We start from the raw sequence: 49,942 nt of genomic DNA on the forward strand, positions 1-49,942 counted from the left end.
CCGACCGAGCTGGACTGGGAGGTGCCCGACACGGTCGGCTACCACCTGTCCACCGTCGGCCAGGAGCGTGGCACCGTCACCGGCCGCGCGCGCCGCTGTGGCTGGCTGGATGCGGCAGCGCTGAAGCGCTCCATCATCATCAACGGCATCACCGGCCTGTGCCTGACCAAGCTGGACGTGCTGGACGGCCTGCCCGAGATCAAGGTCTGCGTGGGCTATCAGCTCAACGGGCAGCTGCTGGACATCCTGCCGCTGGACGCCGATGAGATCGAAGACTGCACGCCGGTCTACGAGACCTTCCCGGGCTGGACCGAGACCACCTTCGGCACGACGTCCTGGGACAAGCTGCCGGCCAACGCACGCGCCTACCTGAAGCGCGTGGAAGAGGTCATCGGTGCGCCCATCGACATGGTTTCCACCGGCCCCGACCGCGAGCACACCATCGTGCTGCGCCATCCGTATTCCGCCTGATCACCATCACACACCGGAGACAACGCCACCATGTTGACCGACGACGGCAAACACCTCTACGTATCCTGGGACGAGTACCACCTGCTGACCGAGCGCCTGGCGCTCAAGGTGCACGCCTCGGGCTGGCAGTTCGACCAGATCCTCTGCCTGGCCCGCGGCGGCATGCGCCCGGGCGACGTGCTGTCGCGCGTGTTCGACAAGCCGCTGGGCATCATGTCCACCAGCTCCTACCGTGCCGAGGCCGGCACCATCCAGGGCCGCCTGGACATGGCCAAGTACATCACGATGCCCAAGGGTGAGCTGGCTGGCCGCGTGCTGCTGGTGGACGACCTGGCCGATTCGGGCGTCACGCTGAAGGCGGTGGTCGAGCGCCTGCGCGGCACGCCGGCCATCACCGACCTGCGCTCCGCCGTCATCTGGACGAAGAAGGTCTCGGCCTACACGCCGGACTACTACGTCGAGATGCTGGAAACCTCGCCGTGGATTCACCAGCCGTTCGAGGAGTACGACGGCATGGGGCCGGAGGCGCTGGCGAAGAAGTTCGTCGTTTAAAGACGTGGTGTGAGTGGCACGATGCGCAGAAGCTCGGTTTGTGCCACCACTCGCCGAAGGCTCCATCGAGGGGCCATCGGCGGGGACTCGGTCACCTCCGGCGACCCCGGCAGCCGGATTCGCGCCTGCATGCGCGAATCCTTCGTCGAGGCGTCGGACAAGCCGCAGGGCTTGTCCTCGGTCCTTGCCGACGTGCCCTTCGAGTCCTCTCCTGGGCGCCAAAGCAAAAAAGGCGAGCACTTGCGTGCTGGCCTTTTTCTTTTGTTTGGTGCCCAGGAGAGGACTCGAACCTCCACGGAGTTACCCGCTAGTACCTGAAACTAGTGCGTCTACCAATTCCGCCACCTGGGCAAGGTGCTCAAAACTTCTGAAGAAGTCCTGGGCCGTTTCAGGAAAACAGAGACTATATCATCAAAAACTTGAAGAACACAAATGTTTCGCCTACGGGCGATGGAGCCGGCCTGCTCGGCGAGGTTGAGGGCACGCTGCAGGGCCACCGGGACGGGCATGGTTTCCTGATCCCCGACGACGGCTCGGCCGACGTTTACCTGTCCTCGCAGGAGACGCACACCGTCATGCACGGCGACCGCCTGCGTGTGCGCGTGACGCGCTTCGACAAGCGTGGCCGCCCCGAGGGCAAGGTGCTGGAGATCCTTGAGCGCAAGAAGCGGCCCATCATCGGACGGTTGCTGCTGGAGTCCGGCGTCTGGCTCGTCGCGCCGGAAGACCGGCGCATGGGGCAGGACATCCTGATCCCCAAGAACGGCATCGCCAACGCGACGGCTGGCCAGGTCGTCGCCGTCGAGCTGACCGAGCCGCCGTCGCTGTACTCGCAGCCGGTGGGCCGCGTCGTCGAGGTGCTGGGCGAGATCGACGACCCCGGCATGGAGATCGAGATCGCCGTGCGCAAGTACGACGTGCCGCACCGCTTCAGCCCCGACACGCTGGCGCAGTCCGCCAAGCTGCCCGAGAAGCTGCGTGCTGTCGACCTGAAGAACCGCATCGACCTGCGCGACGTGCCGCTCGTCACCATCGACGGCGAGGACGCTCGCGACTTCGACGACGCGGTCTACTGCGAGCCCTTCAAGCAGGGGCGCGGCAAGAAGGCCTTTGACGGCTGGCGGCTGCTGGTCGCCATCGCCGACGTGTCGCACTACGTGAAGCCCGGCGAGCCGCTGGATGCCGATGCCTACGAGCGCGCCACGTCGGTCTACTTCCCGCGCCGCGTCATCCCGATGCTGCCGGAGAAGCTGTCCAACGGCCTGTGCTCGCTGAATCCGTACGAAGACCGGCTCAGCATGGTCTGTGACATGCTCGTGTCCACCGACGGCACGGTCACGGCCTACCAGTTCTACCCGGCCGTCATCAGCTCGCACGCGCGCTTCACGTACACCGAGGTTGCCGCCATCCTCGGCAACACGCACGGCCCCGAGGCTGCCAAGCGCCGCGAGCTCGTGCCGCATCTGCTGCATCTGCACGAGGTCTACCGCGCGCTGCTGTCCGAGCGCGGCCGGCGCGGCGCGGTGGACTTCGAGACCACCGAGACGCAGATCGTCTGCGACGACAACGGCCGCATCGAGAAGATCATCCCGCGCACGCGCAACGATGCGCACCGGTTGATCGAGGAGGCCATGCTGGCCGCCAACACCTGCTCGGCGGACTTCATCCAGTCCAACAAGCACCATGCGCTGTTCCGTGTGCACGAAGGCCCCACGCCCGAGAAGCGCCAGACGCTGCAGAACTATCTGCGCTCGCTGGGCATCGGTATGAGCATCTCGGACGATCCGTCGCCGCGCGAGTTCCAGCAGCTTGCCGAGGCAACCAAGGATCGCGTCGACGCCGCGCAGATCCACCAGATGCTGCTGCGCTCGATGCAGCAGGCCATCTACACCGGCACCAACTCCGGCCACTTCGGCCTGGCCTACCCGGCCTACACGCACTTCACGAGCCCGATCCGGCGCTATCCGGACCTGTTGGTCCATCGTGTCATCAAGGCGTTGCTGGCCGGCAAGAAGTACACGCTGGATGCGAGCAAGATGAATGTGCCGCAGGCACCCAAGCGCCCCGGCCGTGCGGCGCCGCCGAACCCGGCGGAAGCCCGCAACGAGGCCGAGCGCTGGGAGGTCGTCGGCGCGCACTGCAGCGCCAACGAACGCCGTGCCGACGAGGCGAGCCGCGATGTCGAGGCCTGGCTGAAGTGCCGCTACATGCGCGACCGCCTCGGCGAGGAGTTCGCCGGCACTGTCAGCGCGGTCACGTCGTTCGGCCTGTTCGTGCAGCTGGATGCGCTCTACGTCGAAGGCCTGGTGCACATCACCGAGCTGGGTGGCGAGTACTACCGCTTCGACGAGGTGCGCCAGGAACTGCGCGGCGAGCGCACCGGCATCCGCTACGCGACCGGCGCGCGCGTGCAGGTGCAGGTCAGCCGCGTCGACCTGGACGGCCGTCGCATCGACTTCCGCCTCGTGCGTGAGTCCGACGAGGTGCGCCCGCCGAGCCGCGGTGCTGCAGGCAAGCCGGCGGGCAAGACGCCTGCCAAGAAGCGTGCGCCGAAGACGGCTGTCGAGGCGCTTGAGGAAGTGCGCCAGACCGACCGCGACGTGAAGCAGAGCCGCAAAGCCGTCGTCGCCTCGCTGCACCCGGTCAAGGCCGCGCAGCAGGCTGCCAAGCGTGCGTCGGCCAAGGCCGCCAAGAAGACTGCCGCCAAGCCCGCGACACGCAAGCGTCGTTGAGGCTCAGCGCTGCGTTGCCAGGCGGTCGATGAGATCGCCGGCGCGCAGCGCACCGTCCACCTCGCCGGCGCGCCCGTGGGCATCCACGCCGGCGCAGGCGATGGCGTGGGCACTTGCTCCGGGCTGTTGTGCCCACAGGCCGCCCAGCCAGCCGGCCAGCACGTCACCACTGCCTGCCGTGGCCAGTGCAGGTCCGCCGCTGGCGCAGACGGCGGGGCGTTCCCCGGGCGACGCGATGATGCTGCCGGAGCCTTTGAGCACGACGGTGCAGCCGAGGTGCCCGGCCAGTTCTCGCGCCGCGGCGAGGCGGTCGGCCTGCAGGCCGGCCGTGTCGCGGCCCAGCAGGCGGGCGGCTTCGAGCGGGTGCGGCGTCAGCGCGGTGCTCCCGGCGGGGCGTGCGCGGAGCAGATCCTGGAGATCGGCGTCGGCCGCGATGGCATTCAGTGCGTCGGCATCGATGACCAGCCGTGGCAATCCACGCAGCAGCTCAGGCAGCGCCGCCGCGATGGTGGCGCCAGCCCCGCAGCCGATAACGCCGACGGCCTGTGGCAGCTCGGCGAGATGGCCGCGCATCAGCTCAGGCTGCCCGGGATCGGCGACGTCCTCGGCGGCTGCGCCCAGCAAGTCCATGTAGACCCGGCCTGCGCCACAGGCCAGTGCCGCCCGCGCGGCCAGTCGCGCTGCACCTTGCATGCCCGGCGCGCCGCCGACGACCAGCACCTGGCCATGGCTGCCCTTGTGGGCGGTCGGGCTGCGGTGTGGCGGCGGCGTGCGGCCCAGCAGGTCGGCCGTCGGCGCTTCGTCGGGCGTGATGCCCAGATCGTCGAACCACAGGCGCCCGCAGTGCGCGCGGCCCTCGCCGGTGAACAGGCCGGGCTTGAGTGTCAGCAGCGCGAGCGTGTGGTCCGCGCGCACGGCGAGTTCGCCGGCGGGCTGGCCGGTGTCGGCGAGCAGTCCGCTGGGCAGGTCGACGGCGAGGATGGGGGCGCCGCAGGCCTGCATCGCGGCGATGGTGGCGAGCAGCTCGGTCGACGGCGCGCGGTTCAGGCCCAGGCCCAGCAAGGCGTCGATGACGAGGGCGGGGCGTTGCGGCGCGTCGTGGCCCACATGGACCGGCAGGCCAAGGGCCGCGAGGTGCCGTGCGGCGACGTGGCCATCGCCGCCGTTGTTGCCGGGGCCGCAAGCGACCCACACCGGCCCGCCGCCACGCCGGATCGCCAGCGCCAGCTTCGCGACGGCCAGGCCGGCGCGCTCCATCAGGTCGGGCGAATGGACCAGCGCGTGGGTCTCGATGCGCCGGCTCGCGGCGACGTCGAACAGCGGCAGGGCGGCGGTGGTGGGCAGCAGCGCGTGCATGCCCGCGAGCTTAGGCCAGCCGCTGCGGTCCCAGCGCGGTGATGTCGAGGGTCTGCGCTTCCCCCGCGATCTGCTGTGCCAGCACCTGGGCGGCACCGCAGGCCAGTCCCCAGCCCTGGCCGCCGGGCGACAGGTTCAGCCACAACCCCGCCCGCCCGCTGGCACCCAGCAGCGGCAGGCCGTCGGCGGACACGGCGCGTCGGCTCTGGCCTTGCTGTACCTGCTGGTGCAGCACCGAGCCCGGGAACCAGTGCTGCAGGCCGCGGTGCAGGGCCTCGAAATCGGGTGCGCTCTTGCCGTTGGCGCCGGTGATCGTGGTGCCTCCGGTCATGCGCACGCGCTGGCCGATGCGTGCGACGGCGAGGCCGCGGGACGGATCGATCCAGCCAGCCTTGGGCCCGAGGTCCGGGTGGGCTTCGAGCAGGCGCAGCGGTGCGGTGACGGAGGCCTCATGCTGGGCCGCCAGCTTTAGGCCCGGCAGGCGCTGGCCCAGCAGGCCGGGGGCTTCCAGGCCGTTGCACAGCACGACGGCGTCGAAGCGTTCGTCCTGCGGCCCGGTGGCCTGGGGCTGCGTATCGCCGGCATCCTGTTCGGCGAAGCGTGTCGGCACCTCCGGCGGCGGCGTGTACTCGTGGCGGATGGTCAGGCCAGCACCGTCCGCGGTGATGGCGCGTACCGTCGTGTGGAAGCGGAAGTCCACGCCCAGGCGCTGCGACTGGTGGCGCAACTGCTGTGCGAAGCGGCGCGCGTTGCCGGCGCCACCGCCCGCCAGTGCCAGTGCACCGGCCAGCGGCGCGTCGGTGCTCAGCCCCGGCTCGCGCTGGCGGGCCTGTTTGGCGTCCAGCAGCTCGATCTGCAGGCCCAGGGCCTTCCAACCGTCCAGTCGGGCTTCGGCGGCGATTCGCTTGGTATCGGTGAGGGCGACGAGCAGGCCGGTGGTCGATTCGTCATCGAGGCCCAGCTCCTGGCGTAACGCCGCCGTGCGCACGAGTCCCAGCTGGCTCAGTGCTGCCAGTGCTGCGGGCGCATCACCCGGGCGCCGGCTGAGGCGCCAGTGGCGCCAGCGCCAGGCCAGCGGTGCCGGCGTCTTCGCGTCGGCGAGCTGAGGCACGAAGGGAGACAACAGAGCGCTGCTCGCGAAGCTGGCCTGCCCGGCGATGCTGCCGCCGCGCTCGAAGACCTGCACCTGGCAGCCTCGTCTGGCGAGTTCGTAGGCCGTCGTCACGCCGGCCAGGCCGGCGCCCACCACCGCGACGCGGCGGCTCAAGCGGGCACCCGGAATGAGGACGCAGCGGGCGCGCTGGCGGCCGCTGCGCGGCGGCGTCGGCTGAGAAGGGCCATGGATTGTGTATACTCTGCGGGTTTTGCCGGGGGTGGTGGCGCTTTTCTGCGCCTCAAGGCCCAGGCAGAACGGTTGTGAGGGGTGTGTGACTGAGGAATTCAGCGCCCACTCGTTGCAACGAATCGCAAACCGGCCACGCAAAGGTGTTGCGGTCTGCGGCGGTTCTCGAAACAGACGTTTCAAGCCGCTGCAACGCAATTCGGGCCGGATTTTAGACACAACCTTCGGAGTAAGACCCATGTCTGTCACGATGCGCGAGATGCTGGAAGCCGGCGTCCATTTCGGTCACCAAACCCGCTTCTGGAACCCCAAGATGGCCCCGTATATCTACGGCCATCGCAACAAGATCCACATCATCAACCTCGAGAAGACGCTGCCCGCGTTCAACGATGCGATGAAGTTCGTGCGCTCGCTGGCTGCCAAGCGCGGCACGATCCTGATGATCGGTACGAAGCGCCAGGCTCGTGAGTTCATCGCCGCCGAAGCGCAACGCGCCGGCATGCCCTACGTCGACTCGCGTTGGCTGGGCGGCATGATGACCAACTTCAAGACGGTCAAGACCTCCCTGAAGAACCTGAAGGACATGCAGGCCCAGGTCGAGGCTGGCACCCAGCCCGCGATCAAGAAGGAAGCCCTGCTGTTCCAGCGCGACATCGCCAAGCTGGAAAAGAACATCGGCGGCATCCAGGACATGACTGCGCTGCCCGATGCCATCTTCGTCATCGACGTCGGCTATCACAAGATTGCCGTTGCCGAAGCCAAGAAGCTGGGCATTCCCGTCATCGGCGTGGTTGACACCAACCACTCGCCCGAAGGCATCGACTACGTCATCCCTGGCAACGACGACTCCGCCAAGGCCGTGGCCCTGTACGCCCGCGCCGTCGCTGACGCCGTGCTGGAAGGCAAGGCCAACGCCACCGCCGACGTGCTGGCTGCTGTCGCCCCCGCCGGCGACGAGTTCGTCGAGGTCTCCGAAGAGGCGTAAGCCCTTTCGACCCTGCATCTGAAAGGGGCCGCGAGGCCCCTTTTGCCAACCGAAATCTGGAGAAACGAAATGGCTGCAATCACTGCAAGCATGGTGGGCGAACTGCGTGCCCGCACCGACGCCCCGATGATGGAGTGCAAGAAGGCGCTGACCGAGGCCGACGGCGACCTGGGCCGCGCCGAGGAAATCCTGCGCGTCAAGCTGGGCAACAAGGCCGGCAAGGCCGCCTCGCGCATCACCGCCGAAGGCGTGGTGTCGTCGGCCGTCGTGAACGGCAACGGCGCGCTGATCGAAGTGAACTGCGAGACCGATTTCGTCTCGAAGAACGACGCGTTCCTGGCCTTCGTCGGCGCACTGGCCGGCCTGGTGGCCGAGCACAACCCGGCTGACGTGGCTGCCCTGTCCGCCCTGCCGCTGTCCCAGGAAGGCTTCGGCCCGACGGTGGAAGACGTGCGCAAGGGTCTGATCGGCAAGATCGGCGAGAACATGACGATCCGCCGCTTCCAGCGCTACACCGGCTCCAAGCTGGCCTCCTACCTGCACGGCACCCGCATCGGCGTGGTCGTCGAGTTCGAAGGTGACGACACGGCCGCCAAGGATGTCGCCATGCACATCGCCGCCATGAAGCCCGCCGCGCTCTCCAGCGCCGACGTGCCGGCCGAACTGGTCGAGAAGGAGCGCAAGATCGCCACCGAGAAGGCTGCCGAATCCGGCAAGCCGGCCGACATCGTCGCCAAGATGGTCGAAGGCTCGGTGCAGAAGTTCCTGAAGGAAGTCTCGCTGCTGGACCAGGTCTTCGTGAAGGCCGCCGACGGCAAGCAGACCGTGGGCGCGCACCTGAAGGCCGCCAACACGACGGTCAAGGGCTTCACGCTCTACGTCGTCGGTGAAGGCATCGAGAAGAAGGTCGACGACTTCGCGGCCGAAGTGGCCGCCCAGGTGGCGGCTGCCAAGGGTCAGTAAAAGACTCTTGCGATAGATAAGGGCGCCAAGTTGGCGCCCTTTAAACTTCCGGGCCACCACAGGCCCCCGAATTCTGAGGACACCATGCCCGCGTACAAGCGCATCCTGCTCAAACTCTCCGGCGAAGCCCTGATGGGCGACGACGCCTACGGCATCAACCGCGCGACCATCGTCCGCATGGTGCAGGAGGTCCGTGAAGTGACGCAGATGGGCGTGGAAGTCGCCGTCGTCATCGGCGGCGGCAACATCTTCCGCGGCGTGGCGGGCGGCTCGGTCGGCATGGACCGTGCGACGGCCGACTACATGGGCATGCTGGCCACGGTGATGAACTCGCTGGCGCTGGCCGACACGATGCGCCAGGAAGGCATGACGGCCCGCGTGATGTCGGCCATCGCCATCGACCAGGTCGTCGAGCCGTATGTGCGCCCGAAGGCGCTGCAATACCTCGAAGAAGGCAAGGTTGTCGTCTTCGCCGCCGGCACCGGCAACCCCTTCTTCACGACCGACACCGCCGCCGCTCTGCGTGGTGCCGAGGTCGGTGCCGAGATCGTGCTGAAGGCCACCAAGGTCGATGGCGTCTACACCGCCGACCCCAAGAAGAACCCCGAAGCGACGCGCTATTCCAGCATCACGTTCGACGAGGCCATCTCGCGCAACCTGCAGGTCATGGACGGCGCGGCGTTCGCGCTGTGCCGCGACCAGAAGCTGCCGATCAAGGTGTTCAGCATCTTCAAGGCGGGTGCGCTCAAGCGCGTCGTGCAGGGCGAGGACGAAGGCACGCTGGTCCACGTGTAAGTCAGTTTGGGGACAGAGCTACTCGCTTCGCTCGGGCGGCGAGTCCCGCAAGGTCAATAAGCTACGAGAGACGACAGATCATGAGCACCGCAGACATCAAGAAGAACGCCGAGGCCAAGATGGCCAAGTCCGTCGAGTCGCTGAAAGGCGAACTGCAGAAGATCCGCACGGGTCGTGCCCATCCCGGCATCCTGGACCAGGTGAGCGTCGACTACTACGGTTCCATGGTGCCGATCTCGCAGGTGGCCAACGTGACGTTGCTGGATGCCCGCACGATCTCCGTCCAACCCTGGGAAAAGGGCATGGGTGCCAAGATCGAGAAGGCCATCCGCGAGAGCGACCTGGGCCTGAACCCGGCAAGCCAGGGTGACCTGATCCGCGTGCCGATGCCGCCGCTGACCGAAGAGCGCCGCAAGGACCTGACCAAGGTGGTGCGCAACACCGGCGAAGACGCCAAGGTGGCCGTGCGCAACCTGCGCCGCGACGCCAACGAGCAGGCCAAGAAGCTGCTGAAGGACAAGGAGATCGGCGAGGACGACGAGCGTCGCAGCCTCGACGAAGTGCAGAAGCTCACCGACCGGGTGATCAACGAGATCGACAAGCTGATCTCGGCCAAGGAAGCCGAGATCCTCGCGGTTTGAACGCTTTCTCCACCGTGGCTCAAGACCGCCTGGCGCCGCCGCGCCATGTCGCCATCGTCATGGATGGCAATGGACGCTGGGCCAAGAAGCGCTTCCTGCCGCGTTTCTTCGGCCACAAGGCCGGCGTGGATGCCCTCGTCAAGATCGTCCAGGCCTGCATCGATCGCGACATCGAGCACCTGACGGTGTTTGCCTTCTCCAGCGAGAACTGGAAGCGGCCCAGCGACGAGGTCTCCGGCCTGATGGGCCTGGTGTTGGCGGCCGTGAGCCGCTACCTCGCCAAGATGGGTGCGATGGGGGTGCGCATCCGCATCGTCGGCGACCGCGACGCTGTCTCCGACAAGCTGCGCAACGCGTGGAACGAGGCCGAGTCCAGCACGCTGCACAACACCAAGCTGACGCTCAACGTCGCCTTCAACTACGGCGGCCGCTGGGACATCGTGCAGGCAACCCGCAAGGCCATCGCCGCCGGTGTGCCGGCCGACGAGCTGACCGAGGCCAAGCTGTCCGAGTTCATGGCCATGGCGCATGCGCCGGACCCCGACCTCTTCATCCGCACGGGCGGCGAGGTGCGCATCAGCAACTTCCTGCTCTGGCAGGTGGCTTACACCGAGTTCGTGTTCTCGGACTGCCTGTGGCCCGAGTTCGGCGAGCGTGAGCTGGATGCAGCCATTGCGGCTTTTCACGAACGCGACCGCCGCTTCGGCGGCGTCAAGGAAACCCCGGCCGAGGCCTGACGGGACCCCAGCATGCTCAAGACCCGCGTCATCACCGCCGTCGTGCTGCTGGCCGTCCTGCTGCCGGCGCTGTTTGCCGCCTCGCCGTGGTACTTCGCCGGGCTTACCGTGTTGATGATCGGCGCGGCCGGCTGGGAATGGGCGCGGCTCAATGGCCTGCCTGGAACCGGCGCCATCGCGGCCGGCGTGGCGCTGGCACTGGCGTGCGTCTGGACGCTGCTGATCGGCGGCCTGGAAGCGCCACCTTCGTGGGTCTGGTGGCTGGCCACCGGTGTCTGGGTACTGGGCGGCGCCTATGCGTTGCGCGCCGGTCCGGCCGGCTGGCCGCAGATCGCCCCCGTCGGCCGGCTGGCCCTCGGCGCGCTACTGTTGTGGGGAGCCTGGCTGGCCATCGTGCAGGCCAAGGTCCATGGCATCAATTTCATCCTGTCGGTGTTCTGCCTCGTCTGGATGGCCGACATTGCTGCCTACTTCGGCGGCCGCGCCTTCGGCAAGCGCAAGCTCGCGCCCAGCATCAGCCCCGGCAAGAGCTGGGAGGGCGTGTGGAGCGGTCAGATCGGCGTCATCCTGCTGGGCGTTGTCTGGGTCCACGTCATCGACATGAAGCTGGGCGTCGATTCGGCCAGCGTCTTCACGCTGCTGGTGCAGCGTCATGGCATCGTGTCGCTGCTGGCCGTGGTCTTCCTCGCCGCGATGAGTGTCGTCGGCGACCTCTTCGAATCCCTCGTCAAGCGCGCCGTCGGCGCCAAGGACAGCAGTGGCCTGCTGCCGGGCCACGGCGGCGTGCTGGACCGCATCGACGCGCTGCTGCCGGCGTTCCCGCTGGCCCTCGCGCTGATCAGCCTGTGATCCCCTCATGACCCGTCAACGCGTCTGCGTCCTTGGCTCGACCGGCTCCATCGGCGTCAACACGCTGGACGTGCTGGCCCGCCACCCCGAGCGCTACGAGGTCGTCGCGCTGAGCGCAATGAGCCGTGTCGACGAACTGCTGGCCCAGTGCCTGACGTGGCAGCCGCGCTTCGCCGTCATGCCGCAGCGCGAGGCCGCTTCGCAGTTGCGCGAACGGCTGCGTGAGGCCGGCAGCCGCACCGAGGTGCTGGACGGTGCCGCGGCACTGGCCGAGATTGCCGCGCATCCGGACGTCGACACCGTCATGGCCGCCATCGTCGGTGCCGCTGGCCTGGCGCCCGCCATCGCCGCGGCGCGCGCGGGCAAGCGCCTGCTGCTGGCCAACAAGGAGGCCATCGTTGTCGGCGGTGCCTTGTTCATGCACGCGGTGGAGGAGGGCGGCGCGACGCTGCTGCCCATCGACAGCGAGCACTCGGCCATCTTCCAGTGCCTGCCGGAAGACCGCACGACCTGGCGCGACCGCATCGACCATATCGTGCTGACCGCGTCCGGCGGCCCGTTCCGCAGCCGCGATCCGAAGACGCTGGCCGACGTGACGCCCGACCAGGCCTGCGCCCACCCGAACTGGGTCATGGGCCGCAAGATCTCGGTCGACTCGGCGACGATGATGAACAAGGCGCTGGAGGTCATCGAGGCGCGCTGGCTGTTTGACCTCGCGCCCGAGCAGATCCGCGTGCTGATCCACCCGCAGAGCATCATCCACTCGATGGTGGTCTGCCGCGACCAGTCGGTCCTCGCGCAGCTCGGCACGCCTGACATGCGCGTGCCCATCGCCTACGGCCTGTCCTTCCCCGAGCGCATCACGTCCGGCGCCAGCCGCCTGGACCTGCTGACGACGCCCAGCCTCACGTTCGAAGAGGCCGACGCCGTGCGCTTCCCCGGCCTGCACCTGTCCTGGCAGGCGCTGCGCGCCCCGGAGGGCAGCACGACGGTGCTGAACGCGGCCAACGAGGTTGCCGTCGATGCGTTCCTGAACGGCCGCCTGCGCTTCGACCGCATCCATGCCCTAAACGCGCACTGCCTTGGCGCCATTGCTCCGACTGCGGCCGACCGCGCCAGCATCGACGGTCTGCTCGCGCTGGATGCGCGAGTGCGCGAACTCGCACAGCGACAGGTAGCGGCATGGACCTGACGCAGAAGATCCAGAGCGCCTTCTGGTTCATCGTTGCGATCGGCATCCTGGTGCCCATCCACGAGTGGGGCCACTACCGCGTCGCGAGGGCCTGCGGCGTCAAGGTGCTGCGCTTCTCCGTCGGCTTCGGCCGCGTGCTGTGGAGTCGCGTCGGCCGCAACGGCACCGAGTTCGCGATCAGCTCCGTGCCGCTGGGTGGGTACGTGCGCATGCTGGGCATGGGCGACGAGCCCATCGCGCCGCACGAGCGCGAGCAGGCCTTCAAGAACAAGTCGGTCGGTCAGCGTGCCGCCGTCATCGTGGCCGGTCCGGCGGCCAACTGGGTGCTGGCCATCCTGCTGTTCGCCGCGGTGGCGTGGATGGGCAGCGAGCAGCCCAAGGCCGTGCTGGGCACGCCGCCCGCGGCGTCGCTGGCCGAGCGCGCGGGGCTGCATGCTGGCGACTGGGTTCGGGCGGTGTCCAGCGACGGCCAGCAGTGGGACGACGTCGCCTCGCTGGTCGACCTGCAAGCTGCCGTCGGGCGGGCGCAGGCGCTGGGCGAGGGCGTGCACCTTTCCGTCACCGATGCGCAGGGGCATGGCTCGCGCAGCGTGCGGCTGGACACCGAGCAACTGGCCGGCCACTCGCCTGATGCCAAGCTGTTCAACGATATCGGCCTGGCGCCGCTGTCCGAGCCCGTGATCGGGCAGGTCATCGCCGGTGGTGCGGGGGCTGCAGCGGGCCTGCTGACCGGCGACCGCGTGCTGAGCATCGACGGCCAGGAGGTGCCGGATGCCGGCTTCCTGCGTGACGCCATCCGGCGCGCCCATGACGGTGAACAGCCGCGCACGTTGGCCCTGCACGTCGAGCGGGCCGGGCAGGTGATGGAACTGAGCGCCACGCCGCGGCTGGTCGACGATGGCGGGCGCCGCATAGCGCGGCTGGAGATCGGCATCGGAACGCGGCCCGAGACCCTCACCGTCAGCTACGGCCTGCTCGACGGCCTGCTGCACGGCGCCCAGCAAAGCTGGGACATGGCAGTGACGACCGTGAAGCTGATCGGGCGCATTCTGATTGGTGAAGCATCGGTAAAGAATTTCAGCGGCCCGCTGACGATTGCAGACTACGCGGGCCAGTCGGCGCGAGCAGGGCTCTCTCCGTTCCTGGACTTCCTCGCCAAGATTTCGATGAGCCTGGCGGTCCTTAACCTGCTGCCGCTGCCGATGCTCGATGGCGGACACCTCATGTATTATCTTTTCGAGGGTCTGAGCGGCCGCCCCGTCTCCGACTGGTGGCAGCAGCAATTGCAGCGAGCTGGCTTGCTGATCCTGATGCTGATGATGGCCTTGGCCCTTTCCAACGACGTCGGCCGCTACGCGGGCTGGCACTGAAACTCCCGGTTCCCATGTCCTTTTCTTTCAGTTCGGGAGCGAAGCGTCGCCCCTTCCGCCTCGGCTTGCTGGCTCTGGCTGTCACGGGGTTGTTCCAGTCGGGACTGGCCTGGGCGGTCGACCCCTTCGTGCTGAAGGACATCCGCGTCGAAGGCCTGCAGCGCACCGACCCGGGCACCGTGTTCGCGTCGCTGCCGTTCCGCATCGGCGACACCTACAACGACGAGAAGGGCGCCGCGGCGCTGCGTGCGCTGTTCGCGACCGGCCTGTTCAAGGACGTGCGCATCAGCATCGAGGGTGACGCCGTCGTCGTCATCATCGACGAGCGCCCCATCATCGCCAACGTCAACTTCGTCGGCCTGAAGGAGTTCGACACTGAGGCGCTGTCCAAGTCGCTGAAGGACGTCGGCATCGGCGAAGGCAAGCCCTTCGACAAGGCGCTGGCCGACCGTGCCGAGCAGGAACTCAAGCGCCAGTACCTCACGCGCAGCCTGTACGGCGCCGAGGTCACGACGACGATCACGCCCATCGAGCGCAACCGCGTCAACGTCAGCTTCAACGTGACCGAAGGCGAGCCGGCCAAGATCGCCGAGATCCGCATTCTCGGCAGCAAGGTGTTCTCCGAGAGCACGCTGCTGGGCCTGCTGGAGCAGACGACATCCGGCTGGCTGACCTGGTACACCAAGACCGACCGCTACTCGCGCGCCAAGCTGAACGCGGACCTGGAAACCATCCGCAGCTACTACCTGAACCGGGGCTACCTCGAGTTCGCCGTCACCTCCACGCAGGTGACGATCTCGCCGGACAAGCAGAGCATCAGCATCGCCGTCACGGTCAGCGAGGGGCAGCCCTACACCGTCACCGGCGTCAAGCTCGAAGGCGACTTCCTTGGCCGTGAGGAAGACTTCAAGCACCTCGTCTTCACCAAGCCCGGCCAGGCCTACAACGGCGAGGCCGTCGCGCAGACGACGCGTGCGTTCAGCGATTTGTACGGCACCTATGGCTACGCCTTCGCCCGCGTCGACAGCAAGCCCGAGATCGATCGTGCCACCGGCCAGGTCGTCGTGACCTTCGTCGGCGAGCCGCAGCGTCGCGTCTACGTGCGCAAGGTCATCATCTCCGGCAACTCCCGCACCCGCGACGAAGTCATCCGCCGCGAGTTCCGCCAGTTCGAGGCCGCCTGGTACGACGGCCAGAAGATCAAGGCTTCGCGTGACCGCGTCGAACGTCTGGGCTACTTCAAGGACAAGGAAGTCTCGATCGACACCCAGGAGGTGCCGGGCGCGCAGGACCAGGTCGACGTCATCCTGACCGTCGTCGAGCGTCCCACCGGTGCCATCACGGTCGGCGCCGGCTACTCCAGCCAGCAGAAGCTGTCCTTCACCGGCTCCATCCGCCAGGACAACGTCTTTGGCTCGGGTAACTACCTCGGCATCGACATCGCGACGGCCCGCACCGGCCGCCAGCTGCAGGTCAGCACGGTGGACCCGTACTTCACCGTGGACGGCGTGTCCCGCGCCATCGACCTGTTCTACCGCACGACGCGCCCGATCAACACGCTGGGCGAGGAGTACCAGTACATCACCAAGGGCGGCGCGGTCCGCTTCGGCGTGCCGTTCTCTGAGCTGGATACCGTCTTCTTCGGTGTCGGCTACGAGCAGACCGACATCACGACGTCGCGCGGCCTGCCGCAGGCCTACTTCCTGTTCACGAACCAGTACGGCCAGCGCAGCAACTCCATTCCGCTGACCATCGGCTGGCAGCGCGACAGCCGCGACAGCGTCATCACGCCGATGAAGGGCCGCTACCAGCGGCTCAACCTGGAGGCCAGCGCCATCGGCGACGTCCAGTACGCGCGCCTGAACGCCCAGTACCAGGAATATTTCGAGATCACGAACAAGATCACTCTGGGCATCAACAGCGAACTGGGCTGGGGTGTCGGCCTGGGCGGCAAGCCCTATCCGATCTTCAAGAACTTCTACGCCGGCGGCCTGGGTTCGGTGCGTGTCTTCGAGGCTGGCTCCTTGGGCCCGGTGGACACCACCGGCTCCTACAGCGGCGGCAACCGCCGTTTCAACACCAATGCCGAGCTGTACCTGCCGGTGCCGGGCAGTGGCAACGACAAGAGCTTCCGCATCTTCCTGTTCGGCGACGCCGGCAACGTCTGGGGTTCGCAGGAAAAGCTCAAGCTCGACAGCATTCGCGCATCGGCCGGTATCGGTCTGTCGTGGATCTCGCCGATGGGGCCGCTGCGCCTCAGCTACGGCAAACCTATCCGCAAGGAACGCACGGATAGAATCGAGAAATTCCAATTCCAGATCGGGACTGCATTCTGATGATGAGCAAGCTCTTGCAATCGGTGGCTCTGGCCGCGTCGATGATGGTGGCCACTTCGGCCGTGCAAGCCCAGGAACTGAAGATCGGCTTCGTCAACAGCGAGCGCGTGCTGCGCGAGGCCAACCTGGCCAAGGCCGCCCAGATCAAGCTGGAGGCGGAGTTCGGCAAGCGCGAGAAGGACCTGCGCGATCTGGAAGCCAAGCTGCGTGGCGCTGCGGAAAAGCTCGAGAAGGACGCGCCCACGCTGTCCGAAGCCGAGCGCGGTCGCCGTCAGCGCGACCTCGTCGAACAGGACCGCGACCTGCAGCGCCGCAAGCGTGAGTGGCAGGAAGACCTGACCCAGCGCAAGAACGAGGAACTGTCGGCCGTGGTCGAGAAGGCCAACAAGGTCATCAAGCAGATCTTCGATAACGAGAAGTACGACCTGATCCTGCAGGACGCCATCCACTTCAGCCCGCGCGTGGACATCACCAAGAAGGTGATCGACACGCTGAACGCGCAGAAGTAAGACGGGCACGCCATGAGCTCGACGACCGTCGCGCTCTCCGACCTGATCGCCGCCTTGGGCGGCGATTTGCTTGGTGGGTCCGACATCCGCATCGCGGCCATCGCACCGCTGGACGAGGCTGACGAGCACAGCATCTGCTTCCTCGCCAACCCGCGCTACCAGGCCCAGCTGGCCACGACGCGCGCGGCCTGCGTCATCGTCGCGCCGACGCTGGCCGAGGCGGCGGCCAATCGCGGCAGTTCGGGCGGCGCGGCCATCGTCACGCCCGAGCCCTACCTCTACTTCGCGCGGCTCACGCAGTGGTGGGCGGCGCGCACGCGCCCGGCCGCCCAGGCCGGCGTGCATGCCAGCGCCGTCGTGTCGCCTGACGCCGAGCTGGGCGAGGGCGTCGAGATCGGCCCGCTGGCCGTCATCGAGGCTGGCGCCGTCATCGGCGACGGTGCCCGCATCGGCGCGCACTGCGTCATCGAGCGCGATGCGATCGTCGGCGAAGGCACGCGCCTCGCGCCGCGCGTCGTGCTCGGCTACGGATGCCGCATCGGTGCCCGCGGCATCGTGCACAGTGGCGTCGTCATCGGCGCGGACGGCTTTGGCTTCGCACCGAGCAAGCAGGGCTACGTGAAGATCGAGCAGCTCGGCAATGTGACCATCGGCGACGACGTCGAGATCGGCGCCAACACCTGCATCGACCGCGGCGCGCTGAGTGACACCGTCATCGAAGACGGCGTCAAGCTCGACAACCTGATCCAGATCGCCCACAACGTGCGCATCGGCCGCAACACGGCCATGGCCGGCTGCGGCGCCATCGCCGGCTCGACGACGGTCGGTGCCAACTGCACCATCGGCGGCGCGGCCAACATCATCGGCCACCTCAACATCGTGGATGGCGTGCACATCACCGCCTGCACGCTGGTGACCCGGGACATCACGCAGCCTGGCGCCTACAGCGGCGCCTATCCCTTCGAAGAGAATTCGAGCTGGCAGAAGAACGCGGCCACGCTGCGCCAGCTCCATAGCCTGAGAGAGCGTGTGCGCGCGCTGGAAAAGAAATGACTGAGACGACGACCCCGATCACGATGGACATCCACGAAATCCTGCGCCGCCTGCCGCACCGCTACCCCATCCTGCTGGTGGACCGCGTCGTCGAGCTGGTCAAGGGCGAGCGCATCCGCGCGATCAAGAACGTCTCCATCAACGAGCCCTTCTTCCTCGGCCACTTCCCGCACCGGCCCGTGATGCCGGGCGTACTCATCCTCGAAGCCATGGCCCAGGCCGCGACGCTGCTGGCGCTGCGCAGCATGGACATGGTGCTGGACGAGAGCTCGGTCGTGTACTTCGCCGGCATCGACGGTGCGCGCTTCAAGCGCCCGGTCGAGCCGGGCGACCAGCTCGTGCTGGAAGTGACGCTGGGCCGTGCCAAGGCCGGCATCTACAAGTTCAACGCGAAGGCGCTGGTGGGTGACCAGGTCGCGGCCGAGGCCGAGCTGATGTGCACGATGCGCCGCATCGAAGCCTGAGGTCGCGCGCGATGGCCATCCATCCCACCGCCATCGTCGACCCCGCCGCCGAGCTGGACTCGTCCGTCGAGGTCGGCGCCTACTCGCTGATCGGCCCGCACGTGAAGATCGGCGCCGGCACCAAGGTCGGCCCGCATGTCGTCATCGAAGGTCACACGACCATCGGCCGCGACAACACCTTCTTCCAGTTCAGCTCCATCGGCGCGGCCAACCAGGACAAGAAGTACGCCGGCGAGCCGACGACTCTGGTCATCGGCGACCGCAACACCGTCCGCGAGTTCTGCACGCTGAACATCGGCACGGTCCAGGACCGCGGTGAGACGACGGTGGGCAACGACAACTGGATCATGGCCTACTGCCATCTGGCGCATGACTGTGTCATTGGCAACCAGAACGTGCTGGCCAACGGCGTGACCTTCGCCGGCCACGTGCACGTGGGCGACTGGGTCACCATCGGCGGGCTGACCGGCATCCTGCAGCGCATGCGCATCGGCGACCACGCGATGATCGGCTTCCAGGCTCACGTCGCGCAGGACGTGCCGCCCTTCATGACCGTGGACGGCAACCCGCTGGCGGCGCGCGCCGTCAACCTCGTCGGCCTGAAACGCCGCGACTTCAGCGCCGAGCGCATCGGTGTCATCCGCCAGATCTACAAGCTGCTCTACCGCAGTGGCCACACGCTCGATGAAGCGAAGGCGGCCATCGCCGCGCTGCGTGGCAGCGAGGCCGGTGCGGCGGACGGCGATATCGACCTGATGCTGAACTTCCTCGCCGCGTCCACCCGCGGCATCGTCCGTTAACTGATGCAGACCGCGCCCCGCCTCGGCATGGTGGCCGGCGAGGCCAGCGGTGACCTGCTGGCCGGCCTGCTGCTGCAGGGCCTGCGTGCGCGCTGGCCCGCGCTGAAGTCCGAAGGCATCGGCGGCCCGAAGATGATGGCCCAGGGTTTCGAGACCTGGTGGCCGCACAGCAAGCTGTCCATCTTCGGCTACGTCGATGCGCTGCTGAACCTCCGCGAGCTGCTGTCCATCCGCAAGCAGCTCGGCACGCGCCTCATCCAGAACCGGCCTGACGTCTTCATCGGCGTGGACGCGCCCGATTTCAACTTCGGCCTGGAGACGCGGCTGCGCGAGGCGGGCATCAAGACGGTTCACTTCGTCTGCCCGTCGATCTGGGCCTGGCGGCCGGAGCGCGTCGTGAAGATCAAGGCCGCGGCCGACCACGTGCTGTGCCTGTTTCCGTTCGAGCCCGAGATTCTTCACAAGGCCGGCATTGGTGCCACCTACGTGGGTCACCCGCTGGCCGACGCGATTCCGATGGAGCCTCCGCGTGCGGCGTCGCGCGAGGCGCTGAACCTGCCGGAACAGGACACCGTCATCGCGCTCCTGCCCGGCAGCCGCAGGAGCGAGATCAAGTACATCGCACCGGCGCTGATCGGCGCGGCCAGGCTGCTGGCCCGGCCCGGCCGGCGCTTTGTCATGCCCGTGGTGCCTGGCCTGCGCGGCCTGATCGAACCGATGCTCGGCGGCGCCGACATCCAGCTCGTCGACGGCCAGTCTCACGCGGCGCTCGCAGCCTGCGACCTGACGCTGGTCGCCAGCGGCACGGCCACGCTGGAGGCGGCGCTGTTCAAGCGGCCCATGGTCATCGCCTACCGCATGAACTGGCTGAACTGGTGGCGCATGAAGGACAAGGGCCTGCTGCCCTGGGTGGGCCTGCCCAACATCCTGGCGCGCGAGTTCCTCGTGCCGGAGCTGATCCAGCACGCCTGCACGCCCGAGGCGCTGGCGCGCGAGGCCGAGGGCCTGCTGGCCGACGCGCCGCGCCGCGCCGCGCTGCGCCAGCGCTTTGTCCAACTCCACGAGCTGCTGCGGCAAGACACCGCGCAGCGCGCCAGCGATGCGATCGAGACGCTCATCAACGCCTGAGCAGGTGTCGCTCGACTGGACGCCCACCGTCGGCCTCATCGCCGGCGTGGACGAGGCCGGCCGCGGGCCACTGGCCGGCCCGGTGTTCGCCGCGGCCGTCATCCTCGACGACCTGCAGCCCATCAAGGGCCTGGCCGACTCCAAGGCGCTGACCGCGGCCAAGCGCGCCAGGCTCTACGACGAGATCCGCGCCAAGGCGCTGTGCTGCTGCATCGCACAGGCGTCGACCGAAGAGATCGACCGGATCAACATCCTGCAGGCCACGATGCTGGCCATGCAGCGCGCGGTGAACGGCCTGCGGCTGAAACCGGCGCTGGTGCAAGTGGACGGCAACCGCCTGCCGGTGCTGCCGATGGCGGCCGAGGCCATCGTGAAGGGCGACGCCAAGGTCCAGGCCATTTCGGCCGCCAGCATCCTGGCCAAGGTCGCCCGCGACCAGTTCTGCGAGCAGATGCACGAGAGTCATCCGCAGTACGGCTTCGCCACGCACAAGGGCTACGGTACGCCGGAGCATCTGGCGGCGCTGAAGGAACATGGCGCCAGCCCCTGGCACCGCCGCAGCTTTGCGCCGGTGCGTGAATGCCTGCGATGAGTACACAGATTCTTCACGTCACGTCCCGCGACAACCCGGCGCTCGTGCGGCTGCGCAAGCTGACTGCGGACGCCGGCGGCTACCGCAAGACCGGCAGCGTCTGGATCGAGGGCGACCATCTGCTGCGTGCAGCGCTGCAGCGGGGCTGGCAGCCAGCGCTTGTCGTGCTGACCGAAGCCGCGATGCAGGACACGACGCTGGCGGCGCTGGTCGAGTCCGCACCGCGCGCGCTGGTCGTGCCAACCGCGCTGTTCAAGGGACTGAGCGGCCTGGAGTCGCCCGCGCAGATCGGTGCCGAGCTGACGTTGCCTGCGGCGCCCGCCATCGATGCCCACGCCGCCAGCGTCGTGCTGGACCGGCTGCAGGATGCCGGCAACGTTGGTGCCATCCTGCGCAGTGCGGCGGCCTTCGGCGTGCGCCAGGTGCTGGCGCTGAAGGGCACGGCCGCGCTGTGGTCGCCCAAGGTGCTGCGGGCGGGGCAGGGTGCGCACTTCGGCCTGCGCCTCGTCGAAGGCTTGGCGGCCGATGATCTCGCGGCGCTCGCCGTGCCGATGGTCGCGACGAGTTCGCACACGGAACACGTGCTGCATCGCGTCGCGCTACCGAAGCCGTGCGCCTGGGTCATGGGCCATGAAGGGCAGGGCGTGTCGCCCGTGCTGATGGCGCGCTGCGCGCTGACCGTGGGCATCCCGCAGCCGGGCGGCGAGGAGTCGCTGAACGTCGCGGCCGCCGCCGCGATCTGCCTGTACGAGAGCGCACGACAGCAGGGCTGACCCACCCGAGAATCGGCGCACGACTCCGCGCCTCGCCTCCTGCACCTGTGGCCAGCTGATGGCGAATGTCGTCGGCGAGCCGGTCCGCATTTCCATCTGCCACTGCCTCGCTTGCCAGCGCCGCTCGGGCAGCGTGTTCGCGACGCAGGCGAGGTTCCTGCGCGAGGCGGTGTCCATCACGGGCATGTCGACCGTCTACGTGCGCGTCGGCGACGAAGGCGGGCGAGCCCACTTCCACTTCTGCCCGCACTGCGGCGACACCGTCTACTACGAGCCGCAGGCGCTGCCGGACTTCGTGGCCATCCCCGTCGGCGCCTTCGCCGACCCGGGCTTCCCGACGCCCACCGTCTCGGTCTACGAGGCGCGCATGCACCGCTGGGTGGTGCCGCCACCCGAGGCCGAGCACTACCCCTGAAGCGCGGCGCTCAGGAATCCAGCGCTCGCAGGTGGGCGCGGAACCTGGGCAGCAGCATGCCCACCTGCTGGCGATAGGCCAGGTAGCGCGGGCCGAACTGCGCGATGAGGTCGCGCTCCTCGAACGCGATGCCGATGAGGATGTAGGCCGTGTTGACGGCCGCGAACAGCGCGTGGCCGGCCGTCATCTGCGGTGTGGCCCAGAACGCGAGCAGGAAGCCGAGGTAGAGCGGATGGCGCACATGCCGGTAGAGCAGCGGTGTGCGGAACGCCGGCGCCTGCTCCGCCTGCCGGCGTAGCGCGGCCCACGGCTGGCGCAGCCCGAACAGCGCGAAGTGGTCGATCAGGTAGGTGCTGACCAGGGCGATGAGCCAGCCTGCCGCGGCCAGCCCCTGCAGCGCGACCCGGCCGGCCGGGTCCTGCACCGACCACAGCAGCGGCTGCGCGATGGGCCGCCATTGCCACAGCAGCAGCGCGAGCGCGGCGCTGGCCGCCAGCACGTAGGTGGCGCGCTCCACCGACGGCGGCACGAAGCGTGTCCACCATTGCTTGAAGCCGCGTCGGGCCATCACGCTGTGCTGCACGGCGAACAGGGCCATCAGCGCGAGGTTGACGGCGATGGCTTCGGCCATCGACACGGCGGCACCGCTGTCTATGGTCTTGGGCAATCCCGGCAGGTTGAAGACGAAGCCGACCGTCCAGGCGAACGTGGCGAGGAAGACCAGGTAGGCCGCGGCGGCGTACAGCAAGGCAAGCAAAGGCATGTCGAAAACCTCCTGCCACGACTCTCGTTTTGGGCAGCAGGGGTGACAAGTCGGCGCACCACGGTAGCGCGAGCGGGGCTACCGGGTGGTCACGGTAGTCAGCCTTCCAGCAGCTGCAGCCGCGTGGCGCGGTGCACGGCCTCGGCGCGCGTGCGGCAGTCCAGCACCCGCAGCGCGCCGGCCACGTGCATCTCCACCGTACGCGGACTGAGCCGCAGTGCGGCAGCGACCTGCTTGTCGGTCGCGCCGCCGGCGATGCGCCGCAGCACTTCGGCCTGGCGCGGTGTGAGCCGTGGTGTGGGTGCATCCGGAGCGGCCGTTGCGCCCAGGAAGGCTCGCACCTCGCGCAGGAAGCCGGCGAACGCGGCCTCCGTCGGCAGCGGGATGTGGTTGCGGCCCTCCAGCGGCACGAAGCGCGCGCCAGGGATCAGGGACGCCAGCCGGCGTCCCTGCTCGAACGGCACCATCTGGTCGCCTTTGGGATGCAGCAGCAGCGCCGGGCAGCGCACGTGCCGCGCGGCGTCCTTCACGTTGATGCCGTACAGCGAGTGCAGATAGCGCGCCGCCACGTCGGGTGTGCAGGTCTCGCGCTGCAGCTGGTCGAAGGCGCTCCACTGGGCCGGCGTGGCATCGGGCAGGAAGCGCGAGACGAACACCTGCCGGAAGGCAGGCGAGCTGCTGCCCCAGCCCACGGCGGCCAGCTCCATCATCAGTTCGCCTTCGCGGCGCACGGCCGGGTCCGGGTGGCTGGTGCTGAAGTAGGAGGTCGCGAAGCCGCCGAAAAGAATCAGTTGCCGCACGCGCTCGGGATGGCGCGCCGCGTACTCCACCGCCACGCCGGCGCCGCAGGTGAAGCCCAGCAGCGTGAAGGGCTCGTCGGCGCCGTAGGCATCCGCCACGGCTTCGAGGTCGCGCACCCAGGCCTCGAACGACATCTCATCGACGCGCCGCTGCGAGAGGCCGCAGCCGCGCGTGTCGTACTCCACGTAGGTGTGCGCGGCGGAGAACTCGTCGATCAGCGCCTGCTGGATGGAGCCCGGCTGGACCGGATCGATGTGCGTGAGCCAAGTGGCCGCCTTCAGCACCAGCGGCCCATGCCCGTAGCGCGCGGCGGCGATCTGTACGCCGTCGGCCGATGTCACGAACCGGATGTCACTGCGCTGGGCCATGGCTTGCCTTTCGCGGGCAGTCTATCGGCATCGCCTGGCGCCGCATGCTTGCAATCAAGAATGATTCTCATTACAGTGATGCCATGCCTCTTGAATCACAACCGCCCAAACCCACGGCTCCGCCTTCGGCGCCGGGTGCGGTCCGCCGCATCGACAGCGCCTCGCTGCTCGGTCAGCGGGGTGAGGTCCTCATCGTCCATCAGCAGCAGGTCTACCGCCTGCGCGTCACGTCACTGGGCAAACTGATCCTGACCAAGTAAGCCCCGTCCGCACGTCGATCGATACCCGCGCCAGCCAGCCGCAGCCAGCCCGCGCTCTTTTCCTGAGCCCCGTGCTGAGGACTGTCCGCCCAGCCCTTCGGTTGCCGGGTGGAAGCCCCGTCCCCTTGCCCTGGAGACTTCCAATGGCTGAAGCTTGTTGCGCCGCGTACGCGGCCCCGTCGCCCTCTACCGGCTCGCGCCGCCGCCGGCTCTGGGAGCTTGGCAGTCATGCGCATTGCCCCGTCATCGGCGTCTGTGTGCCGCTGGAGCGAGTGCGCGTGCTCGCGAAGAAGCTGCTCGTGCTGCAGGGCGACGAGGATGACTACACGCTGCACTGCAGCCTCGTCACCGCCGCCGCGCGCCGCAACGCAGTGGCGGAGGCGCTGCAGAAGGACCTGGAGCAGCGCTTCGCACTGGACTTGCGCTCGGCGGCCCAGGCCAAGTGCCGCGACAGCCTGATGACGTGGTGGCGCGGTCGTGCGGCGCAGGGCGAAGGCATCGCTGGCGCGCTGTGGGCGACGCTGACGCATGCGCGCTGCGACGAGTGGCTGGAGATGCGCGTGCTGGGCCAGATCCACATGCTGCAGCATCAGGTCGGCGCCGCGCAGCGGGTGGACATGGCCCGTCACCGCGAGCTGGCCGCCGAGCATCAGGCACTGCTGCGGGACTACGCCGACGTGCAGCAGCGCGTGACGGCCTGGAGCCAGGAGCGCGCCCGCGAGCAGCAGGCCTGGGAGCAGGAACGCATGCGCCAGCGGGCCGCGCTTATCGCGCTTCAGACCCAGCTCGCCCAGGCCCAGGAGCAACTGCAGCACTGGCAGGCCGCACGGCCGGATCTGCCCGAGCGCGAGCAGCTGCGCGAACGGCTGGCCGAACAGGTGGAGCGCAACCAGGCGCTGCAGCGCGAGGTGCTGCGCCTGTCGTCAGCGCGCCCGGCCGCCGTGGCGGAGACGGCACCCGCGGCGACCGAGCGCACGGCAGACTCACAGCCGTCACCCGTAGCGTTGGAGCACCGCGTCGTGCTGTGCGTGGGTGGTCGTGGCGGCAGCGTGCCGCAGTACCGTCAGGCCGTGGAGGGGTGCGGCGCGCAGTTCCTGCACCACGACGGTGGCGCCGAGCACAAACCGGCCCAGCTGGAGCCGCAGCTCGCCGCGGCCGACCTCGTCATCTGCCAGACTGGCTGCATCAGCCACGACGCCTACTGGCGCGTGAAGGACCACTGCAAGCGGCACAACAAGCGGTGCGTCTACGTGGAGTCGCCGAGTGCGACCAGCCTGCGGCGGGCGCTCGGAGCCCTGAGCAGTGCGGATCGGGCGGTTGAGGACGCCGGACAGGCCGGCGACGCGAGTTGATGGGCGGCGCCTGCGCGGTCTGCGTCAGACCGGCTGGAGCCGCGCCCCGGACAGCGTGACGAAGCGGTAGCCGCGGGCCAGCAGCTGCGGCAGCGTGGCCGCGAAGGCTTCCGCCGTTGCGCCGGCCGGCTTGTTCATGTGCGCGATGACGATGTCGCCGGGGCGGACGGCGCGCAGGCGCGCGGCGATGTCGGCCTCGGGCAGCGTGGCGCCGGCGTCGGCGTTCACCGAGAAGCCCGCGACCTGGTAGCCCATGGCCCGGATGATCTGCAGGGACTGCGCGTCGTAGATGGCGGTGGCGCCGCGGAAGTAGACCGGCGCACGGCCGGTCAGTGTGCGGATGGCCTGCGCGGCGCCGGCCACCTCGGCTTCGACGTGCGCCGCATCGGGCGCAGCCGGGATGCCGTAGATGCGGCGATCCTTGCCGATGACCGCGGGCATGTGCGATGTGCCGTGGTCCTCCAGCTCGAATAGGTCGGGGTGGGCCAGCAGCACGGCCGTGCCGGCGGGGTTGTGGTCCAGCCACTTCTTGGTCACGAAGATGGTCGCCGGCACCCGCAGGTCGACCAGCGTCTGGATCAGGGAGGCATCGAAGGCGCCGCCGCACGCGTCGAGCGTGATCGCCACGGGTGTCGCAGGCGCGCCCGGGGCCGCGGCCAGCCGGTCATGCGCCTCGGTGCCCCAGCGCGGAGTGGCCATGGCTGCCGACGACAGCAGCAGTGCCAGGAGGAAAGCGGAGGAGGAGCGGATCATGGGTACTCAACGCATGACTGGCGCTCGTGGATGACCGCCAGTGAAGCTGATGACCGTCATCGTGCTGGGCAGCGGGCTGTATTTGTGGATCAAGAAGCGTCGGCAACTGCCTGCCTTGATGTCGATGCCCATCGGCCTGGGCGCTGCGGTGTAGCCTTGCGGGGAACTCCCCGTGGCGGCGCCGGTGCCGGCCCCGCAGACTGGGGTGGCCCCACACTTGCCAGCTGCAGAGCCATGCCTCCCACCCCATCACCGCACCAACTGTCCCGTCGCGCCATTGCCCTCGTCCTGGCAGGTGGCCGAGGCTCCCGCCTCAAGCAGCTGACCGACTCGCGTGCCAAGCCGGCGGTCTACTTCGGTGGCAAGTTCCGCATCATCGACTTCGCGCTGAGCAACTGCGTCAACAGCGGCATCCGCCGCATCGGCGTCGTCACCCAGTACAAGAGCCACTCGCTGCTGCGCCACATCCAGCGCGGCTGGAGCTTCCTGCGTGCCGAGCTGAACGAGACCGTCGACCTGATGCCGGCCCAGCAGCGCGTCGACGAGGAAAGCTGGTACCGCGGCACGGCCGACGCGGTCTACCAGAACCTGGACATCATCCAGAGCACCGAGGCCGAGTACATCGTCGTGCTGGCGGGGGACCACATCTACAAGATGGACTACTCCAACATGCTGGCCGACCACGTGGCCACGGGTGCAGGCTGCACGGTCGGCTGCATCGAGGTGCCCAAGGCCGAGGCCAGCGCCTTCGGCGTGATGGCCGTGGACGACGAGCGCCGCATCACGGCCTTCAAGGAAAAGCCGGCCGACCCGCCCTGCATCCCCGGGCGCAGCGACGTCTGCCTGGCCAGCATGGGCATCTACATCTTCAATGCCGACTACCTCTACCGCCTGCTGGCGGAGGACCTGGCCGACTCGACGTCCAGCCACGACTTCGGCAAGGACGTCATCCCCAAGGTCGTCGGCGAGCAGCGCGCCGTGGCTCACCCCTTCGGCATGAGCTGCATCAGCAACCCGAACGGTGCGCCGCCCTACTGGCGCGACGTCGGCACGCTGGACGCCTTCTGGGCTGCCAACCTCGACCTGGCCTCCATCAGCCCCGAGCTGGACATCTACGACACCGACTGGCCCATTTGGACCTACCAGCGCCAGCTACCGCCGGCCAAGTTCATCCCCGACCACAACGGCATGCACGGCATGACGGTGAACACCATCGTCAGCGCCGGCTGCATCGTGTCGGGCGCGCACGTCGTGCAGTCGGTGCTGTTCAACAACGTGCGCATCCGCTCGTTCTGCAACATCCACCAGTGTGTGCTGCTGCCCGGCGTCAGCGTGGGGCGGCACTGCCGGCTGACCAAGGTCATCATCGACCGCGGCTGCGAGATCCCCGAGGGCCTCGTCGTCGGCGAGGATGCGGCGCTGGACGCGGCCCGCTTCGAGCGCACCGAGAACGGTGTCGTGCTCATCACGAAGCAGATGCTCGCCCGCCTGTGACCAAGGTCCTGCAAGTCAGCGCGGAACTGTTCCCGCTGCTGAAGACCGGTGGCCTCGCCGACGTGGCGGGTGCGCTGCCCGCGGCGCTGGCAGCGGCCGGCGCCGAGCCGCGCCTGCTGGTGCCGGGCTTCCCCGCCATCCACGACGCGCTGACGCGGGAGTGCGCCGTCGCCCCGGTCGCGTTGCCGTGGAGCGAGGGCAGGGCGGCGCTGTTGCGCGGCCGCCTGCCGGGCTTCGACCAGCTCGTCTACGTGCTCGACGCACCGGGCCTGTTCGACCGCCCCGGCAACCCCTACGCCGACGACAGCGGCGTTGCCTACGCTGACAACCACCGCCGTTTCGCGCTGCTGGGCCTGGCCGCCGCGCGGCTGGCCGAGGGTGTGGACCCGGCGTGGCGGCCCGACATCGTGCACGCCCACGACTGGCACGCCGGTCTGGCCTGCGCCCACATTGCTGCCAGCCGCTCGCGCCGCCGCACCGAGGCGCGCACCGTCTTCACCGTGCACAACCTGGCCTACCAGGGCCTGTTCGCGGCCGACAAGTTCAGCGAACTGGGGCTGCCGCCGTCGCACTACGCCGTCGAGGGGGTCGAGTTCTACGGACAGGTGAGCTTCATGAAGGCCGGCCTGCATTTCGCCGACGCGATCACGACGGTCAGCCCGACCTACGCGCAGGAGATCCAGACCCTCGAGCAGGGCTGCGGCCTCGATGGCCTGCTGCGTCATCGTGCCGACGTGCTGCATGGCGTCCTGAACGGCGTCGACTACGGCGTCTGGTCTCCCGCCCACGACGCTGCCCTCGCAGCGTGCTTCGATGCCGACGACATCGGTGGCAAGGCCGCCTGCAAGGCCGCGCTGCAACGTGAGTGCGGCCTGGCCGCCAAACCCGACGCGCCGCTGTTCGGCATCGTCAGCCGGCTGACCGAGCAGAAAGGCCTGCCGCTGGTGCTGGAGGCGCTGCCCGACCTGCTCGATGCCGGCGGCCAACTCGTCGTCCTCGGCAGCGGCGATGCCCGCCTCGAAGCCGAGTTCGTGGCCGCCGCGGCGCGCCATCCCGGCCAGGTCGCGCGCCGCACGGGCATGGACGAGGGCCTGGCCCACCGCATCGTCGCCGGCAGCGACGTCATGCTCGTGCCCAGCCGCTTCGAGCCCTGTGGCCTGACGCAGCTCTACGCGCTGAGCTACGGCGCGCTGCCGCTGGTCCACCGCGTCGGCGGCCTGGCCGACACCGTCGTCGACACGACGCTGGAAGACCTCGCCGCCGGCACCGCCACCGGCTTCGTCTTCAACGCCTTCACGGCCGACGCCTATCGCCGCGCGCTGCGCCGTGCGTTCGCGCTGTGGAGCCGGCCGGAGTATTGGGGTCGCGTGCGGACGTCGGCGATGCGCCAGCGCTTCGGCTGGGACACTGCGGCGCGGCGTTATGCCGACATCTATCGTGGCCTGATGCAAAGCTGAGGCAAAGCCGGGGCGATGACTTCCCTCCGCCTGGCCGCCGCGGCGGACACTCTTGGGTTTTCCGTCGGACCCGCCATCGCCATGCGTGCATTCAAGCTCCACCCGTTCCGCCACCTCGGCGCCCTTGCCGCGCTGGCCCTGGCGCCTGCCCTGTGCCACGCCTGGGGGCAGGAAGGCCATTCCATCGTCGCCGAGATCGCGCAGCGCCGGCTCACGCCGGCCGCTGCGGCCGGTATCGCGAAGCTGCAGGGCGGTGCCAGCCTGGCCTCGGTGGCCAGCTGGCCCGACGATGTGCGTGGCGAACGCAAGGGCGACTTCAACCTGCACTTCGTCGACATCCCGCGCGGCGTGCACGAGTACGACGAGAAGGTCCACTGCGCACCGTCGGAGAAGGGCGACTGCGTCGTGAAGGCGTTGCAACGCGCCCAGCAGGCCCTGCGCTGCGCACCGACCGAGGAAGCCCGGCGCGAGGCGCTGCGCTACGTCGTCCATTTCGTCGGTGACATCCACCAGCCGCTCCACGCCACCGGTGACCTCGAAGGCGGCAATGGCTTCAAGGTGCATGGCAGCCTGCACGGCCAGACCTGCAAGGGCAACTGCGCGCTCGAGAGCGGCAACCTGCATTCGCTGTGGGACTCGGGCCTGATCCGCCGCACCGTGTGGGACTGGGGTGCCTACGTCGACCGCCTGGAGAAGACGCTGCTGGCCACGCAGGACTTCGACCTGAAGAGCGGCGGCGACCAGCCCGCCGACTGGGCCATCCAGTCGCACGCCGTGGGCGAACTGGTCTGGAACGACAAGCTCATCCCGGCCGACGGCACCATCGACGACGCTTACTACGCCGCGGTGCTGCCGGTGCTGGACCAGCAGCTGGCGCTCGGCGGCCTGCGCCTGGCCCGTTTGCTCAACGAGACCTTCGCGCCGGGCTCCTGCAGCGCGCCCGTCGCCACGACGCCCTGGCCCAGCGCCGAGAAAGGTCTGCAGCCGGCCGCCAATCTTGGCGAGCTGAAGGCGCAGTTCAAGGCCTACCAGAGCGTTGGCTATGCGCGTGACCAGGCCGAGGTGGACGAGGCCGCTACTGCCTGGGTGCTGTCCCGTGCCAAGCAGGTGGCCAAGCCGGCGCTGGTGCTCGACATCGACGAGACCTCGCTCGACAACTGGGGCCAGCTGGCACAGAACGACTTCGGCTACATCGTCAACGGCGACTGCACCGCCGCGCCCGGCACCTCGTGCGGCGCGCTCGCGTGGGACGCCCAGGGCCGCGCGCCCGCCATCGCCGCGACGCTGAAGCTCTTCAAGGCAGCGCGCGCCGCCGGCGTGTCCGTCTTCTTCATCACCGGCCGGAAGGAAGCCGAACGCGCCGCCACCGAGGCCAACCTGCGCGCCGCCGGCTACGACGGCTGGGCCGGCCTCGTGCTGCGCCCGGACGATTCGCACAGCCACTACTCCGCTGCCAGCTTCAAGGCCGGCGAGCGCGCCCGCATCGTCATGCAGGGTTACCAGGTGCTCGCGACGGTGGGCGACCAGCCCAGCGACCTCGCCGGCGGCTACGCCGAGAAGGCCTTCCTGCTGCCCAATCCGTTCTACCGGATTCCTTGAGACCTCCGAGAAGGCTACCCATGACCGCAGCCGTCCCTGACCGCATCCAGGAGATCTTCGACGAGCGGGTCACCGATTTCGCGCAGGCCGCGCAGCGCCACTTCAAGACCAACGACCTCGTCGTCGTGCTCGATTTCCGCGAGGACCCGGCGCAGCTGGAGGCGGTGGACCGTCAGGATCTCGTCGCGGCCGACGAGCTGTCGCTGGACCTCAAGCTGAAGCTGTCCCGCCCGGCGTCCGAGTTGCAGGCACTGCACGGTTCGCCCGAGCAGTCGTTCTGGTTCATCGTCATCTTCGACGACGAGGATGCCGAATGCGGCGCCGTCAGCGCGGCGATGCTGAGCTGACTCAGACCGCCGGCCCCGGCTTGTTCGAGCGTCACGCGCACGCGGTCGGCGCCGGGCTGACGGCGGTCGGCGTTTGGCGGTAGGGCAGCTTCAGCCGTCAGAGCATCGATGCAGCGCCAGCCACGGAGGCTTGAGTCTGGCATCAGTCATACGCATCGCCTAAATCCTTGAAACCCGGCTCCAGCCAATACAGGCCGCGTCCTGCAAAGGCAACGGTTTGTTGAAGAAGTTTGGAAAAACTCAGGGCGATGACCGTGGATGAGCCGGCGACGGCATGTCGGTCCCAGAAACTGTCATAGCAATGGCCGAGCCGGCTTGGATGGAGATCAATCGACACGGACTGTTGTGAGCCAGAACGCGCCAGCAGATACCAGTCGTCCGATATGTCCTGCTGCAGCCCGAGCCCAAGGATGGCGAGATTGGCCGGCTCGAATTCGTCTGGCCCCAGGATTTCAAATGGACACGGGGATTGCTCGAACAGGCGCAGCCCCCCGCACCTCTCGTAGAACGCTTTGAGGTCGTCTGGCAGTGCGAGCTCGCGGCTGACAAAGGGCTGGCCACGTGATGGGAGGACGGTGCATCCCTGCAACTCGCTGACGGCTTCAAGCAATCGTTGGATCATCGTTGCAGCTCACATCAGAGCGCCAGCGCGACCACCCCGGCGCCGATCAGCACCGCGCCGCCGATCCGCCAGCCCTTCTCGCCCTCGCCAAGCAGTTGCCCGCCCAGCAGCGCCGCGAACAGCATCGACACCTCGCGGGCCGGCGCTACGCGCGACAGCGGGGCGTCGCGCACGGCCAGCAGCACCAGCACATAGGCCAGCGGGCTGATCGTCGCGACGGCCAGCACGCCCTTCCACGTACGCCGCATCTCGGCCTTGAAGCTGTGCCGGTGGCGCAGCACGACGGGCAGCTGCATCGGGATGCGCAGCACGTTGCCGCAGTAGTCCAGCAGCAGCGGCGACACGGCCAGCATCTTGACCGCGTAGCCGTCGAGCACCGTGTAGCCGGCGATCAGCGTGCCGGTGGCCACGCCCCAGTAGACCCCCTTGCGGCGGCGGATGGCGGCGGTGACCTCGGGGTCCATGCCGCGGCCCATCAGCCGTGGCCCCATCGTGATGAGCAGGATGCCGCCGACGACGCCGGCCAGCCCCAGCACGCCCAGCGCGCCGAGGTGTTCGTCCAGCAGCAGCACCGCCGCGGTGGCCGACAGCAGCGGCCCGCTGCCGCGCGCGACGGGGTAGACGACGGTGAGATCGCTGGCCTTGTAGCCGGCAATCAGGCAGTTGAAATAGAGCAGGTGGACGACGGCGCTCGCGACGACGAAGCCCCAGGCCAGCGGCGACCAGTGCGGCAGCGCGTCCAGGCCGATCCACAGCACGGCCGGCAGCCAGAACCCCACGACGCCGACGGCGCTGGCGAACACGAAATGCGGCCCGCCACCCCATTTCTTGGCGGCCAGGTTCCAGAGCGAGTGGAGGAGGGCGGCGGTGAGTACGAGCGCGAGGGCGGAAGCCGGCATCAGTAGATGAGACGGTCCGGCCGGATGTCCCGCAGGATCGTCGTCGCGATCTCCTCGATGGACTTGTGTGTCGACGACAGCCACGAGATGCCCTCGCGCTTCATCATGCCCTCGGCCTCGTTGACCTCATAGCGGCAGTTCAGCACGTCGGCGTACTTGCTGCCGGGGCGGCGCTCGTTGCGGATGGACGAGAGCCGCTCGGGGTCGATGGTCAGCCCGAAGCACTTGCGCTTGTGCGGCAGCAGCGGTGCGGGCAGCTTGCGGCGCTCGAAATCCTCGGGGATGAGCGGGTAGTTGGCGGCCTTGATGCCGTGCTGCATCGCCAGGTAGAGCGACGTGGGCGTCTTGCCGCAGCGGCTCACGCCCACCAGGATCACGTCCGCCGTGTCCAGGTTCTTGGATGACTGCCCGTCGTCGTGCGCCAGAGAGAAGTTGATGGCCTCGATGCGGTCGTGGTACTCCTGGCTTTGTGCCACGTCGGAAAAGCGGCCCACGCGGTGGTTGCTCTTGATGCCGAACTCGTCTTCCAGCGGCTCGATGAAGGTGCCGAACATGTCCATCACGCGGCCCTGGCACTGCTCGCGGACGACCTTGAGCACGTCCCGGTCCACCAGCGTCGCGAACACGATGGGCCGCTCGCCCTCGCGCACGGCCAGCTCGTTGATCTCGGCGACGACGGCCTGCGCCTTCTCGGCCGTGTCGATGAACGGCCGGCGCACGTGGCGCGGCTTGATGGAGAACTGCGCGAGGATGGAGTTGCCGAAGGTCTCGGCGGTGATGCCGGTGCCGTCAGAGACGAAGTAGACGGTTCTGGCGGTCATGGCGGCGTGAGGCAGAGTCGAAGGCGAGGCCATGATAGCCACGGCCCCCGGGGCCGCGAGGTGATTTCCGGAGTGCGGACCTTTCTCACGCCACCCGCAGGTTACACGCCGGTACGGACCGCCTAGAATCCGCCGCAATTCCTCGCGATCAGCCCCATGCGCGCCTCCCTCCTCCAAGAAGAATCCAGAAATGGATGGAGCCGCGCTTGCCCCGAGCCCCTGGGCTCGGCCCAGGGCCTGGACGATGCGATGGGCAAGGATTTTCAACCTCCCGGAGTTTTTCCATGTCCACCCTGTTCGAGGCGACCGCCCTGGTCGTACCGTTTGAGAACCTGAGGATGACCGACGTCGAGGCAGTTGGCGGCAAGAACGCCAGCCTCGGCGAAATGATCTCGCAGCTCGCCGCCAGCGGCGTGCGCGTTCCCGGAGGGTTCGCCACCACGGCGCATGCCTTCCGGCAGTTCCTCAAGCACGAGGGGCTGGACGCGCGCATCGCGGCGCGCCTGGCCACGCTCAACACCGACGACGTCCGTGCGCTGGCCGAGGCCGGTGCCGAGATCCGCGGCTGGATCGAGAACCAGCCTTTCCCGGCCGACCTGGAAGCTGGCGTGCGCTCGTCCTACGCGCAGCTGACGGCCGACAACCCCGATGCGACCTTCGCCGTGCGCTCGTCCGCCACGGCCGAAGACCTGCCCGATGCCTCCTTCGCCGGCCAGCAGGAGACCTTCCTGAACGTGCATGGCATCGACGAGGTGCTGCACAAGATGCGCGAGGTGTTCGCGTCGCTCTACAACGACCGCGCCATCAGCTACCGCGTGCACAAGGGCTTTGCCCACGGCGACGTGGCGCTGTCTGCCGGCGTGCAGCGCATGGTGCGCTCCGACCTCGGCTCGGCCGGCGTGATGTTCACCATCGACACCGAGAGCGGCTTCCAGGACGTCGTCTTCATCACGTCCAGCTACGGCCTGGGCGAGACGGTGGTGCAGGGCGCCGTTAACCCGGACGAGTTCTACGTCCACAAGCCGGCGCTTCAGCGCGGCAATCTGGCCATCATCCGCCGCAACCTCGGCTCCAAGCTGATCCGCATGGAGTTCGCGACGCCGGAAGAGAAGGCCGCGTCCGGCAAGCTGGTGAAGACGGTGGACACGGTGCCCGAGCACCGCAACCGTTACTCGCTGAACGACGCCGAGGTCACCGAGCTGGCCCGCTACGCGCTGATCATCGAGAAGCACTACGGCCGCGCGATGGACATCGAGTGGGGCCGTGACGGCGTCGACGGCAAGCTCTACATCCTGCAGGCCCGCCCCGAGACGGTGAAGAGCCAGGCCGCCGGCCAGGTCGAGCACCACTACAAGCTCAAGGCCCACAGCGCCGTGCTGGCCGAAGGCCGCGCCATCGGCCAGAAGATCGGCACGGGCCCGGTCCGGCTGGTCGACAGCGTCGCCGAGATGGAGCGTGTGCAGCCGGGCGACGTCCTCGTCACGGACATGACCGACCCGAACTGGGAGCCGGTCATGAAGCGCGCCAGCGCCATCGTGACCAACCGCGGCGGCCGCACCTGCCATGCGGCCATCATTGCGCGTGAACTGGGCATCCCGGCGGTCGTCGGCTGCGGCGATGCGACCGAGAAGCTCAAGGACGGCCAGCTCGTCACCGTGGCCTGCTCGGAAGGCGACACCGGCTACATCTACGACGGCCTGCTGGAGACCGAGGTCAGCGAGGTGCACCGCGGTGAACTGCCCTACTGCCCGATCAAGATCATGATGAACGTCGGCAACCCGCAGCTGGCGTTCAACTTCGCGCAGATGCCCTCAGGCGGCGTGGGCCTGGCCCGGCTGGAATTCATCATCAACAACAACATCGGCGTCCACCCGAAGGCGATCCTGGACTATCCGAACATCGACGCCGACCTGAAGAAGGCCGTCGAGTCGGTGGCCCGCGGCCACGCTTCGCCGCGTGCCTTCTACGTGGACAAGCTGGCCGAAGGCATCGCGACGATCGCCGCCGCCTTCTTCCCGCGACCGGTCATCGTGCGTCTGTCCGACTTCAAGTCCAACGAGTACCGCAAGCTCATCGGCGGCACGCGCTACGAGCCGGACGAAGAGAACCCGATGCTGGGCTTCCGCGGTGCATCGCGCTACATCAGCGGCGAGTTCCAGGACGCGTTCGCGATGGAGTGCGAGGCCCTCAAGCGTGTGCGCAAGGAGATGGGCCTGACCAACGTCGAGATCATGGTGCCCTTCGTGCGTACGGTGAAGCAGGCGGAGAAGGTCGTCACCATGCTGGCCGAGAAGGGCCTGAAGCGCGGCGTCGATGGCCTGCGCGTCATCATGATGTGCGAGGTGCCGAGCAACGCCATCCTGGCCGAGCAGTTCCTGGAGCATTTCGACGGCATGTCCATCGGCTCCAACGATCTGACTCAGCTGACGCTGGGCCTGGATCGCGACTCCGGCCTGGAGCAACTGGCCGGTGACTTCGACGAGCGCGACCCGGCCGTCAAGGCCATGATCTCGCGCGCCATCCGCGCCTGCCGCGCCACCGGCAAGTACATCGGCATCTGCGGCCAGGGCCCCAGCGACCACCCCGACTTCGCCCAGTGGCTGGCGGAGGAAGGCATCGTGTCCATCTCGCTGAACCCCGACACCGTCATCGACACCTGGCAGATGCTGGCCGCCAAGTAAGGCTTCGCAATTGACGACCGGCCCGGGTTCTCCGTAAGGGGAATCCGGGCTTTTTGTTGCCATCATCGCGGCCATGTTTGCAGGCCCCGCCGCTCACCTCCATCGCCGCTACGCGCTCTTCGTGCTGAGCTTCATCGTGCTCGTCGTCGGTCTCGGCGTTGCCGAGCAGCGCGGCCTGCCGAAGGCGTGGATCGGCTACACCTTCCTCGGCACGACGGTGGCGGTCTATGCCGTCATCGGCATCCTCTGCCGCACGACCGACCCGGCCGAGTACTTCGTCGCCGGCCGCCGCGTGCCGCCGCTCTACAACGGCATGGCCGCCGGCGCCGACTGGATGAGCGCCGCCAGCTTCATCGGCCTGACGGGCACGCTCTACGCGAGCGGCTACGCAGGCCTGGCCTACGTGCTGGGCTGGACGGGCGGCTTCGTCCTCGTGGCCTTGTGCATCGCGCCCTATCTGCGCCGCTTCGGGCAGTACACGCTGGGAGACTTCCTGGCCGAGCGTTTCCAGAGCCGCACGCTGCGCCTCGTCGGTGCGTCGGCGGCCATCCTCGTGTCCTTCGTCTACCTGGTCGCGCAGATCTACGGCGTGGGCCTCATCACGACACGGCTCACCGGCCTGGGCTTCGAGGTCGGCGTGTTCGTGGGGCTGGGCGGCGTGCTGGTCTGCTCCTTCCTTGGCGGCATGCGCGCCGTCACATGGACTCAGGTGGCGCAGTACCTCATCATGATCCTGGCCTACCTGGTGCCGGTCATCTGGCTCAGCGTCAAGCAGACCGGCTGGCCGCTGCCGCAGCTGGTCTATGGCCAGCAACTGCACCAGTTGGCCGAACGTGAACAGCAACTGATCCGTGACCCCGCCGAGCTGCAGGTGCGTGCCATCCACCAGCAGCGCGCCGATGCCGCCGCCGCGCGCCTGGACGACGTGCCCAGGGCGCTGGCCGACGACCAGGCGAGGGCGGCCGCGCGGGTCACCGCGCTGAAGGTGGCGGGCGCGCCGCTGGCGATGATCCAGGCCGCCGAAAAGCAGCGCGCCGCGCTGCCGCGGACACCGGCCGAGGCCGAGGAGCAGTGGCGCCGCGAGGAAGCCAGCGAGGCCCGCCTGGCCCAGCCGCTGTCGGGCCTGGTGCCGCACACCCAGCCCTTCGCCGGCAACCCCGACGGCGCCCCGGCCGAGCAGGCACAGGCCAGCGAGGCGCGGCGCAATTTCATCGCGCTGGTGCTGTGCCTGATGGTCGGCACGGCCGGCCTGCCGCACCTGCTGACGCGCTACTACACGACCGCCTCGGTCGCCAAGGCGCGCGAGTCGGTGGCCTGGTCGCTCGTCTTCATCTGTCTGCTCTACCTGACCGCGCCGGCGCTGGCTGTCATGGTCAAGACCGAGGTCTTCAATCACCTGGTCGGCACGTCCTTCGACCAGTTGCCGGCCTGGATACGCCAGTGGCAGCGCGTCGACCCGTCGCTGCTGTCGGCCGTGGACCTGAACGGCGACGGCAAGCTGCAGCTGGGCGAACTTCGGCTGCATCCGGACCTCGTGATGCTGGTCATGCCAGAGCTGGGCGGGCTACCCTACGTCATCTCCGGCATGGTGGCGGCTGGCGGCCTGGCGGCGGCACTGTCGACCGCCGACGGCCTGCTGCTGGCTATCTCCAGCGCGCTGTCCCACGACCTGTACTACAAGGCCATCAACCCCGAGGCCTCGCGCACGCGGCGCGTCACGTTGTCCAAGGCGCTGCTGCTGGCGGCGGCGCTTGCCGCGGCGGCGGTGGCATCCAGCCGGCCGGCGGACATCCTGGCCGTCGTCACGGCGGCGTTCTCCATCGCCGGCTCGACCTTCTTCCCCGCGCTCGTCGCCGGCGTGTTCTGGCGGCGTGCCAACCGTGCCGGCGCGCTGACCGGCATGCTGACCGGCCTGGCCGTCTGCGTGGTCTACCTGATCGTGGCCCACCCGGGCCTGCGCGCGCTGGTCGGCCTGCCGGGACCGGTGTCGCTGATCTGGGGCATCCAGCCGGCTTCGGCCGGGCTGTTCGGCGTGCCGGCCGGCGCGCTGGCACTGATCATCGCGTCGTTGCTGACGGCGCCCAGCCGGCGCGACGGCGATTTCGTCGACGCGTTGCGCGGCCGCCCGGCGCCCTGATTTGGTCGTTTCCGGCTTCCGGGCTAGAATCCTCGGTTCCCCCTTGCCGTAACCACGTGTCGACGCCGTGGCGCGGCTTCCACAGACCCGGCATCCGTCGGGGCTGGAATCCACAAGGAGTACACATGCGTCACTACGAAATCGTTCTGCTGATCCATCCGGATCAAAGCGAACAGGTTCCGGCCATGCTGGAGCGCTACAAGGGTCTGATCACCGCCGGTGGCGGTGTCGTGCACCGGGTCGAGGACTGGGGCCGCCGTCAACTGGCGTACCAGATCCAGAAGCTCGCCAAGGCCCACTACCTGTGCCTGAACATCGAAGCCAGCAAGGAAGTCCTCGTTGAGCTCGAGACCGGCTTCCGCTTCAACGACGCCGTCCTGCGCCACCTGACCGTGGTGCAAGACAAGGCCATCACGACCCCGTCGGTCATGATGAAGGCTGTCGAGCGCGAAGAAGCCCGCAAGGCGCCGCAGCAAGAAGCGGCCTGAGCGCAGGTCATCGCTAAAGAACCAGGTTTTTCGAACAGCGTGCCGACGGCGTGAATCAACTTCACCTGAAGGCGCAGATCCAGCAACTCGGACAAGTTCGCTACACCCCCGCCGGGCTGATGGCCCTGGACGCAAGCCTCAAGGCCGAGTCCGAAGTCATCGAAGCCGGCAAGCCGCGCAAGGTCTCCCTGGAGATCAAGGCGGTCGCGGTGGGCGAGGTGGCCAAGCAGTTGCAGGCGCTGGGAATGGGGGGCGACGCGATCTTTCGCGGCTTCCTCACCCACCAGCGCAACGGCCGGGGTTTCATCGCCCACGTGACCGTGATCGAGCCCGCTGCTCAAGAGCCCGGAACCATTTGAATCCGGATAGATTTAACAGAGGTCCAACATGCCCCCTCTTCGTGGTAAGGGTCGCTTCTCCAAGGACAAGAAGCCCAAGCGCAACCAACAATCGCTGCTGTTCCGCCGCAAGCGTTTCTGCCGCTTCACCGTCGCTGGCGTCGAGAAGATCGACTACAAGGACATCGACACGCTGCGCGACTTCGTCGCCGAGAACGGCAAGATCACGCCCGCTCGCCTGACCGGCACGCGCGCCTTCTTCCAGCGTCAGCTGACGGTCGCCATCAAGCGCGCGCGCTTCCTGGCCCTGCTGCCGTACAGCGACCAGCACAAGGTCTAAGGAGCTGACGACATGCAAGTGATCCTGCTCGAAAAAGTCGCCAACCTCGGCAACCTCGGCGATGTCGTCAAGGTCAAGGACGGCTACGCCCGCAACTTCCTGATCCCGACCAAGGCCGCTCGCCGAGCCACGGAAGCCGCGATCAAGGAATTCGAAGCCAAGCGCGCCGAACTGGAAAAGATCGCCGCCGCCAAGCTGGCCGAAGCCCAGAAGCTGGGTGAAGCCATCGCCGGCAAGACCGTCCGCATCGCCCAGAAGGCCGGCGTGGACGGCCGCCTGTTCGGCTCGGTGACCAACGCCGACGTGGCTGACGCGCTGACCAAGGCCGGCACTGCCGTCGTCAAGTCGCAAGTGCGCCTGCCGAACGGCCCGCTGAAGACCGTGGGCGAGTTCCCGGTCAGCGTCGCCGCGCACACCGACGTGGTCGTGGAAATCACCGTCCAGGTGGTTGCCGAAGCCGAGTAAATCTCGCTTCCCCTGATGTGCGGCGGCGCGAGTCGCCGCAACATCGAACGAAGGCCGATACCCTCAGGGTTTCGGCCTTCGGTTTTTCAGGGTCACGTTTTCCACTGCTGACCACCGGTTGGGCCCAGCTCGTCCACAGCCTTATCCACAAGCGATGTCCGCGATCCTTCCCGCCTCCTCCTCCGCCTCACAGGACGACGAAGTCGCACGCCTGCGCGTGCCGCCGCACTCGGTCGAGGCCGAGTACAGCGTGCTCGGCGGCCTGCTGATCGACAACTCCGCCTGGGACAAGGCGGGCGACCTGCTGACCGACAGCGACTTCTATCGCTTCGAGCACAAGCACATCTTTGCCGCCATCGGCAAGCTCATCAACGCGGGCAAGCCGGCAGACGTCGTCACCGTCTTCGATGAGCTGACCTCGGTGGGGCGCGCCGAGGAATGCGGTGGCCTGGCCTACCTGAACTCGATCGCGCAGAGCGTGCCCAGTGCCGCCAACCTGCGTCGTTATGCCGAGATCGTTCGCGAGCGCGCCATCCTGCGCAAACTGGTGGCCACCAGCGACGAGATCGCCACCGCCGCGCTGAACCCGCAGGGCAAGGCCGTCAACCAGATCCTGGACGAGGCCGAGGGCAAGATCTTCAAGATCGGCGAGGAAGGCTCGCGCAGCCAGCAGGGCTTCCAGAGCATGGACCGTCTGGTCATCGCGCTGATCGACCGCGTCAACGAGCTGGCGGAGAGCGGTGCGCAGGACGTCACCGGTGTACGCACCGGCTTCTACGATCTCGACAAGCAGACCGCCGGCCTGCAGCCGGGCGACTTGATCGTGCTGGCCGCGCGCCCGTCGATGGGCAAGACGGCGTTCGCGGTGAACATCGCCGAGAACGTCGCCATCAACGAGGGGCTGCCGGTCGTCATCTACTCGATGGAAATGGGCGCCGCGCAGCTGGCCTTGCGGATGGTGGGCTCCATCGGCCGCATCGACCAAAGCCGCCTGCGCACGGGCCAGCTGGCCGACGATGAATGGAGCCGGTTGTCCGAAGCCGTCGAGAAGCTCGGCAAGTCCGCCATCTACATCGACGAAAGCCCCGGCCTCTCACCCAGCGAGGTGCGCGCCCGTGCGCGGCGTCAGGCGCGCATCAGCGGCCAACTGGGGCTGATCGTCATCGACTACCTGCAGCTGATGACCGGCAATGGTGGCGGCAGCGAAGAGAACCGTGCCACCATCCTGGGCGAAATCTCGCGGGGCCTGAAGGCGCTGGCCAAGGAGCTGCGCTGCCCCGTCATCGCGCTGTCGCAGCTGAACCGCTCGGTGGAGCAGCGGCCTGACAAGCGGCCCATGATGTCCGACCTGCGCGAATCCGGCGCCATCGAGCAGGACGCGGACATCATCATGTTCATCTACCGGGACGAGTACTACACCAAGGATGAGTGCAAGGAACCGGGGGTCGCGGAGATCATCATTGCCAAGCAGCGTAACGGTCCGGTCGGCACGGTGAAGCTGGCGTTCCAGCGCATGCACACCAAGTTCGAGAACCTCGCCCCTGGGTACGTCGGGGTGGAGCGGGATGAATACTGACCGCTGACCGCTGACAGGTGCAGGGCTGGAGGAGCCACTGATGCTCAGAACGCATCGGTGGCTTTTGCCTTTGCGGCGCTTGCCTGGCCTGAATACAGGCCGTTCGACACCACGTGTCCTATTTTTGGGGCGCCTGCCTGAGTGGGACAAATCGCGCCATGGTGAGGGGATGAGGATTGGGCGCTGCGGGGGCGTCAGCGCCTTTCGTCCCCACGGTGCTTGAGGGCGCGGGCCGGGTTGCCGGCCACCGTCACGCCGGGCGGCACGTCTCGGGTGACGACGGCGCCGGCGCCGATCAGCGCGTCGTCCCCGACAGTCACGCCCGGCATGATGAGCGCGCCGCCGCCAATCCACACGTTTTTGCCGATCCTGATCGGTCGGCCGAACTCAAGTCCCTGAGCGCGAAGCGCCGGATCGCGTGGATGGTCTGCGGTGAGGATCTGGACGCCGGGGCCGATCTGCGTCATGTCGCCGATCTCGACCTCGACGACATCGAGGATGACGCATCCGAAGTTCATGAGCGCGCCACGGCCGATCTTGACGTTGTAGCCGTAGTCGCAGTGGAACGGTGGGCGGATGAAGGCGCCTTCGCCGACGGCACCAAACCGCTCACGCAGCATGTCTTGCCGCTGATCGTTGGCCAGGCCGGCCGTCAGGTTGTAGCGCTCCATCCATTCGCGCGCGGAGGCCTGGTCGGCCTGGATCTCGGCGTCGCCAGCGTTGTAATACTCGCCAGCGAGCATCTTTTGCTTCTCGGTTTTGGACATGGTCATCGTCTCAGGGAGGGGTGAAGGGATCAGTTGGCTTGCAGCCAGTCCATCGCCAAAGCGATCAACTCCCTGGACTTGTTGAAGATCTCGTCGCTGCCGTAGTGGCGGTAGTAGCACTCGACGTGCATCACCAGCGCGAGGTGCAGCAGGTAGAGCCACGAGCGTCGCATCTCGTTCGGCGTGAACTCGGTTTTGCCGTAACCGTGCATGGCCTGTGTCACGCCCTCCCATGACAGCGAGCGGAACTGGGCCTCCATCAGCGGCTCGGCCCACAGCGCGCGCTCGAAGTCGATGATTCCTTTGATGTGGCCGCTCTCGACGAAGAAGTTCGGCTTCCAGGCATCCCAGTGCACGAGGCACGGTTTGCCGACCTCGTCCAAGGTCTCGATGTGCTTGCTGACGGCCGCGCGCAACGCCTCGTCCCCGTAGTCGAAGACCACTGATTTCCTGGCTGCGTCGGCAAACACCGATTCCATGATCTTCAGGAAGGCGGATCGCCAGGTGTCGGCACGCAAATCCGGGTTGCCGTCGTAACCGAAGAAGCTGCCTGGGAAGCTGTTGATTCTTTTGACGATGGAGCCGATCTCGCGCTCGATCACTGCCTTCTGGTCGACCGTCAGTGCCTCGTAAACATGGTCCAGGTTGTCGCCTTCGATCTTCTCCATGAAGAAGTAGCTGGAATCGCAGACGTCGCGGGCATCGTCATAGAAGTAGATCTCGGGCACGGGGATGCCGGTGCTCTGGCGCACGAGACGCATCGTCGCCACCTCGGTGGCCATGATGTCGCGCTCGTAGCTCATCACCTCGGCGTGGGCCGCCGGTGCGATCTTCAGGATCGCTTCGCGACCGTCTGCCAGGCGCAGGGCGTAGGCGGCATTGAACCAGCCGTCTTTCAGTTCGCGTGCCGCATGCGGGCCGTTTGCCAGGCCAATGCCGTTGAACCCCTTGCGGGCCATTGCGTCGATCTGTGCCCAGGTCTTGGCGTTCTTCGTCTTGCTTTCCATGGAGGTCCGGCCGCGGTGGCGGTGCGCGTTTGTTTGTGCACGATTATGCACGTTGAAAAAATAAACGTGCATGATTAAGATCGCATCCCATGAACTCTGAACTTCCGTTGGGCCGCCGAGATGTCATCGCCAACCGGCTTGCCCAGGGCGAGCCCGTCGTTGCCGCGGCGCTGGCCGTCGAATTCAACGTGTCGGAAGACGCCATCCGACGTGACCTGCGCGCGCTTGCCGCGGAAGGTCTGTGCCGTCGGGTCTATGGCGGTGCGCTGCCGGTGTCAGGTCACACCCAACCGATGTTTGCCCGGATCGACAAGGACAAGGGCCGCAAGCAAGCCCTGGCCCGACGCGCGGCCGAATCGATCCTTCCAGGGGAGACCCTATTTCTCGATGCAGGCAGCACCAACCTGGAGTTGGTCGAATTCCTTCCCGAGGACGAGGAGCAGCTGATCGTCACGAACTCCATCGACATCGCCTCGGCTGTGCTTCGGCGACAGGACCTTCGCCTCATCATGTTGGGCGGTACGGTCGATCCGACCGTGGGTGGATGCGTTGACACGGTGGCAGTGCAGGCGGCGAGTGCTCTGCGGATTGATCGGTGCTTCCTCGGCACCTGTGGCATTGACCTGAAATACGGCGCCACGGCGGTGCTGCATTCGGACGCCGTCTTCAAGCGCGCGGTCCTGGACGTGACGGAGCACTGTGTGGTCCTGGCTATGAACCACAAGTTCATCGAAAAGGCGCCTCATCGCGTGTGCCCGGTGGCAGAGATTGAGCTGATCGTGGTGGAGCACGACGTGCCGGCAGAGCACATCGACCCCTTGCGCAAGGCCTGCCCGAACATCGTCCGCGTCGACACCCCTGAATTGGCAGGCAAGTGATCCATTTGGCGGTGACAGGCAGCACTTCGGCGACGTCGGCAACGACGCGCAGCCTGCGGGATTCATTCCTGGCAATGCTGGGGGTGACGCTCGTCTACATGCTGACGGCGCTGAACGGTTCAGCGGTCAGCACCGCGCTGCCCAAGATGGCGGCGGACCTGCGGGGCTTCGAGCTGTACTCATGGCCTGCATCCGCCTACCTGCTGAGCAGCATCGTCGTCATCCCCATCGTCGGCCGGCTGGGCGATTTGCACGGCCGCAAGCGCATCCTCCTGTGGGCGGTGGCGACCTTCGCGGCGATGTCGGCCAGCTGTGCTGCGGCGCGGACCATGGAGCAGTTGGTCGTTGCCCGAGCACTGCAGGGCATCGGTGGCGGCATGATCGTTGGCGTCCTCTCGGCCTGCATCGCGGATCTCTTTCCTGAGCCCGTCGACCGCATGCGCTGGCAGCTCATGCACTCCGTGGGTTTTGCGGTGGCACAAGGTCTCGGCCCGTGGCTGGGGGGCTGGCTCACGGAGCACGCCAGCTGGCGCTGGGTTTTCATGGTCACCGCTCCGGTGTCGGTGCTTGCCTGGTGCGCCACCTGGCTCTACTTCCCCGCTGTCGTGCATCACAAAGGCACCGAGCGCCGCGTCGATGTTCCTTCGATCGTTTTGCTCACCGTGTCGCTCACCAGCCTGGTCCTGTGGTCGGGCGTCATCGAAGATGTGGGTCTCGCTTCGCCGGCAGCGTTGGCGTGCCTGGGCTTCGTTGCAACCACTGCGCTTCTCTTCGCGCACCGCCAGAAGCGCTGCGAAGCGCCGATCGTTCCGTTGGAGGTGATGTCGAGCAGGGGGGCGCTGCAGTTGCTCGTGCTCGGCGCGCTGGCCGGCCTGGTGCTGAACGTGCTTGTGTTCACCACGCCGCTACTGCTGCAGGCGGGGTTGCAGCTCTCGGCCGACGACGCCGGCGGCGTCATGACGCCGCTGCTGCTTTGCATCACATTGGCCAGCGTTGCCAATGCGCGGATCGCGATGCGCATGGATCGCGCCGAGGGGCTGATGGTGGGGGGGCATCTGCTGTTGGCCGTGGGCTGCGCGCTGCTGGCCATCGGCGGTGCGGGGCAGACCTCGGCCTACATCGCGCTGAGCCTGGGCATCTGCGGGGCTGCGTTTGGCTTCCTGCTTCCGAACTTCACCCAACACATCCTCGTGCTGACCAGCCGTCGCAACGGCGGCCTGGCGTCGGCGCTGGGGCAGGCCTCGCGCCTGCTCGGCGGGCTTCTCGGCGCCGCGCTTGGATGGGCGCTCGTCGCCTACCTGTTCCGGCACTCGACGGCCGACTTGCTGGCTGCCTCCAGCGCGGGCCACGATGTGCTGGCCGACTTGATCAGTTCTCCGCAGGTGCTCGTGCAGCCGGACGAACTGCTGAAGCTCAAGCAGGCTGCCGTGCGTTGCGGCGTCGACCCCGACGAGCTGGTGGCCTTGCTGAAGACTGCCGTCACCGATGCCATCCGCGTCAGCTACGCGGTATGCGGCGTGTTGGCGCTGGGCTGTGCGGCGATCAGCTCGCAGCTGCCTCCCTTCTACGTGAATCGCAGGTGAGGCCCGTGAAACCTCACGTCCACGTCTGGCCAGCCCACCTGGGTGTGAAGCCAGTCCCTTCCGTTCCCATGCGAAGCCATCTCTTCGCCGTCCCAGGAGCTTGTTCATGAAGTCAGTACGCGCCATCACTTGCACCGCGATCACCGGTGCAGCGCTCACGTCCACGCCCACCTTCAGCGCGGGCAATTCCGGCCACGATGCCAAGGCGCTGAGCGACGACGTCGTGCGCGCCCGTGCCAACGAGCTGATCGCGAGGATGACACCCGAGGAGAAGGCCGGACAGATCACGCAGTACTTCGACTTCCTCAACGAGCCCGAAGAGGCGAAGCGCGTAGAGAGTGAGATGGCCGCGGCGCGTGCAGGGTCGTTGCTGTTCGTGCACGACGCCAAGGAGTTGCGCCGGCTTCAGCAGATCGCCGTCGAGACGACGCGACTGAAGATCCCGCTGCTGTTTGGCTACGACGTCATCCATGGCCTGCGCACCATCATGCCGGTGCCGATCGCGATGGCCGCGAGCTGGGACCCGAAGGTCGCCGAGCAAGGCCAGGCCGTTGCGGCTCGCGAAGCTCGTGCCGTCGGCATCCACTGGACCTTCGCCCCCAACGTCGACATCGCCCGCGACCCGCGCTGGGGTCGCATGATCGAGGGCGCTGGCGAAGACCCCTACCTTGGCAGCGTGATGGCCGCGGCCCAGGTGCGCGGCTTCCAGGGCGCCGGCATCGGCACGCCGGGCACCGTCGTTGCCGGGCCGAAGCACTTCGCGGGCTACGGCGCCTCCATCGGCGGCCGCGACTACGACGAAGTCAACCTGTCGGACAGCGAGCTGTGGAACGTCTACCTGCCACCGTTCAAGGCGGCGGTGGAAGCCGGCGCCGGCAACATCATGAGCGCCTACATGGGGCTCAACGGGGTGCCGGCCACGGGCAACCGCTGGCTGCTGACCAACGTGCTGCGCGAGACCTGGGGCTTCAAGGGCTTCATCGTCACGGATGCTGGCTCGGCCCACGACCTGAAGACCCATGAGTTCGCGGCCAGCCTGGAAGATGCGGCCGTCCGCGCGCTGGGCGCCGGCGTCGACATGGAGATGGCCCCGCCCTTCGGCGTCTCCGCCTTCAAGACCCTGCCGCAGAGCATGGCCGAGGGCAGGGTCTCCGTCGAAGCCGTGGACAACGCCGTGCGCCGCGTGCTGGAGGTCAAGATCCGCATGGGCCTGTTCGAGCAGCCCTACGTCGACCTGGAGGAAGCGCAGCGCGTTCTCAACGATCCCGGGCATCGCGTTGTGGCGCGGGTGGCTGCTGAGCGTGCGGCCGTGCTGCTGAGCAACGAGGGCAGTGCGCTGCCGCTGGACGCCAAGATGCTCAAGTCGATCGCTGTCATCGGGCCTCTGGCCGACTCGGCGCGCGATACGGTGGGGCCGTGGGTGTTCGATCAGGATGACAGCGAGACGGTGACCGTCCTTTCCGGGATCAAGGCCAAGGTCGGTAGCGGAGTGCGCGTCGATTACTCGCCGGGCGTGACGATGCCAGCCCGCCTGCACAAGTCCATCTTCGACTCCAGCCCGCACAAGGAAATACCGCGCGTGCAGGTCGACGACGACGCCGAGATCCGCCGTTCGGTGGAGATCGCGCGTGCTGCCGATGTCGCGGTCGTGGTGGTGGGTGAGTCGCAGTTGATGATCGGCGAGCAGGCGTCCCGCTCGTCGCTGGACCTGCCCGGGCGCCAGCAGGAACTGCTCGATGCGGTGATCGCGACGGGCAAGCCCGTCGTGGTACTGCTGATGAGCGCCCGGCCACTGGACCTGAAGGGCAGCAAGCCGGCAGCGTTGATGAACATCTGGTACCCGGGAACGCAAGGGGGGGCGGCTGTGGCCAACCTGCTGTTCGGCGAGGTGTCACCCGGCGGCAAGCTGCCGTTCACCTGGCCTCGCAACATCGGCCAGATCCCCATGCCGTATGCCCACCTGAAGACCCACCAGCCCAAGACTGCCGGCGAGCGGTACTGGAACGAGCCCAGCACGCCGCTGTACTCGTTCGGCCATGGGTTGAGCTACTCGACGTTTTCGTTCTCGAATTTGAAGATCGACCAAGTGCGCGTGATCGTCGGCGAGCCGATCTCCGTGTCGGTCGACGTCAGCAACACAGGCTCGCGCCAGGCCGACGAGGTCGCGCAGCTCTACATCCATCAGCGCCACGGCACGGCCGCCCGGCCGGTGCGAGAACTGAAGGGCTTCGAGCGCGTGACGCTGGCGCCGGGTCAGACCCGTACCGTCCACTTCAAGCTGACGGCGCAGGACCTGAGTTACTGGGCTGCGTCGACCAGGTCGTTCGTGCAGGACGCGACGGTGTTCGATGTCTACGTCGGCGGCAGCTCGACGGCTTCGCTGGCCGGGAACTTTGAGGTCACGGCGCAGCGGTAGATGCTGAGCGGCGCTCGGCGACGACAGAGTCACCCTCACGGCGGCCTCCGAGCCGCCACCTTGGAAGGGGTTTGAAGCGGTTGTGACGACGGCCGTTTTCAAGCCCCGTCTTTTTGAGCGCGGCCGCCGCCCGGCCTCAGGTCGTCGGCGGCTGCAGAGCGTTGCGTTGCGCCAGGGCCGGGAAGAGCCGGAACCACAGCGCGACCACGACCAGCACACCGAAGCCGCCCAGCAGCACCGAGCCCACCGGGCCCAGTAGCGCGGCCGTCGCGCCGGACTCGAACTCGCCGAGCTGGTTGCTCGCGCCGATGAAGACCGAGTTCACGGCGCCGACGCGGCCGCGCATCTCGTCGGGTGTTTCCAGCTGCACCAGCGACTGCCGGATGACGACGCTGACCATGTCTGCGGCGCCGCTGATGGCCAGCACGGCGAAGGCGACCAGGAAGGACGTCGTCAGCGCGAAGCCGATCATCGACAAGCCGAACACCGCTACGGCGCCCAGCAGCCAGTGGCCGGCGCGGCGGGCGATGGGGTAGCGCGAGAGCCACAAGCCCACCAGCACCGCGCCCAGTGCCGGTGCTCCGCGCAGCAGGCCCAGGCCCGCCGGACCTGTGTGCAGGATGTCGCGCACGAAGATGGGCAGCAGAGCCGTTGCGCCCCCCAGCAGCACGGCGAACAGGTCCAGCGAGATCGCGCCCAGCACGACCGGCCGCTGCCAGATGAAGCGGATGCCGGCCGTCAACTGCTCCAAGCCGGGCGCCGCGCGGCGCACCTGCAGGGGGCGGTGGCGGATGGTCAGCACCGCCAGCACGGCCGCGACGAGCAGCAGCAGTGACACGCCGTAGACGATGGCCGCGCCCCAGTGCGCCACGGCGCTGGCCGCCGTGCTGTGCTCGACGCGCCCCGCGGCCCAGGGCCCCAGCGCGTACAGCACGCCGCCCAGCGCCGGGCCGGCAATGATGGCGGCCTGCATCGTCGAGCTGGACGTGGCGATGGCGCGTGGCAGCAGTTCCGGAGGCACCAGCGAAGGCAGCAGGGCCTGCTGCGCCGGCATCTGCAGCGCGCGCGCGCAGCCCAGCAACACCGACAGGCCCAGGATGAGGTTGGGGCCGACCCAGCCGCCGCCGCTGGCCAGCGCCAGGCAGCCAGCCGTCAGCAGCTGCAGGCCCAGGCTGGCGGCCAGCAGCAGACGACGGTCGTGCTGGTCCACGAGATGCCCGGCAGGCAAGGTCAGCAGCAGCGCGGGCAGGAACTGCGCGAGGCCCACGAGTCCCAGGTCCCAGGCGCTGCCGGTCAGGTCGTACATCTGCCAGCCCAGCGCCACCATCAGCATCTGGTTGGCCGCGCCACCGGTCACGCGCGCCGCCAGCAGGCGCAGGTAGTCGAGTTGGTCTCTCAGCCGCTGCATGGCGCCCGCTGCAGCGATCGGATCTTCAAAAGGCATTGGCGCGAGTCTATCGATCGGGGAGTTCCGTCGCTGCCCTGGGGGCAACGCGCGCCGTTGGCAGCTCTGCAGACTGGCCGTGTTGTTGAATTCTGTATATATTTACAGTAGTGCGCCGGGAGACCGGTAGGAGGTCAGGGGTGAAAGTCCCCGACAACAAAGAAGTAGCGATTCATGTTGTCCCCGAGTCATGCGCAGTGCACCGCGAGGTGCACTGCGAAGCGTTGACAG

General features: G+C 67.8%; 46 protein-coding genes, 1 tRNA gene and 1 pseudogene (1 of these 48 only partly in view). 36 read left to right on the forward strand and 12 right to left on the reverse strand.

Annotation, left to right across the window (positions count from 1 at the left end; genetic code table 11):
- Positions 1 to 471: the final stretch of an adenylosuccinate synthase gene (locus ACG04R_RS10845; RefSeq protein ID WP_394409463.1), read on the forward strand. 864 nt of this gene lie to the left of the window's left edge; only the last 471 of its 1,335 coding nucleotides appear in the window; its start codon lies beyond the left edge, outside the window; its stop codon occupies positions 469 to 471.
- 30 nt (positions 472 to 501) lie between these two features.
- The gene (locus tag ACG04R_RS10850; protein WP_394409466.1) at positions 502 to 1,023 is read left to right on the forward strand and encodes a phosphoribosyltransferase; all 522 of its coding nucleotides are present in this window, start codon (positions 502 to 504) and stop codon (positions 1,021 to 1,023) included.
- 266 nt (positions 1,024 to 1,289) lie between these two features.
- Here the strand turns inward: ACG04R_RS10850 and ACG04R_RS10855 are convergent.
- A tRNA-Leu gene (locus ACG04R_RS10855) sits at positions 1,290 to 1,374 on the reverse strand.
- Positions 1,375 to 1,442: 68 nt separating this feature from the next.
- On the opposite strand from ACG04R_RS10855, the gene rnr reads away from it, so the two are divergent.
- A complete protein-coding gene (gene rnr / locus ACG04R_RS10860; RefSeq protein WP_394409469.1) occupies positions 1,443 to 3,755 on the forward strand; it encodes a ribonuclease R in 2,313 nt (770 codons plus the stop codon).
- A gap of 3 nt (positions 3,756 to 3,758) precedes the next feature.
- Here rnr and ACG04R_RS10865 read toward each other — a convergent pair whose 3' ends face one another.
- A complete protein-coding gene (locus ACG04R_RS10865) occupies positions 3,759 to 5,111 on the reverse strand; it encodes an NAD(P)H-hydrate dehydratase (RefSeq protein ID WP_394409472.1) in 1,353 nt (450 codons plus the stop codon).
- Between the two features lie 10 nt (positions 5,112 to 5,121).
- Entirely contained in the window at positions 5,122 to 6,378 is a 1,257-nt protein-coding gene (locus ACG04R_RS10870; protein ID WP_394409475.1) for an NAD(P)/FAD-dependent oxidoreductase, read from the reverse strand.
- Between the two features lie 313 nt (positions 6,379 to 6,691).
- On the opposite strand from ACG04R_RS10870, the gene rpsB reads away from it, so the two are divergent.
- The 17 genes and pseudogenes from rpsB to ACG04R_RS10955 all read left to right on the forward strand — a co-directional run.
- Positions 6,692 to 7,438 carry a 30S ribosomal protein S2 gene (gene rpsB, locus ACG04R_RS10875; protein ID WP_394409478.1) on the forward strand — a complete coding sequence of 249 codons (747 nt, stop codon included), beginning with the start codon at positions 6,692 to 6,694 and terminating at the stop codon, positions 7,436 to 7,438.
- A gap of 69 nt (positions 7,439 to 7,507) precedes the next feature.
- Entirely contained in the window at positions 7,508 to 8,401 is an 894-nt protein-coding gene (gene tsf / locus ACG04R_RS10880; protein ID WP_394409481.1) for a translation elongation factor Ts, read from the forward strand.
- 84 nt (positions 8,402 to 8,485) lie between these two features.
- Positions 8,486 to 9,196 carry a UMP kinase gene (pyrH, locus tag ACG04R_RS10885; protein WP_394409484.1) on the forward strand — a complete coding sequence of 237 codons (711 nt, stop codon included), beginning with the start codon at positions 8,486 to 8,488 and terminating at the stop codon, positions 9,194 to 9,196.
- Between the two features lie 80 nt (positions 9,197 to 9,276).
- Complete coding sequence (gene frr / locus ACG04R_RS10890; protein WP_394409487.1) at positions 9,277 to 9,837, forward strand: ribosome recycling factor; 561 nt, start codon at positions 9,277 to 9,279, stop codon at positions 9,835 to 9,837.
- Complete coding sequence (gene uppS / locus ACG04R_RS10895) at positions 9,834 to 10,574, forward strand: polyprenyl diphosphate synthase (RefSeq protein ID WP_394409490.1); 741 nt, start codon at positions 9,834 to 9,836, stop codon at positions 10,572 to 10,574. Before frr ends, uppS begins: the two co-directional genes overlap by 4 nt.
- Before the next feature lie 12 nt (positions 10,575 to 10,586).
- Complete coding sequence (locus ACG04R_RS10900) at positions 10,587 to 11,423, forward strand: phosphatidate cytidylyltransferase (RefSeq protein WP_394409493.1); 837 nt, start codon at positions 10,587 to 10,589, stop codon at positions 11,421 to 11,423.
- A gap of 7 nt (positions 11,424 to 11,430) precedes the next feature.
- The gene (ispC, locus tag ACG04R_RS10905) at positions 11,431 to 12,615 is read left to right on the forward strand and encodes a 1-deoxy-D-xylulose-5-phosphate reductoisomerase (RefSeq protein ID WP_394409496.1); all 1,185 of its coding nucleotides are present in this window, start codon (positions 11,431 to 11,433) and stop codon (positions 12,613 to 12,615) included.
- Entirely contained in the window at positions 12,606 to 13,985 is a 1,380-nt protein-coding gene (gene rseP / locus ACG04R_RS10910) for an RIP metalloprotease RseP (protein WP_394409499.1), read from the forward strand. Before ispC ends, rseP begins: the two co-directional genes overlap by 10 nt.
- 14 nt (positions 13,986 to 13,999) lie before the next feature.
- Positions 14,000 to 16,321, forward strand: a complete 2,322-nt coding sequence (bamA, locus tag ACG04R_RS10915; RefSeq protein ID WP_394409502.1) for an outer membrane protein assembly factor BamA — start codon at positions 14,000 to 14,002, stop codon at positions 16,319 to 16,321.
- A complete protein-coding gene (locus ACG04R_RS10920; RefSeq protein ID WP_394409505.1) occupies positions 16,321 to 16,830 on the forward strand; it encodes an OmpH/Skp family outer membrane protein in 510 nt (169 codons plus the stop codon). The genes bamA and ACG04R_RS10920 overlap by 1 nt, the downstream gene beginning before the upstream one ends.
- A gap of 12 nt (positions 16,831 to 16,842) precedes the next feature.
- Entirely contained in the window at positions 16,843 to 17,883 is a 1,041-nt protein-coding gene (gene lpxD / locus ACG04R_RS10925; protein ID WP_394409508.1) for a UDP-3-O-(3-hydroxymyristoyl)glucosamine N-acyltransferase, read from the forward strand.
- On the forward strand, positions 17,880 to 18,347 hold the full coding sequence (fabZ, locus tag ACG04R_RS10930; protein WP_394409511.1) for a 3-hydroxyacyl-ACP dehydratase FabZ: 468 nt from the start codon (positions 17,880 to 17,882) through the stop codon (positions 18,345 to 18,347). Before lpxD ends, fabZ begins: the two co-directional genes overlap by 4 nt.
- 11 nt (positions 18,348 to 18,358) lie before the next feature.
- On the forward strand, positions 18,359 to 19,147 hold the full coding sequence (gene lpxA / locus ACG04R_RS10935) for an acyl-ACP--UDP-N-acetylglucosamine O-acyltransferase (protein WP_394409514.1): 789 nt from the start codon (positions 18,359 to 18,361) through the stop codon (positions 19,145 to 19,147).
- A 3-nt stretch (positions 19,148 to 19,150) separates the two neighbouring features.
- On the forward strand, positions 19,151 to 20,275 hold the full coding sequence (lpxB, locus tag ACG04R_RS10940) for a lipid-A-disaccharide synthase (protein ID WP_394409517.1): 1,125 nt from the start codon (positions 19,151 to 19,153) through the stop codon (positions 20,273 to 20,275).
- On the forward strand, positions 20,247 to 20,867 hold the full coding sequence (rnhB, locus tag ACG04R_RS10945; protein ID WP_394409520.1) for a ribonuclease HII: 621 nt from the start codon (positions 20,247 to 20,249) through the stop codon (positions 20,865 to 20,867). Before lpxB ends, rnhB begins: the two co-directional genes overlap by 29 nt.
- On the forward strand, positions 20,864 to 21,640 hold the full coding sequence (locus ACG04R_RS10950) for a TrmH family RNA methyltransferase (protein ID WP_394409523.1): 777 nt from the start codon (positions 20,864 to 20,866) through the stop codon (positions 21,638 to 21,640). The genes rnhB and ACG04R_RS10950 overlap by 4 nt, the downstream gene beginning before the upstream one ends.
- Before the next feature lie 46 nt (positions 21,641 to 21,686).
- Positions 21,687 to 22,055, forward strand: a pseudogene (locus ACG04R_RS10955) (GFA family protein); the annotation flags it as partial.
- A 10-nt stretch (positions 22,056 to 22,065) separates the two neighbouring features.
- Here the strand turns inward: ACG04R_RS10955 and mddA are convergent.
- Together mddA and ACG04R_RS10965 are read right to left on the reverse strand one after the other, a co-directional pair.
- Positions 22,066 to 22,818, reverse strand: a complete 753-nt coding sequence (gene mddA, locus ACG04R_RS10960; protein ID WP_394409529.1) for a methanethiol S-methyltransferase — start codon at positions 22,816 to 22,818, stop codon at positions 22,066 to 22,068.
- A gap of 98 nt (positions 22,819 to 22,916) precedes the next feature.
- A complete protein-coding gene (locus ACG04R_RS10965; protein WP_394409532.1) occupies positions 22,917 to 23,987 on the reverse strand; it encodes an alpha/beta fold hydrolase in 1,071 nt (356 codons plus the stop codon).
- A 44-nt stretch (positions 23,988 to 24,031) separates the two neighbouring features.
- Between ACG04R_RS10965 and hemP the strand changes: the two genes are divergently transcribed.
- Together hemP and ACG04R_RS10975 are read left to right on the forward strand one after the other, a co-directional pair.
- Positions 24,032 to 24,247, forward strand: coding sequence for a hemin uptake protein HemP (gene hemP / locus ACG04R_RS10970; protein ID WP_394409535.1), 216 nt, complete (start codon positions 24,032 to 24,034; stop codon positions 24,245 to 24,247).
- Positions 24,248 to 24,525: 278 nt separating this feature from the next.
- Positions 24,526 to 25,599 carry a DUF2325 domain-containing protein gene (locus ACG04R_RS10975; RefSeq protein ID WP_394409538.1) on the forward strand — a complete coding sequence of 358 codons (1,074 nt, stop codon included), beginning with the start codon at positions 24,526 to 24,528 and terminating at the stop codon, positions 25,597 to 25,599.
- Between the two features lie 24 nt (positions 25,600 to 25,623).
- Here the strand turns inward: ACG04R_RS10975 and ACG04R_RS10980 are convergent, their stop codons facing one another.
- Complete coding sequence (locus ACG04R_RS10980) at positions 25,624 to 26,352, reverse strand: polysaccharide deacetylase family protein (RefSeq protein ID WP_394409541.1); 729 nt, start codon at positions 26,350 to 26,352, stop codon at positions 25,624 to 25,626.
- A 234-nt stretch (positions 26,353 to 26,586) separates the two neighbouring features.
- Between ACG04R_RS10980 and glgC the strand changes: the two genes are divergently transcribed.
- The 4 genes from glgC to ACG04R_RS11000 all read left to right on the forward strand — a co-directional run bounded on the left by glgC (position 26,587) and on the right by ACG04R_RS11000 (position 31,249).
- Positions 26,587 to 27,846 (forward strand): glucose-1-phosphate adenylyltransferase, encoded by a 1,260-nt coding sequence (gene glgC, locus ACG04R_RS10985; protein ID WP_394409544.1) that lies wholly within the window; start codon positions 26,587 to 26,589, stop codon positions 27,844 to 27,846.
- The gene (gene glgA / locus ACG04R_RS10990) at positions 27,843 to 29,303 is read left to right on the forward strand and encodes a glycogen synthase GlgA (RefSeq protein WP_394409547.1); all 1,461 of its coding nucleotides are present in this window, start codon (positions 27,843 to 27,845) and stop codon (positions 29,301 to 29,303) included. Before glgC ends, glgA begins: the two co-directional genes overlap by 4 nt.
- Positions 29,304 to 29,384: 81 nt before the next feature.
- Complete coding sequence (locus tag ACG04R_RS10995) at positions 29,385 to 30,902, forward strand: S1/P1 nuclease (protein ID WP_394409550.1); 1,518 nt, start codon at positions 29,385 to 29,387, stop codon at positions 30,900 to 30,902.
- 20 nt (positions 30,903 to 30,922) lie between these two features.
- On the forward strand, positions 30,923 to 31,249 hold the full coding sequence (locus ACG04R_RS11000) for a hypothetical protein (RefSeq protein ID WP_394409553.1): 327 nt from the start codon (positions 30,923 to 30,925) through the stop codon (positions 31,247 to 31,249).
- 142 nt (positions 31,250 to 31,391) lie between these two features.
- Here the strand turns inward: ACG04R_RS11000 and ACG04R_RS11005 are convergent, their stop codons facing one another.
- From ACG04R_RS11005 to ppsR, 3 genes are read right to left on the reverse strand one after another with little or no spacing between them, the layout of a single operon-like run.
- On the reverse strand, positions 31,392 to 31,871 hold the full coding sequence (locus ACG04R_RS11005; protein WP_394409556.1) for an SMI1/KNR4 family protein: 480 nt from the start codon (positions 31,869 to 31,871) through the stop codon (positions 31,392 to 31,394).
- A gap of 14 nt (positions 31,872 to 31,885) precedes the next feature.
- Positions 31,886 to 32,770, reverse strand: coding sequence for an EamA family transporter (locus tag ACG04R_RS11010; RefSeq protein WP_394409559.1), 885 nt, complete (start codon positions 32,768 to 32,770; stop codon positions 31,886 to 31,888).
- A complete protein-coding gene (gene ppsR, locus ACG04R_RS11015) occupies positions 32,770 to 33,591 on the reverse strand; it encodes a posphoenolpyruvate synthetase regulatory kinase/phosphorylase PpsR (protein ID WP_394409562.1) in 822 nt (273 codons plus the stop codon). The genes ACG04R_RS11010 and ppsR overlap by 1 nt, the downstream gene beginning before the upstream one ends.
- Positions 33,592 to 33,875: 284 nt before the next feature.
- Here ppsR and ppsA point away from each other — a divergent pair, with 284 nt between their 5' ends.
- The 7 genes from ppsA (at position 33,876) to dnaB (ending at position 41,616) form a co-directional block, all read left to right on the forward strand.
- Positions 33,876 to 36,272 carry a phosphoenolpyruvate synthase gene (gene ppsA / locus ACG04R_RS11020; RefSeq protein ID WP_394409565.1) on the forward strand — a complete coding sequence of 799 codons (2,397 nt, stop codon included), beginning with the start codon at positions 33,876 to 33,878 and terminating at the stop codon, positions 36,270 to 36,272.
- 73 nt (positions 36,273 to 36,345) lie between these two features.
- On the forward strand, positions 36,346 to 38,409 hold the full coding sequence (locus ACG04R_RS11025) for a sodium:solute symporter family protein (RefSeq protein ID WP_394409568.1): 2,064 nt from the start codon (positions 36,346 to 36,348) through the stop codon (positions 38,407 to 38,409).
- Between the two features lie 125 nt (positions 38,410 to 38,534).
- The gene (gene rpsF, locus ACG04R_RS11030; protein ID WP_268168250.1) at positions 38,535 to 38,897 is read left to right on the forward strand and encodes a 30S ribosomal protein S6; all 363 of its coding nucleotides are present in this window, start codon (positions 38,535 to 38,537) and stop codon (positions 38,895 to 38,897) included.
- A gap of 50 nt (positions 38,898 to 38,947) precedes the next feature.
- Positions 38,948 to 39,256, forward strand: coding sequence for a primosomal replication protein N (gene priB / locus ACG04R_RS11035; RefSeq protein WP_394409571.1), 309 nt, complete (start codon positions 38,948 to 38,950; stop codon positions 39,254 to 39,256).
- Between the two features lie 28 nt (positions 39,257 to 39,284).
- Positions 39,285 to 39,575, forward strand: a complete 291-nt coding sequence (rpsR, locus tag ACG04R_RS11040) for a 30S ribosomal protein S18 (RefSeq protein ID WP_394409574.1) — start codon at positions 39,285 to 39,287, stop codon at positions 39,573 to 39,575.
- Between the two features lie 12 nt (positions 39,576 to 39,587).
- Positions 39,588 to 40,040 (forward strand): 50S ribosomal protein L9, encoded by a 453-nt coding sequence (gene rplI, locus ACG04R_RS11045; RefSeq protein WP_394409577.1) that lies wholly within the window; start codon positions 39,588 to 39,590, stop codon positions 40,038 to 40,040.
- Between the two features lie 154 nt (positions 40,041 to 40,194).
- Positions 40,195 to 41,616 (forward strand): replicative DNA helicase, encoded by a 1,422-nt coding sequence (gene dnaB, locus ACG04R_RS11050; protein ID WP_394409580.1) that lies wholly within the window; start codon positions 40,195 to 40,197, stop codon positions 41,614 to 41,616.
- A gap of 194 nt (positions 41,617 to 41,810) precedes the next feature.
- Here dnaB and ACG04R_RS11055 read toward each other — a convergent pair whose 3' ends face one another.
- Together ACG04R_RS11055 and ACG04R_RS11060 are read right to left on the reverse strand one after the other, a co-directional pair.
- Complete coding sequence (locus tag ACG04R_RS11055) at positions 41,811 to 42,383, reverse strand: sugar O-acetyltransferase (protein ID WP_394409624.1); 573 nt, start codon at positions 42,381 to 42,383, stop codon at positions 41,811 to 41,813.
- Between the two features lie 29 nt (positions 42,384 to 42,412).
- Entirely contained in the window at positions 42,413 to 43,390 is a 978-nt protein-coding gene (locus ACG04R_RS11060; protein WP_394409583.1) for a phosphotransferase family protein, read from the reverse strand.
- An 89-nt stretch (positions 43,391 to 43,479) separates the two neighbouring features.
- Between ACG04R_RS11060 and ACG04R_RS11065 the strand changes: the two genes are divergently transcribed.
- The 3 genes from ACG04R_RS11065 to bglX all read left to right on the forward strand — a co-directional run bounded on the left by ACG04R_RS11065 (position 43,480) and on the right by bglX (position 48,267).
- The gene (locus ACG04R_RS11065; RefSeq protein ID WP_394409586.1) at positions 43,480 to 44,268 is read left to right on the forward strand and encodes a DeoR/GlpR family DNA-binding transcription regulator; all 789 of its coding nucleotides are present in this window, start codon (positions 43,480 to 43,482) and stop codon (positions 44,266 to 44,268) included.
- 83 nt (positions 44,269 to 44,351) lie between these two features.
- On the forward strand, positions 44,352 to 45,851 hold the full coding sequence (locus tag ACG04R_RS11070; protein WP_394409589.1) for an MFS transporter: 1,500 nt from the start codon (positions 44,352 to 44,354) through the stop codon (positions 45,849 to 45,851).
- Between the two features lie 106 nt (positions 45,852 to 45,957).
- Complete coding sequence (bglX, locus tag ACG04R_RS11075) at positions 45,958 to 48,267, forward strand: beta-glucosidase BglX (RefSeq protein ID WP_394409592.1); 2,310 nt, start codon at positions 45,958 to 45,960, stop codon at positions 48,265 to 48,267.
- Positions 48,268 to 48,403: 136 nt separating this feature from the next.
- On the opposite strand, the gene ACG04R_RS11080 is transcribed toward bglX, so the two are convergent.
- Positions 48,404 to 49,711, reverse strand: coding sequence for an MFS transporter (locus tag ACG04R_RS11080; protein WP_394409595.1), 1,308 nt, complete (start codon positions 49,709 to 49,711; stop codon positions 48,404 to 48,406).
- Between the last annotated feature and the right edge of the window lie 231 nt (positions 49,712 to 49,942).

Origin of the sequence: Pelomonas candidula, from assembly GCF_043555985.1 — a bacterium.
Lineage (GTDB): Bacteria > Pseudomonadota > Gammaproteobacteria > Burkholderiales > Burkholderiaceae_C > Pelomonas > Pelomonas candidula.

Bases quoted from the DNA above. Each gene is read 5' to 3' on its own strand.
- ACG04R_RS10965 (WP_394409532.1), bottom strand. From the start codon at position 23,987: ATGGCCCAGCGCAGTGACATCCGGTTCGTGACATCGGCCGACGGCGTA.
- ACG04R_RS10900 (WP_394409493.1), top strand. From the start codon at position 10,587: ATGCTCAAGACCCGCGTCATCACCGCCGTCGTGCTGCTGGCCGTCCTG.
- ACG04R_RS11060 (WP_394409583.1), bottom strand. From the start codon at position 43,390: ATGGAAAGCAAGACGAAGAACGCCAAGACCTGGGCACAGATCGACGCA.
- ppsR (WP_394409562.1), bottom strand. From the start codon at position 33,591: ATGACCGCCAGAACCGTCTACTTCGTCTCTGACGGCACCGGCATCACC.
- mddA (WP_394409529.1), bottom strand. From the start codon at position 22,818: ATGCCTTTGCTTGCCTTGCTGTACGCCGCCGCGGCCTACCTGGTCTTC.
- lpxB (WP_394409517.1), top strand. From the start codon at position 19,151: ATGCAGACCGCGCCCCGCCTCGGCATGGTGGCCGGCGAGGCCAGCGGT.
- dnaB (WP_394409580.1), top strand. From the start codon at position 40,195: ATGTCCGCGATCCTTCCCGCCTCCTCCTCCGCCTCACAGGACGACGAA.
- ACG04R_RS10865 (WP_394409472.1), bottom strand. From the start codon at position 5,111: ATGCACGCGCTGCTGCCCACCACCGCCGCCCTGCCGCTGTTCGACGTC.
- lpxD (WP_394409508.1), top strand. From the start codon at position 16,843: ATGAGCTCGACGACCGTCGCGCTCTCCGACCTGATCGCCGCCTTGGGC.
- bglX (WP_394409592.1), top strand. From the start codon at position 45,958: ATGAAGTCAGTACGCGCCATCACTTGCACCGCGATCACCGGTGCAGCG.
- ACG04R_RS11055 (WP_394409624.1), bottom strand. From the start codon at position 42,383: ATGTCCAAAACCGAGAAGCAAAAGATGCTCGCTGGCGAGTATTACAAC.
- rplI (WP_394409577.1), top strand. From the start codon at position 39,588: ATGCAAGTGATCCTGCTCGAAAAAGTCGCCAACCTCGGCAACCTCGGC.
- ACG04R_RS11065 (WP_394409586.1), top strand. From the start codon at position 43,480: ATGAACTCTGAACTTCCGTTGGGCCGCCGAGATGTCATCGCCAACCGG.
- ACG04R_RS11005 (WP_394409556.1), bottom strand. From the start codon at position 31,871: ATGATCCAACGATTGCTTGAAGCCGTCAGCGAGTTGCAGGGATGCACC.
- ispC (WP_394409496.1), top strand. From the start codon at position 11,431: ATGACCCGTCAACGCGTCTGCGTCCTTGGCTCGACCGGCTCCATCGGC.
- ACG04R_RS10850 (WP_394409466.1), top strand. From the start codon at position 502: ATGTTGACCGACGACGGCAAACACCTCTACGTATCCTGGGACGAGTAC.
- fabZ (WP_394409511.1), top strand. From the start codon at position 17,880: ATGACTGAGACGACGACCCCGATCACGATGGACATCCACGAAATCCTG.
- ACG04R_RS10980 (WP_394409541.1), bottom strand. From the start codon at position 26,352: ATGATCCGCTCCTCCTCCGCTTTCCTCCTGGCACTGCTGCTGTCGTCG.
- ACG04R_RS11000 (WP_394409553.1), top strand. From the start codon at position 30,923: ATGACCGCAGCCGTCCCTGACCGCATCCAGGAGATCTTCGACGAGCGG.
- bamA (WP_394409502.1), top strand. From the start codon at position 14,000: ATGTCCTTTTCTTTCAGTTCGGGAGCGAAGCGTCGCCCCTTCCGCCTC.
- rpsB (WP_394409478.1), top strand. From the start codon at position 6,692: ATGTCTGTCACGATGCGCGAGATGCTGGAAGCCGGCGTCCATTTCGGT.
- ACG04R_RS10950 (WP_394409523.1), top strand. From the start codon at position 20,864: ATGAGTACACAGATTCTTCACGTCACGTCCCGCGACAACCCGGCGCTC.
- rseP (WP_394409499.1), top strand. From the start codon at position 12,606: ATGGACCTGACGCAGAAGATCCAGAGCGCCTTCTGGTTCATCGTTGCG.
- ACG04R_RS11080 (WP_394409595.1), bottom strand. From the start codon at position 49,711: ATGCCTTTTGAAGATCCGATCGCTGCAGCGGGCGCCATGCAGCGGCTG.
- ACG04R_RS10920 (WP_394409505.1), top strand. From the start codon at position 16,321: ATGATGAGCAAGCTCTTGCAATCGGTGGCTCTGGCCGCGTCGATGATG.
- rpsF (WP_268168250.1), top strand. From the start codon at position 38,535: ATGCGTCACTACGAAATCGTTCTGCTGATCCATCCGGATCAAAGCGAA.
- hemP (WP_394409535.1), top strand. From the start codon at position 24,032: ATGCTTGCAATCAAGAATGATTCTCATTACAGTGATGCCATGCCTCTT.
- ACG04R_RS10995 (WP_394409550.1), top strand. From the start codon at position 29,385: ATGCGTGCATTCAAGCTCCACCCGTTCCGCCACCTCGGCGCCCTTGCC.
- lpxA (WP_394409514.1), top strand. From the start codon at position 18,359: ATGGCCATCCATCCCACCGCCATCGTCGACCCCGCCGCCGAGCTGGAC.
- ACG04R_RS11025 (WP_394409568.1), top strand. From the start codon at position 36,346: ATGTTTGCAGGCCCCGCCGCTCACCTCCATCGCCGCTACGCGCTCTTC.
- pyrH (WP_394409484.1), top strand. From the start codon at position 8,486: ATGCCCGCGTACAAGCGCATCCTGCTCAAACTCTCCGGCGAAGCCCTG.
- rnhB (WP_394409520.1), top strand. From the start codon at position 20,247: ATGCGATCGAGACGCTCATCAACGCCTGAGCAGGTGTCGCTCGACTGG.
- ACG04R_RS11010 (WP_394409559.1), bottom strand. From the start codon at position 32,770: ATGCCGGCTTCCGCCCTCGCGCTCGTACTCACCGCCGCCCTCCTCCAC.
- glgC (WP_394409544.1), top strand. From the start codon at position 26,587: ATGCCTCCCACCCCATCACCGCACCAACTGTCCCGTCGCGCCATTGCC.
- tsf (WP_394409481.1), top strand. From the start codon at position 7,508: ATGGCTGCAATCACTGCAAGCATGGTGGGCGAACTGCGTGCCCGCACC.
- rpsR (WP_394409574.1), top strand. From the start codon at position 39,285: ATGCCCCCTCTTCGTGGTAAGGGTCGCTTCTCCAAGGACAAGAAGCCC.
- frr (WP_394409487.1), top strand. From the start codon at position 9,277: ATGAGCACCGCAGACATCAAGAAGAACGCCGAGGCCAAGATGGCCAAG.
- ppsA (WP_394409565.1), top strand. From the start codon at position 33,876: ATGTCCACCCTGTTCGAGGCGACCGCCCTGGTCGTACCGTTTGAGAAC.